Below are 57,671 nucleotides of genomic sequence, written 5' to 3' on the forward strand. Positions count from 1 at the left end.
GAGGAGCGCGGCGCGTACCAGTCGCTGTTCCGCGACAAGCAGGTCACGAAGGTGTACGAGGCCGTTGCCGGGTACGACCCCGCACTGGAGCTGCCGCGCACCGTACGCAGCCGCATCCTGAAGGAACGTGGGGTATTGGCCGCGCGCGAGGTCGAGGGCGAGCCCAACGCCGTCAGCCGGGTCGAGTTGCTGGAGCACCGAAGCGGGCGCGCCCGGTACCGGTTGACACCGCGTACCGGGCAGACGCATCAGCTGAGGGTGCACATGAGCGCTCTGGGAGTGCCGATCCTCGGTGATCCCCTGTATCCGGTGGTGGCCGACCCCGTGCCGGCCGGCGACTTCCGGCGCCCGCTCCAACTCCTCGCGCGGACACTCGAGTTCACCGATCCGATCACAGGGCACGAGCACCGGTTCGCGAGTCGGCGCGTGCTGCCTGCCTGGTCGTCGTACGACGAGTGGGCCGGATAGCCGGACTCCCCGGACGGCTCACTCGCCGCGCCACCAGCGCAGGAGGCGCCGGAACATGTTCGGCCGACCGACCGGTTCGGGCACCACCGCCGGCGTCTCGGCGGCAGGCTCCGGCTCGGTGGGCTGGGGAGCGGGAGACTCGGTCCGTACCGTGCCGACCTGCCAGTTGTCCGCACGCTGCAGCGGCACCGGGTTGATCGAGGGCAGCAGCGTGACGTCCTGCTGCGGCTTCGGCTCGAACTTCACCGGCAGTTCCACCAGATGCCGGTTCAGAATGAACGACCGCCAGCTCAGTTCGTCCTCGTAACCGGCGAGTTCGACGTCCGGGAGCCGGGTCAGCAGTGCGTCGACGCCGACATCGGCGATGGCACGGCCGATGTCCTGGCCCGGGCATTCGTGGGGGCCGCCGCCGAAGGCGAGGTGGGAGCGGTTGCCCTGCATGTGAGCCTTGGGGTCGGGGCGGACGCGTGGGTCGACGTTGCCAGGCGCGATACCGAAGAGAAGGGCGTCACCTGCGCGGATGCGCTGGCCGCCCAACTCCGTGTCCTGCTTGGCGATGTAGGGCAGGATCGTGCTGAACGGCGGCTCGTCCCACAGGGACTGCTCCACCGCCTCGGGCACCGTCATCTGGCCGCCGTTGAGCTGGGCGCGGAACCGTGGGTCGGTGAGCACCACCCGCAGTACGTTGGCCAGGAGGTTGGCGGTGGTCTCGTACGCGGCGATCAGGACGACGCGCAGGTGCTGGCTGATCTCCTCGTCGGTGAGCCGCGCCGGATGGTTGATCAGGTGGCTGGTGAAGTCTTCCTTGGGTTCGGCTCGGCGGCGGACGGTGAGCCGCGTCAGGGCGTCCATGATGTACGCGTTGCTGGCGATGGCTGTTTCGGTGCCCTTGAGCATGTCGCGGGCTGCCTGCACGATCCGTTCGCTGTACTCCTCGGGCATGCCCAGGATCTCGCACATCACCGCCATCGGCAGGTGCTCGGCGAACTGGCTGACCAGGTCGGCCCTGCCGTCCCCGCAGAACTTGTTGACGAGGTGCTGGGTCGCGCGGTTGGCGTAGCGCCGGATGCCCCGGTGGTCGATGGTCGACATGGCGCCGGTGACCGCGCCGCGCAGCCGCAGATGCTCATTGCCCTCGGCATGGCAGCAGATGGGTTGCCACGCGATGTGCGGCATGAGCGGATGATCGGGCTTGACGGTGCCGTCCTGCAGCGCGCTCCACTGCCGGGTGTCACGGCAGAACTGCGAGGGAGTGCGCACCAGGTGCATGTTCTCGCTGTGGCCGAGCACCACCCAGATCGGCACGTCGTCGTGAAGCAGCGCGGGGGCCACGGAGCCGTGCTCGGCGCGGAGCTTCTCGTACACGGCTCCGAGATCCTCCGCCTCGGGGCCGTACAGCCGGCGCAGCCCGCCGGGCCCGATGGCGTGCGCGGGGCAACCCGGGGGCGGGACGGCCGTGGGGTCGCCCATACCGGCCGGGAACAGGGATTCAGACGTCACGATGATCGCTCCGAAGCTGAAGTGGATCTGCTGTACAGGAAATGAGGCCGTGCGGGGAATGCCGGTGCGCGCCGGGTCCCGAGGAGGAGCAGGAGCGGCTGCACGGCTCCGCCGGTCCGCGCGCGGTTCACGCGGGGGTCTTCTCCGTCGTCAGGGAGTGCAGGAACCGCAGCAGCGTCATCAGGACGTCCCTGCTGGAGGCGCGGCGGCGGGCGTCGCACTCGACGATGGGGATGTCCGGGCTCAGGTCGAGCGCGGTGCGCAGCTCCTCGAAGTCGTAACGGGGGCCGTCCGGGAAGGAGTTGACGGCGACCACGAACGGCACCCCGCGCTCCTCCAGGCGCCCCATGACGTCGAAGCTGACCTCGAGGCGACGGGTGTCGACCAGCACGACCGCGCCGAGGGCGCCCTCGAACAGTCCGTTCCAGAGGAACCAGAAGCGTTCCTGGCCCGGGGTGCCGAAGAGGTAGAGCACCAGTTGTTCGGTGATGCTGATGCGACCGAAGTCCATCGCCACGGTGGTGGCTGTCTTGGACTCGGAACCGTAGTTGTCATCGACACCGACGCCGGCCTGCGTCATGGTCTCCTCGGTGGTCAGCGGTTTGATCTCGCTGACGGAACCGACCATGGTCGTCTTGCCGACGCCGAAGCCGCCCACGATGACGATCTTCACCGCGGCCTGCGCGGTCTGCGGGAGATGGTCCTCTGTTCGCGGACCGGGAATCGTGTCAGAGCCTTTGAAGTCCATGCATCACCGCTTCGAGGAGGGAACGGTCGGCCAGCGCCTGGCGGATGACCGGGGCGCGCGCCGTCACCAGTTCGGCCGTCAGCAGCTCGGTGAGCAGGACGGTCACCACGCTGAACGGCAGGCTGAGATAGGCGGACAGTTCGGCCACGGACAGGGGTGCCGTACAGAGCCTGAGCAGCGCCGCCTGCTCAGGCGTGGCGGAGGGCGGCGGATCGGCGTGCGCCACGATTAACGTGACCAGGTCGAGCTCCGAGCGCTCGGCCCCGTCGGGGCAGGTGATGACGTACAGGCGCTCGGGGTTCTTCTTCGGTCCCTCGGGGGGATCCTGGCCCTCCTGCGGGGGTTTCGGTGTCTGTTGCGGACTGGCCTTGGGGTGTCGCCGTCGGCGTTGCGGAGGAGTCATACGGTCTGCCCGTTGCGCCGGGGCGGGCTGGTGAGGTGCGCGCCGATACGGACGACCAGATCGCTCATGCGGGCGCTCATGTGGCCGGGTTCGGTGATGATGTCGGAGAGCACCGCGAGATAGGCGTTGGGGCCCGCGGCCATCAGGTAGAAGTAGCCCCCGTGGATCTCGATGAGGACCATCTTCATCTTGCCGTCGCTGCCCGGGATCTCCCCGGCGACGGCGCCCGCCAGGCTCTGCAGGCCCGCGCATGCGGCGGCCACACGGTCCGCGGTGTCCGGGTCACCGCCGTGCCGGGCGATGCGCAGGCCGTCGGCGGAGAGCACCACGATCATCTGGATGCCCGGTACGCCTTTGGCGAGGTCCTGGAGCATCCAGTCGAAGTTGCCTCGCTGCTGGATCACTTGAGGTTCCCCTCGTCTTCGGCCTCGGTACGGGCCGGTTCGTCGGTCGGCTGACTGGCTGTGGAAGCGGTGGGGCGCTTGAGGCCGTCCATGAACGCCTGGACCCACAGGCCGGGCGGGGTGTCGTCCGGCTTCGGCTCCGGCTCCTGTGCGGACCCGCGGCCGGCCGTCGACCAGATGCTCGGACGGCCTTCCCGCTCGGCCCGCTCGACCTCGGCCTGCTCGGCGTAGCGCTGGGAGAGCGGGGTCTTGACCCGGCTGCGGCGCTGGGGCAGCCCGTTCGCGGTCCACTCGGTGACCTCGGGGACGTCGTCCTCCATGGAGACCGGCGTCGTGAACTTGGGGCTGGTGGGGCGGCGCCGCTTGATGGTGCGCTTGGGGCCGGGCAGTGCGCCGAGTTCGGCCTTGGGCACGGCGGTGGCGCCGATGCCGTGGGCGAGTCCGACGCCGGGCTCGTCGGTGAGCATGTCGCTGGGCACGACGAGGATGGCGCGAACGCCGCCGTACGCGGAGGCGCGCAGGGAGACCTGCATGTCGTACGCCTGGCAGAGGCGGCCCACGACGGCGAGGCCGAGGCGCGGTGACTCTCCGAGGTCCTGGAGGTCCACACCGGCTTTGGCGCGCTCCAGCATGCCCTCGGCCCGCAGCCGGGCCTCCTCGCTGAGGCTGACTCCGGCGTCCTCGATCTCGATGCAGACGCCGGTCTGCACCTCGGTGGCGGTGACGTGCACCTTGCTCTGGGGCGGCGAGTAGCGGGTGGCGTTGTCGAGGAGTTCGGCCGCCGCGTGGATGACGGGCTCGACCGCGGTGCCCTTGACGTTGACCTTGGCGATCGAGGACAGGTCGATGCGCCGGTACTCCAGGATCCGGGACATGGCGCCGCGCAGCACGCTGTACAGCGCGACGGGCTCGGGCCACTGCCGGCCGGGACGCCCGCCGCCGAGCACCGAGATGGAGTCGGCGAGACGGCCGATCAGCGCGGTGCCGTGGTCGATCCGCAGGAGGTCGTCGAAGACCTCGGGGTTACGGCCGTGGTCCTCCTCCATCTCCCGGAGTTCGTTGGCCTGTTGGTGGACGATGGCCTGGACGCGGCGGGCGATGTTCACGAAGGAGCGCTGTGCGGCGTCCCGCATGACCTCCTCGGTGTCGACGATGTCGAGCACCGTCTTCAGCAACCGCTGCTGCGCCTCGGGCAGGTCGCTCCACGCCGGGTCGATGTCACCGAGCCGGCGAATCACCTCTCCGGGGGAATTCCCGCGGCGCATCCAGTGCAGTGCCGCGGGTGCGATCTCCTTGGCCAGACGGGTCATGTCCTGGTCCTGATGGGCGATCCGCTGTTCCAGATACGCCGTGTGACGGGCCTGTTCGACGCGGACGTTTCGCAGGGCGCGACCGCGCCGCACCGCCTCGGCCCCCACCGCGATCACCAGCAGCGTGGCGACGGCACCGCACAATCCGACGGCCGCCCTGGCCGGATCGGTCACCGCGGCGACGGCGGCCCCGGTCGCCGCAGCCATGACTATGGCAGGCAGCAACAGTACGCGCGCGTAGGGAAGTTCACGGCGTCCTGGGGGGGATTGAACACTCACCATGTGGGCCCTCTGAGACGTATCGACGGGGAGTCGCACATATAGGGAACAAGCGCACGAATACACATCAACTCGGTGCGCTGCGGGCGAGCTTAGTCCGACCGGATCAACGCCGTGTCATATTCGGCAAGGCCCTGAAACGGGCATTGCGACTGGAGTACTCTCGGTCCATTTACACGCTGAGCCATCAATCGCACACGCTGCGTCACGGCGAACGGGCGCACGAAACTCACTCACCGTGACGGGTGAAGGTCACCTTCCGGTGCGGTCCGTGGCGCAATCGCCGGGGCGTCCGAGGCGTAATCGCCGATGCAGTCCGCGGCGCAATCGCCGGTACGGTCTCGGCCCGGCCAGCCACCCCGACCCGGCTCGGGCTCCGGCCCGGTTGGCGACCAAGACTCCGCCCGGTTCACGCCCCGACTCCGTCCCGGTTCACGACCAAGACCTCCGGCCCGGTTCGCGACCAGACCTCCGGCCCGGCTCCCGGCCCCACCCCGGCCCACACACCGGCCCGACTCCCGGCCCAGACACCGACCCGGTTCACGGTCCGGCCCCCGACCCGCTCGCGACGCGAACCCCGGCTCAGGCCCCGGCGATACGCAGCGCCGCGTCCGCCGTCGCCTCCGCGAACACGGAGACGGTGCGGTCGGGGTCGGAGCGGTGGACGAGGATGACGCTCTCGATCAGGCCGAACAGCAGGTCGGTGCGGAGATCGAGCTCGCTCTTGGCGAGTGCGCCACCCGCGGCCGTGGCGGCGAGCAACTGCCGGTAGGCGTCCTTGAGTTCGGCACGCACGGCATGGAAGCCCGCGAACCGTTCCGCACGTACCTCGGGCAGCAGATAGAGGCCGCCGAGGTTGTGCGGCCCGTCGCACAGCACCTCGGCGTCCGCGCGGCACAGCTCCCACAGCCGGCTCTCCGCCGGGACCGTGTCGTCGGCGAGCAGCTCACGGGCGTATGCGAGCGAGGGCGTGACGGTGGACTCCAGGAGTTCGGCGAGGAGTTCCTCCTTGCCGGAGACGTAGTGGTACATGGAGGCCTGCCGCATGCCCGCGCGCTCGGCGACGGCCCGGGTGCTGGTGGCGGCGTATCCAAGGGTGGTGAACAACTCGGCCGCTGCGACGAGGAGTTCCTCACGAGGCGCCAGTCCGCTGTCCGGCCGCCGGGCAGCCCGGGGCCGGCCGACCCTCCGACCGGACTCCGCACCACGTGTCGTACCCATGCGTTCGATCCTCGCACATGGAGTGCACACGGGAGGCTCCGGAAGATCTACGCGCTCCCGAACAGCCACCACAGAGACACGCGGACACGCGGACATACGGACACGCAGACACCCCCACCTCCCCGCACCCCGCACCCCGCACCCCGCACCCAGAACGCCCACCAAGGCCCTGCACCCGCCACCACCCCCACCCCCGTGAGCCCCCGGTAACCGACCGGCAACACCCGGGCAACCCCTCCGACCCACCCGGCGCCTAATTTCTGTCAAGCGACAGAAATAACCCCGGAGCCGGAGGTCCGCCATGGCGACACAGACCACGTACGGAGCCCGCGACCACGCACGGGCCCAGGAGGGCACCCGTGCCGAGGCCATGTCCGTCGTCCCGGCCGGCGACTGGCCGGACCCGCCCTGTGAGGCGGGCCACCTGGTGTGGGCGGAGACCGTCGCGGGCGGCAACTACACCCACCGCGTCCTCGCCCGCGGCACCGAGCTCCGCCTCACCGACCTGCGCGGAGACGCCTGCGCCCACCTGCTCCTGTTCGCCGAGGGCCGCCCCTGGGAGCGTCTGAACGTCGCCGACACGGTCAAGGTCCAGTGGAACGCCTACCTCGGTGAGAACCAGCTGCTCCTGTCCGACCAGGGCCGCGTCCTCGCGAGCGTCGTCGCCGACACCTCGGGGCGCCACGACGCCCTGTGCGGCACCTCCACCCTCGTGCGCAACACCGAGCGCTACGGCGACGGCACTCCCCAGAGCCCCTCCCCCGCCGGCCGCGAGCTCTTCAAACTGGCGGCCGCGAAGAACGGCCTCGAACCCCGCGACCTCCCGCCGTCCCTCTCCTTCTTCCAGGGCGTGCGGATCGACGAGGACGGCTCCCTCGACTTCACCGGCTCGGCGGGGCCGGGCGCCAGCGTCACCCTGCGCGCCGAGCAGGACGTGACCGTACTGATCGCGAACGTCCCGCACCCGGCGGACCCCCGCCCCGCATACGTCAGCACCCCGCTTGAGGTGCTCGCCTGGCGCGCTGGACCCACCCACGCCGGCGACCCCCTCTGGGAGGCAGGACCCGAGGGCCGCCGCGCCTTCCTCAACACCGCCGACTTCCTCGCCTCGAAGGGACACGCATGAAGCTCGAAGGGACGCACACGAAGACGGTGGTTCCGGCCCGCGCCGCCTGGTCCGCCGTCCTCCGCGAGGGCGAGACGCTCACCATCACCGACCTGCACGGCAACCAGGCCGTCGACTTCCTGGTCTACGACGCCCACGACACGTCGGTCCGCTACAGCGCCCCCGACACCATCCACGCGCAGGGCGGCATCTTCCTCACCACGGGCAGCGTGCTGATGTCCAACGAGCACACCCCGCTGATGACGGTCACCGCCGACGACGTGGGCCGCCACGACACGGTCGGCGGCGCCTGCTCCAAGGAGTCGAACACCCTGCGCTACGGCCATCACACCTTCTCGCAGCACGCCTGTGTGGACAACTTCCTCGCCGAGGGCGCGAAGCACGGCCTCGGCAAGCGCGACCTCGTCTCCAACATCAACTGGTACATGAACGTCCCGGTCGAGAAGGACGGCACCCTCGGCATCGTCGACGGCCTGTCCGCCCCGGGTCTCTCCCTGGTCCTGCGCGCCGAGCGGGACGTCCTCGTCCTGGTCTCCAACTGCCCCCAGATCAACAACCCCTGCAACGGCTTCGACCCGACTGCCGTGGAGATGACCATCGGAGCCGCGGAGACGACGATCGGGGCCGTGGCATGACCTTCGACACCCTGCTGGTCGCCAACCGGGGCGAGATAGCGGTCCGGATCATCCGCACAGCCCGTGAACTCGGTCTGCGCACGGTCGCGGTGTACTCCGACGCCGACCGGGCCGCCCCGCACGTCCGCCTCGCCGACACGGCCGTACGTCTCGGCCCGGCGCCCGCGAAGGAGTCGTACCTCGACACCGACCTGGTCCTGAAGGCGGCCAAGGACACGGGCGCGGGCGCCATCCACCCCGGCTACGGCTTCCTGTCCGAGGACGCGGCCTTCGCCCGTCGCTGCGAGGACGCCGGGATCGTGTTCGTCGGCCCCACCCCCGACCAGCTGGAGCTCTTCGGCGCGAAGCACACGGCACGGGCCGCGGCTCAGGCGGCCGGGGTGCCCCTCGCGCCGGGGACGGGACTGCTGCCCTCGCTCGATGCGGCCCTCGAAGCGGCGGCGGACGTCGGCTATCCGGTCATGCTCAAGGCCACCGGCGGTGGCGGCGGCATCGGAATGTCGGCCTGCCGCTCCGCCGACGAACTGACCGACGCCTGGGACCGGGTGCAGCGCGTCGCCGCCGCCTCCTTCTCCACCGCGGGCGTCTTCCTGGAACGGCTCGTCGAGCACGCCCGCCATGTCGAGGTGCAGGTCTTCGGCGACGGCGAGGGCCGTGTCGTCACCTTCGGCGACCGCGACTGCTCCCTGCAGCGCCGCAACCAGAAGGTCCTGGAGGAGGCACCCGCACCGGGCCTGCCCGCCCGCATACGCGCACAACTCGCCGACAGTGCACGTGACTTGTGCGCCTCGGTCGGCTACCGATCCGCCGGGACCGTCGAGTTCGTGTACGACGACGCCCGCGAGGAGGCCTACTTCCTGGAGGTCAACACCCGCCTCCAGGTGGAGCACCCGGTCACCGAGGAGATCTACGGCGTCGACCTGGTCGCCTGGATGCTCCGCCTGGCCCGGGGCGAGCGGGAGGTCGTGCGCGAGCCCGGCGCCCCGCGCGGCCACGCCGTCGAGGCCCGCCTCTACGCCGAGGACCCCACCCGTGAACACCGGCCCAGCGCGGGCCTGTTGACCCGGGTCGAGTTCCCCACCGGGGTGCGGGTCGACGGCTGGGTGGAGACCGGTACCGAGGTGACGACGTCGTACGACCCGATGCTCGCCAAGGTCATCGCGTACGGCCCCGACCGCGCCCACGCGCTCCAGCGGCTGGACGAGGCCCTGGCCCGCACGCGCGTCGACGGCATCGAGACCAACCTGGGCCTGGTGCGGGCGGCGCTCACGCACTCCGACTTCACGACGGCCACCCACTCCACGGCGACGCTCGACGAGGTGACCGACCCGACCCCCCGTATCGAGGTGGTGGCCGCCGGCACCCTCACCACCGTGCAGGACTGGCCCGGCCGCACCGGCTACTGGCAGGTCGGCGTGCCCCCGTGCGGGCCGATGGACGACCGTTCCTTCCGGCTCGGCAACGCGGCGCTGGCCAACCCCGAGGGCGCCCCCGGCCTCGAATGCACCCTGCAGGGACCGTCGTTGAGGTTCTCCCACCCCACGACGGTCTGTGTCACGGGCGCCCCGGCCGCGGTCACCGTGGACGGCACTCCGGTCGCGCAGTGGGAGCCGGTGACCGTGCCCGCAGGCGGTGTCCTGGAGGTCGGCGCACCCGCCGAGCACGGCCTGCGGACCTACGTCCTCTTCGCGGACGGCCTCGACGTCCCGGCCTTCCTCGGCAGCGCGAGCACCTTCACGCTGGGCCGCTTCGGTGGACACGGCGGACGGGCGCTGCGCACCGGGGACGTGCTGCACGGAGGCCGCCGGGCCGAGGGGACGGCCGTGGCGGACCGCCCCTCCGGCACCCGCCCCTCCTTCACCTCCACCTGGCACATCGGCGCCGTCGAAGGCCCGCACGCCGCACCGGAGTTCTTCACCGAGGACGACATCCGCGACTTCTACGCCGCCGACTGGAAGGTCCACTTCAACTCGGCCCGTACCGGCGTCCGCCTGGTCGGCCCGAAGCCCCGCTGGGCGCGCACCGACGGCGGCGAGGCCGGCCTGCACCCGTCCAACATCCACGACACGCCCTATTCGGTCGGCGCCGTCGACTACACGGGCGACATGCCTGTGCTGCTCGGACCGGACGGCCCTTCGCTGGGCGGCTTCGTGTGCCCGGCGACCGTGATCAGTACCGAACGCTGGAAACTGGGCCAACTGCGCCCGGGTGACACCGTGCGCTTCGTGCCGGTGGACACCTCGGGCGAGCCCCGCCCGGCCATCGTGGACGGCGGCATCCTCGCCCGCGACGGGGACGTGACGTACCGGCGCAGCGGCGACGACAACCTGCTGGTCGAATTCGGGTCCATGCAGCTCGACCTGGCGCTGCGCATGCGCGTCCACGCGCTGATGGAGGCGGTGGCCGAGCAGGGCCCGGACGGCATCACCGACCTCACCCCCGGCATCCGCTCCCTCCAGATCCAGACGGACCCCGGCCGCCTTGCGCAACACGAACTCCTCGCCGTCGTAAGGGAGATCACCTCCTCGCTCCCCCCGTCCGACGAACTGGTCGTGCCCTCCCGCACGGTCCACCTCCCCCTCTCCTGGGACGACCCGGCCACCCGCGAGGCGATCGCCCGCTACATGGCGGGCGTCCGCGACGACGCGCCCTGGTGCCCGTGGAACATCGAGTTCATCCGCCGGGTCAACGGCCTGGATTCCGTGGACGACGTCTACCGCACGGTGTTCGACGCCGAGTACCTCGTGCTCGGCCTGGGCGATGTGTACCTGGGCGCCCCGGTCGCCACCCCGCTGGACCCGCGGCACCGCCTGGTGACCACCAAGTACAACCCGGCCCGCACCTGGACGGCCGAGAACTCCGTCGGCATCGGCGGGGCCTACCTCTGCGTCTACGGCATGGAGGGCCCCGGCGGCTACCAGTTCGTCGGCCGTACGACCCAGGTGTGGTCGGGCTGGCAGCAGCGCGGCGCGTTCGAGCCGGGCTCGCCCTGGCTGCTGCGCTTCTTCGACCGCATCAAGTGGTATCCGGTGGACGCGGACGAACTGCTGCAGTTGCGCGCCGACATCACCTCCGGCCGTTTCGTGCCCCGCATCGAGGAGGGCACCTTCTCGCTCGCCGAGTACGAGGGCTTCCTCGCCGAACACGCCGAGTCCATCGCGGAGTTCAGGGTGCGCCAGCAGGCCGCCTTCTCCCAGGAGCGGGACGCGTGGGAGGCGGCGGGAGAGTTCGCCCGCGCCGACGCGGTGTCCGCGCCGTCCGCCACCCCGGCCGAGGTGGCCGTCCCGCCGGGCGGTCGCCTGATCGAGGCCGAATTCGCCGCCTCCGTATGGCAGTTGAACGTCGAGCCGGGCGACGAGGTGACGGCCGGCCAGCCGCTCCTCGCCCTGGAGGCGATGAAGATGGAGTCCAGGGTGCACGCGCCGACGGCCGGCGTGGTCGCGGAGATCCTGGCCAGGCCCGGCGATCAGGTGGAGGCGGGGACGGCACTGCTCGTCCTGGCCCCGCCCGCACAGTGAAAGAGGAACAGGACATGTCCACCACCGTCACCCGGGTCCGCGCCGCCTACGATCGCGTCGAGGCCGTGGACCGCCCCGAGATCTGGATCGACCTGCGCCCGCGGGAAGAGGTCGAGCGGGAGGCCCGGGCGATCGACGAGCGACTCGAAAAGGGAGAGCAGCTCCCCCTTGCCGGGCGCCTGTTCGCCGCCAAGGGCAACATCGACGTGGCCGGCCTGCCCACCACGGCGGGCTGTCCGTCGTACGCCTATCACCCCGAGGCCGATGCCCCGGTCGTCGCCCGTCTGCGCGCGGCCGGCGCGATCGTGCTCGGCACCACGAACCTGGACCAGTTCGCGACGGGCCTGGTCGGCACCCGCTCCCCGCACGGCGCGGTCCGCAACGCCCACGACCCCGAGCGGGTGAGCGGCGGTTCCAGCTCCGGCTCGGCGGTCGCCGTGGCCCTGGGCATCGTCGACTTCGCCCTCGGCACCGACACGGCGGGCTCGGGCCGGGTCCCGGCCGCCTTCAACGGCATCGTCGGCCTCAAGCCCACCCGCGGCCTGGTCCCCACGGCCGGAGTCGTCCCGGCCTGCGCCTCGATCGACTGCGTGACGGTCTTCGCCCGCACCCTCCCGGAGGCCGAACAGGCGCTGTCCCACATGACGACGGGCACGGCCCCGGCCCTTCCCGGCCGCCGCCCCGGCCCCTGGCGGATCGCGATCGCCCCGCGCGAGCAGCTGGGCGAACTGGACGAGGGCTGGGCGGACGCGTACGACCGAGCGGTGGCGCACCTGACGGCAGCCGGCGCCTCGCTGCGCGAACTCGACCTCACGCCCTTCACCGAGGCGGCGGCGATGCTCTACGAGGGCGCGTTCGTGGCCGAGCGCTACACAGCCGTGGGGGCCTTTGTCGACAAGGCGACAGCTGAAGGGGACCAGAACCTGGACCCCACGGTCGCCGCCATCATCACCCGGGCCCGTGACCTCCCGGCCCACCAGCTCTACGCCGACCTGGACCGCCTGGCCGCCCTGCGCACCCGTGCCCTGACCGAGCTGGCCGACGCGGACGCCCTTCTGCTCCCCACGGCCCCCGGCCACCCCACCCTCGCCGACGTCGCCGCCGACCCCCTGGGCGCCAACGCCCGCCTGGGCCGCTTCACCAACTCCACGAACCTCTTCGACCTGGCCGCGGTCGCGGTCCCGGCCGGCGAGGTGAACGGCCTCCCCTTCGGCGTGATGCTGATCGGCCCGGCACACAGCGATGAACGGCTGGCGAGGATCGCGGGCCTGCTCCAGCCGGAGACCCGGCTGGCGGTGGTGGGCGCCCACCTCACGGGCCAGCCCCTGAACCCCCAACTCCTGGCCCTGGGCGCCCGCCTGGACCGTACGACGACCACGGCCCCGGTCTACCGCCTGCACGCCCTGCGGACCGACCCGCCGAAGCCGGGCCTGGTCCACGTCGGCGAGGGCGGCGCGGAGATCGAGGCGGAGGTGTGGCGCCTGCCGGCGCAGGGCCTGGGCCGTCTCCTGACGGCGCTTCCCCGTCCGATGACCCTGGGCAGCGTGGAACTGGCAGACGGCACCAGGGTCCCTGGCTTCTTGTGCGAACCAAGCGCACTCGATGAAGCCGAGGACATCACGTCACACGGAGGCTGGCGCCCTTATCTGCACGCCGAGTAGTGCAACCCACCCAGGGGCGCGGGGCTGCATCGATATGCGGCTCCGCCGCGTGGGCGCGACCTGCCACGACGAACCCGCCCCCGCCTCCACACCCGTCACCCCACCGACGAGTAGGCCACAACCCCCCGCAGCAACAGATCAACGGCCTTCCGCGCGTTCTTCGCGACGGACGAAGACCCGTCACCCCCCGACACGGGAGCCGCCGCCGAGATCTGCCCCAGGACGTCGATCACCTGCTTGCACCACCGTACGAAGTCCCCGGCAGGCATCTCCGCCTCCCGCAGCACCTCGTCGAGCCCCTTGCCGTTGGCCCACATGTACGCGGCCCAGGCGAACCCCAGATCCGGCTCCCGCTGTCCGACTCCCTCGGTCTGGCTGATCCGGAAGTCCTCCTCCAGGGCGTCCAGCCGGCCCCAGATCCGCACCATCTCACCGAGCGAGGCCTTCGCCTTGCCGGACGGCACCTTGGGCGCCATGGCGTCGTCGCCCACCCGGGCCTCGTACACCAACGCCGACACGCACGCGGCCAGTTCGGCGGGGGAAAGCCCCTCCCAGACGCCCTCCCGCAGGCATTCGCTGGCCAGCAGATCGAGCTCGCCGTACAGCCGGGCCAGCCGCTTACCGTGCTCGGTGACCTCGTCGCCGCGCAGATAGTCCAGCTCGGTCAGCAGCGCGACGATCCGGTCGAAGGTGCGGGCGATGGTGTTCGTCCGGCCCTCGATACGCCGCTCCAGCTGCGAGGTGTCCCGCATCAGCCGGTGATACCGCTCGGCCCAACGGGCGTGGTCCTCCCGGTCGTTGCACCCATGGCAGGGGTGGGCACGGATCGCCGTCCGCAGCCGGGCGATCTCCCGGTCGTCGGCCGCCTGGGCCCGCTTCTTACGGGCCCGCTCCGGAGGAATGTGCCCCGCCTTGGTACGCAGAGCGGAGGCCAGGTCCCGACGGGACTGCGGTGAGCGCGGGTTGAAGGACTTCGGGATCCGCATCCGCTCCAACGCCTCGACCGGCACCGGGAAGTCCATCGAGGCGAGCCGCTTGACCTGCCGCTCGGCGGTCAGCACCAGGGGCCTGGGGCCGTCGTGCTGCTCGAAGCCCCGGTGGCCGTTGGACCGCCCCGCGGGCAGCCCCGGGTCCAGCACCAGTGCGAGACCAGCGTACTTGCCCGTCGGCACATGGATGACGTCACCCGGCTTGAGCTTCTCCAGCGCGACGGCCGCCTCGGCCCGCCGCTCCGACACTCCCTGCCGGGCCAGTTCCGTCTCACGGTCCTTGAGCTCGCGCCGCAGCCGCGCGTAGTCCTCGAAGTCGCCGAGGTGGCAGGTCATGGACTCCTTGTAGCCGTCCAGTCCCTCCTCGTTGCGCTGCACCTGCCGCGAGATACCGACGACCGACTTGTCGGCCTGGAACTGTGCGAAGGACGTCTCCAGCAGTTCGCGCGAGCGGTGCCGGCCGAACTGCTCGACCAGGTTGACCGCCATGTTGTACGACGGCTTGAAGCTGGAGCGCAGCGGGTACGTGCGCGTGCCGGCCAGCCCCGCGAGGTGCTCGGGGCTGCTTCCGCGCTGCCAGAGCACGACGGCGTGCCCTTCGATGTCGATGCCCCGTCGGCCCGCGCGCCCCGTCAGCTGCGTGTACTCGCCGGGGGTGATGTCGGCGTGCTGTTCGCCGTTCCACTTGACGAGCTTCTCCAGCACCACCGAGCGGGCGGGCATGTTGATGCCCAGCGCGAGGGTCTCGGTCGCGAACACGGCCTTCACCAGGCCGCGCACGAACAGTTCCTCGACGACCTCCTTGAAGGTCGGCAGCATGCCCGCGTGGTGCGCCGCGATGCCGCGCTCCAGGCCCTCCAGCCACTCGTAGTACCCGAGTACGTGGAGGTCCTCGGTCGGGATCGACGAGGTGCGCTGTTCGACGAGTTCGCGCACCTTGCCGCGGGCCTCGTCGTCGTTCAGCCGCAGTCCCGCGTGCAGGCACTGCTGGACGGCCGCCTCGCAGGCGGCGCGGCTGAAGATGAACGTGATGGCGGGCAGCAGCCCTTCGGCGTCCAGCCGCTCGATGACCTCGGGCCGGCTCGGCGTCCACACTTTCGACCGCTGCCGCCGCTCACGCTCACGGTCGGCCTCGCGCATCGCCCGGCCGCGTCTGCGGTCCTGGAACGACGGCCGCTGCGCCTCCATCCGGGCCAGCCGCGCGAGGTCGGGGTTGACGGCCTTCTTGTTGCCCTCGCCCTCCTCGAACAGGTCGTACATCCGCCGCCCGGCGAGCACGTGCTGGAACAGCGGCACGGGCCGGTGCTCGGAGACGATCACCTGGGTGTCGCCGCGGACGGTGTCGAGCCAGTCGCCGAACTCCTCGGCGTTGGACACGGTCGCCGACAGCGACACCAGGGTCACCGACTCGGGGAGGTGGATGATCACCTCTTCCCATACGGCGCCCCGGAAGCGGTCGGAGAGGTAGTGCACCTCGTCCATCACCACGTATCCGAGGCCGAGGAGGGTCTGCGAGCCCGCGTACAGCATGTTCCGCAGTACCTCGGTGGTCATCACGACCACGGGGGCGTCGGAGTTGACGCTGTTGTCACCGGTGAGCAGGCCGACCTTGTCCGCGCCGTAACGGCGGCTCAGGTCGGCGTACTTCTGGTTCGACAGCGCCTTGATGGGGGTGGTGTAGAAGCACTTCTTGCCCTGCTGGAGGGCGAGGTGGACGGCGAACTCGCCGACGATCGTCTTGCCGGAGCCGGTGGGGGCGGCCACCAGCACGCCCTTGCCCGCTTCGAGAGCCTTGCACGCCTCGATCTGGAAGGGATCGAGACCGAAGTCGTACATCTCGCGGAAGCCCGCGAGCGAGGTGGCCTGCTCGGCTGCCCGCAAGCGGGCTGCCGCGTACCGCTCGGCCGGTGAGAGGTCCTCTGTCATCGTGCTTTCGAGCGTACCGGGCGCCACTGACAACAGGACGATCATTATCCGGATCGACTTCCGCGAAACCTGCTCTTCACGCAGATCAACGGCCCCTCACGGATCGACGATCCGTCCCGGGGGCAGAACGGCCCTCAGGCCACGGCGGGCAGTCCGCGCAAGCGGCCCGAAACGCGCAAGCGGCCGGCCGCGCCGCTCGGGCGCCCCGGCCGCGGCCCGCGGTGGGGGTGACGAAGTGGGCACTCCCTCAGGTCACGGGAGCGATCCCAGGAGCTGTGTCCCGCTCGTCAGGTCACGTCGTCGTAGCCGTTGACCCGGTCCGTGCCCGACTGTTCGGGCAGGGCCCGGCTCGCGGAGACGGTCTCGATCTCGCCGATGTCGTCGGGGGTGAGGTCAAGGTCGGAGGCCTCGTCGTCGGCGGGCCCCTCGGCGTCGCGACGTCGTCGACGCCTGTCGTTGACCAGGGAGAAGGCCACCGCGCAGAAGTACAGGACCCAGATCGGGCCGGCCAGTGCGAGCATGCTCAGCGGGTCCGTGCTCGGCGTCGCGACGGCGGCGAACACCGTGATGCCCATGATCATGCCGCGCCACCAGCCGAGCATTCGCTTGCCGGTGATCATCCCGGTGAGGTTGAGGAAGACCAGCAGCAGCGGCAGCTCGAAGGAGAGACCGAAGACGATCACCATGCGCGTGACGAGTTGCAGCAGATCGTCGAGCGGCAGCTGGTTGTCGATGCTGCCGTTCGGTGTGAAGTCGATCAGCACCTTCGCGGTGGTCGGGAGCACCGCGTACGCGAAGTAGGCACCGCACATGAACAGGGGGGCGCCGGTGAAGACGAACGCGTACGCGTACTTCTTCTCGTGCCGGTGCAGGCCCGGGGCGACGAACGCCCAGAGCTGGTACAGCCAGATCGGCGAGGCCAGGACGATACCCGCCGTCAGCGAGACCTGGAGGGCCAGGGTGAACGGCGCGAGCAGGCCGTTGATGGTGATCCGGGCGCACTTCTCAGTGCTCTCGCTCGCCGACGTCCTCGCGAGTTCCGCGAAGCTCTTGCTGCAACCGATCGAGTCCAGAATCGGCTTCGTCAGGAAGTTGATGATGTCGTTGTAGAAGAAGGCGGCGACGACCGTCACGATGACGATGGCCAGCAGGGCCTTCGCGAGCCGGTTGCGGAGCTCACGAAGGTGATCCGCGAGAGGCATCCGCCCCTCGGGATCCCTCTCCTCTTTGCGGGCAGACTTGAGCAACCCACGTTCCCATCTCGTGCGGGCGGGCCGGAGAGCTCCGGCCCCGCGTCAGCGCTTGGTCGTGTCCGTCGGCTCGGTGACCGGGCGCGAGCTCGTCACGTCGCCGGGAGCGGCCTGGATGGTGCGCTGAGCCGGGTTCTGCTCGTCGTTGTTGGGCGGGCCGGCCGGAGTGGCCGTGCTGCCGCCCTCTTCCTTCATCGCCTTGGCCTCGCTCTTGAGGATGCGAGCGGACTTGCCGAGCGAGCGCGCCATGTCGGGAAGCTTCTTCGCGCCGAACAGCAGGATGACGACGACGAGGATGAGAATGATCTCGGGGGCGCCGAGCCTTCCGAACATAAGTCTTTACCTTCTCACCGAGGCGGCTTGTGGGGTGCTGTCCGACCGGTCGGACATGCGTCCGATCAGTCGTGCTGACAGCGATCGTAACGCTCAGGGGTGAACGCCTGGCAATCCCTGTGCGTACTCCCGGTCCGCGACCGGGCCTCGTTATCCGGACCGCGACGAGCAGCGTACCTGCCGACCTGGCCGGGGTGACAGGGCGAAGTGGCGCAAAACGCATCCGCCCCGCTACTCACACCCAACTCTCAGCCGTCCTCACAGCGAGTCCGCGGAACGCGCCGTGCTCACCGCCGCCCGCTCCAGGTCCTCAGCGGCCCGGTTGATGCGCCGCGCGGAGTCCGTGACCTGCCTTCCGAGGCGCTGTGCCTCCAGAAAGACCCGGACGGCGAGCACGCCGAGGACGACGAGACCCACGAAACCCACAGCTACCGCGAACATCGGCCAGAACATGGGACCGAGCCTAGAGGGTGGAGTGCAGCCGCAGGGTCCGGACCCCGCCGCCCGTCAGCAGCTCCACGATCCGCTCCCCCGCGGGCTTGCGGACGGCCGCGCCGCACTCGGGGCAGGTGAAGGAGTAGAAGGTGGTGCGGCTGCTCGCGCCGATGGCCAGGCGCAGGGCGCTCGCGGCCAGCTCGAACCGCTCCCGGCAGTCCGGGCAGCCCGCCTTGAAGGTCACCGGAGCCGCACTCCTCATCCCCGCGAAGGCGGCGGCCACCGTCATGCCCGCACCAGAGGTCGCCGACTCGCTCAAAGCTCCTGCTCCTGCCTGTCGTGCCGACCGTCCTGCACCGGGGCCCCCGGGGGCTCCTGCGCCTCGACACCGTCGTACGCGGCCAGTGCCTCGCGGGCCGCCAGGCGCGCGCTGTCGGCGAGGTCCGGCGGCGAGACGATCCGGCCGTCGCGGCCGAGCCGGAGCGCCAGCCGCCTCAGCGACGCCGGCTCGGGGGTGCGGAGGGTAATACGCAGCCCGCCGTCGGAAAGCTCATCCGCACTGTCGTGCGGGTAGTACTCCGCGACCCAGCGGCCCCCCGGCCCCACCTCGACGACCACCTCGGGATCCTCGGCGGCGGGCTGCACGAGTCCCTCTGACAGGTCCCTGAGCTCGATCTCGGGCGGCGCGGACGGTTCGTCGAGGATCTTGATCTCGGCGACCCGGTCGAGCCTGAAGGTGCGGCGCGCCTCGGAGCGGCGGCACCAGGCCTCCACATAGGTGTGGCCGACGCTGACCAGGCGGATCGGGTCGATCTCGCGTTCGGTGACCTCGTCGCGGGCGGGCGAATAGTAGCGGATCCACAGGCGGCGCCGCTCGGAGATGGCCCGGTCGACGTCCGCGAAGACACCGCCCTCGGACTCGAAGGTCACCGACAGCCGGGCGCTGGCGCCCGCGTTCTCGCCGGCCGCCGTCTCCACCTTGGCGGTGGCCCGCAGCAGCGCCTGCCGGTCGCTCTCCCGGAGGCCGGGCAGGGTGGACACCGCGCGGGCGGCCACCAGCAGCGCGGTCGCCTCGTCGGCGGCGAGCCTGAGCGGCTCCGCCACGTCGTCGGGGTTGTGCCACCAGATCCGCTCGCCGTCGGTGTCGATGTCGAGCAGATCTCCGCCGCGGAAGCTGGTGCCGCACATGGGCAGCACGTCGAGGTCGGAGACCAGCTCGTCCTCGGTGATCCCGAAGGCCCGGGCGACGTCCTCGACCCGGGCTCCGGGACGCTCCTTCAGATAGGTCACCAGCGAGAGCATCCGCCGGGTCTGGTCGATGGCGTTCGTGGGCCTGACCGGTTTTCCTGCCACGTTGTCTTCCGCTCCCCCTCAGCCCTTGGCCACGGCACGCAGCCGGTCAACCACGTCGGCCCGCAGCTCGGCGGGCTCCAGGACCACCACGTCAGGGCCGAACTCCACCAGCCAGGCGTCCAGGCCGTGGCCGTACGGAATCTCCAACTCGTCCCAGCCGTCGCCCAGTTCCCGTACCGAGGTGGCCTTCGCCCGCAGCGGGTATCCGGCGTCGGTGCGCAGCCTGATCCGCGCGCTGCGGTCGGCGGTCTCGCCCGCCCAGCTCGCGACGGTCTCACGGACGGTCACCACATCGGGGACCGGGACCGTGAAGCGCCCGCCGCGCGAACGCACCTTCCCGGTGATCCGGGAGAGCCGGAACACCCGCTCGGCGCCCCGGTCCCGGTCGAAACCGGCCAGGTACCAGTGCCCGCGCCAGCACTCCAGCGCCCACGGCTCGACATGGCGGGGCTCGGGACGGACGGCGGTGGCCTTGCGGTAGTCGAAGACGACCGGGCGGCGGTCCCGGCAGGCCAGCATCAACGGTTCGAACGACGCCTCGTGCACCGGGATCCGCGGCTCCAGGGCGCTATGCGCCCCGTACGGGTCGACGTCCTCGGGCAGCCCCGCCGCGCGCAGCTTCTGCAGAGCACCACTGGCGGCACCGGCCAGCCGGGCCTGCTGCCACACCTTGGCGGCCAGCCCCAGGGCGGCGGCCTCCTCGGCATCGAGGGTGATGGCCGGCAGCCGGTTGCTGTCCCGGCGGGCGAGATAACCGACTTCGCCGTCGAGGTTCTCAACGGTCTCGATCACGAGCCCCAGTTCGCGCAGATCGTCCTTGTCGCGCTCGAACATCCGGTTGAAGGAGTCGTCGGAATTCGCTTCCAGGTAGGCCTCGATGGACTCACGGAGCTCGCGCTTGCTCAGCGGCCGTCGCGTCCCGAGCAGACACAGCGCCAGGTTCATCAGCCGCTCGGCCTTGGCAATGGCCATCGACGCCCTTCGCCTCCCTATGGTGCTTCCGGACGATGACCGTACCGCCCCGAAGGAGCAAGGCAAAAGCCGAGGGCCCATGCCCGGACAGGCATGGACCCCGGTTGATCGAATCCGGTCGGATGCCGTACGACGATCCGACAGCGACGCGATCTCTTATGACTTCTGCGACGACTCCGGTACGACGATCAGACGCCGAGCAGGTCGACCACGAAGATCAGGGTCTCCCCGGGCTTGATCGCCGGAGTCGGGCTCTGGTTGCCGTAGGCGAGGTGGGCGGGGATGGTCAGCTGGCGACGGCCGCCGACCTTCATGCCCTGCACGCCCTGGTCCCAGCCCTTGATGACCCGGCCGCCGCCCAGCGGGAAGCGGAACGGCTGACCGCGGTTCCAGCTGGCGTCGAACTCCTCACCGGTGCTGAAGGAGACGCCCACGTAGTGGACGGTGACGGTCTGGCCGGCCTGCGCGACCTCGCCGTCGCCCTCCCAGATGTCCTTGATCTCCAGGTCCGCCGGGGGCTCGCCGCCCGGGAAGTCGATCTCGGGCTTGTCGATGCTCACGTCACTCGCTCCTGCTTGTTCACGGAAAGGCAACAGGGGCCAGTCTTACATCCCTGCCGCGGGGACCTTCGCGCATGTCCCCCGTGCGTCACATCTTGGCCAGGATGTCCACGGTGAAGACCAGCGTGGAGTCCTTCTCGATACCGCTGCCGGCCGGCGGGTTGTCGGCGTAACCCAGCTTCGGCGGGATCGAGATGAGCACCCGGCTGCCGACCTTCTTGCCGGTCAGGCCCTGCGCCCAGCCCTTGACGACCTGCTGGAGCGAGAACGACGCCAGCTGCTTGCGGCCGTACGTCGAGTCGAACTCCTTGCCGGAATCCCACACCACGCCCTTGTACTGCACGAGCAGGGTGCTGTCGGCCGCCACCTCGTCGCCGTCGCCCTCGATGACGTACTCCGACACCAGCTTGGCGGGCGCGTCCCCCTTGGGGATCTCGATGGAGGGAGCCTTGCCGTCGGTGTTCGTGCCGACCTTGGGCAGCTTCGCGTCGCTCTGCGCGACGCTCTTGCCCTTGGCGGAGCTCTTCGCGTTGAACGTGTCCTGGATGTCGACGACGAACACCAGCGTGTCGGTGCCCTTGATGCCCGCCTGCGCGTTGCCCTCCTTGCCGTACCCCCACGTGGGCGGGATGGAGAACTGGACGCGGCTGCCGGCCTTCTTGCCCGGCAGGGCGTACCGCCAGCCGTCGATGATGCTGTTCGGCGCGAGCTGGATGACCAACGGCGTCTTGCGGTCGTAGGAATTGTCGAAGACCTTCGCCGTGGCGTAGATCTGACCGAGGTAGTGGGCCTGGATGTAGTCACCCTCGGCGACCGTGGTGCCGTTGCCCGCGATGACCGTCTTGACCGCGAGCTGGTCGGACGGGGTGCCGCTGCCCTTGGCGACGGTCGGCTTCTCACCGAGCTTCGTGCCCGCCGTGATCGCCGGCAGCGGCCCGTCGACGACCTTCGGCGGAGGCGGCGCCGGGGTGCCGGACGTCGAAGCCGAGGGCGACGCACTGTCGCTCGCCTTACTCGAGTCGGACTTGTCGTCACCGCACGCGGCGAGTGTGGCAAGTCCTGCGGGTACGGCAATGAGCAGTGAGCGTCGGCGCACGGTGGAAGCCTCGTAATCGGTCGATCTTGTGGATGGCGTGCGCGCAACTCTACGGCGTGCGAAGGGCGCCGTACGGGAAACGTACGGCGCCCGTGTTGCGTTCCGGCCGTGAAGCGGAACGCTTCGATCACATTCCGGCGATCAGTTTCTCGACCCGGTCGTCGACCGAACGGAACGGGTCCTTGCACAACACCGTGCGCTGGGCCTGGTCGTTGAGCTTGAGGTGAACCCAGTCGACGGTGAAGTCCCGGCGCTGTTCCTGCGCCCTGCGGATGAAGTCACCGCGCAACCGGGCCCGAGTCGTCTGCGGCGGAACCGACTTGCCTTCGAAGATCTTCAAGTCGTTGCAGATACGGGCGACTTGACCCTTCCTCTCCAGAAGGTAGTAGAGACCGCGACGGCGGTGGATGTCGTGATACGCGAGGTCTATCTGCGCGACCCGCGGATTGGACATGGTCATGTTGTGCTTGGCCCGGTACCGCTCGATGAGCTTGTACTTCATCACCCAGTCGATCTCGGTACCGATCCGGTCGAGGTCCTCGGCCTCGATCGAGTCCAGCACCCGGCCCCACAGCTCCAGAACCTGGTCGACGGTGCCTGTACGGATGCCACGCCGCTCGACGAAGTCCACGGCCTTCTCGTAGTACTCGCGCTGCACCTCCAGCGCGGAGGCCTCGCGGCCACTGGCCAGACGCACCTTGCGCCGGCCCGTGATGTCATGGCTGACCTCGCGGATCGCCCGGATCGGGTTCTCCAGGGTCAGGTCGCGCATCACGGTGCCCGCCTCGATCATGCGCAGCACCAGGTCGGTCGCGCCGACCTTGAGCAGCATGGTCGTCTCGGACATGTTCGAGTCGCCCACGATCACATGCAGTCGGCGGTAGCGCTCGGCGTCCGCGTGCGGTTCGTCGCGGGTGTTGATGATCGGCCGGGAGCGGGTCGTCGCCGAGGAGACGCCCTCCCAGATGTGCTCGGCCCGCTGACTGACGCAGTACACCGCGCCCCGCGGGGTCTGCAACACCTTGCCGGCGCCGCAGAGAAGCTGCCTGGTGACCAGGAACGGGATGAGAATGTCCGCGAGCCGGGAGAACTCCCCGTGGCGCGCGACGAGATAGTTCTCGTGGCAGCCGTAGGAGTTCCCGGCCGAGTCCGTGTTGTTCTTGAAGAGGTAGACGTCGCCCGCGATTCCTTCCTCGTGCAGGCGTCGTTCGGCGTCCACCAGGAGTCCTTCGAGAATGCGCTCGCCTGCTTTGTCGTGCGTGACCAGTTCGGTCACGTTGTCACATTCGGGTGTCGCGTATTCCGGATGTGACCCGACATCGAGATAGAGACGGGCGCCGTTTCGCAGAAAGACATTGCTGCTGCGGCCCCATGACACGACACGGCGGAAGAGGTACCGCGCCACCTCGTCGGGAGACAGCCGGCGCTGTCCCCTGAACGTACACGTGACGCCGTACTCGTTCTCCAGCCCGAAAATGCGGCGGTCCATGACTGAACATTACGCCCGATCCCCCGAGCTGAAACGGGGTTCGGCAGCACGGTTTGGATCATTTTCCGATGAAGCCGCAACAACCGCCCGCCCCACGGGAGCTGTGAGGACGCTTCCCGTGACCAGCAGGACCAGCAGCGACACACCCCCCGCGACACCCGGCACGGCGAAGCCCCACAGGGCCCCGCCCCGCTCGACGACCGGGCCCGCGAGCCCCGTTCCGACGGACGCCCCCACGGTGAACGTCGTCACGAGCCACGAGAAGGCCTCGGTGACCGTCCCGGCCGGAGCGTGCCGGTCGACCAGGACGAAGGCACACGCGATGACCGGCGCCAGGAACACACCCGCGAGCACCGCCAGCAGCGTCATCGCGACCGCGCCCGGCATCAGCGTCAGCGGCACGTAACACACCGCCAGGAAGCCCACCAGCACCTGCAGTCGCCGCGCGGGCTCACCGGCCCACTGCCGCGCCCCGTACACCAGGCCGCCCAGGAGCGCCCCCAGACCGATACCGGCCATCAGCCAGCCGTACACCGCGTCCCCGCCGTGCTCGTCCGCGTACGGCACGGAGGCGACCGTGATGGACCCCAGCGCGATCCCCACGAACAGGAACGCGCCCAGCAGGGCCAGCAGTCCGCGCGAGCGCAGCGCGCCGAGCCAGTGCGCCTCACGCGGTGCGGAGCGCCACGCGCGCGAGGGCGGCGACACGACCACGGAGAGGGCGCCGATCACCCCCACGGCGTTCAGCACCAGCAGGGCCGCCCGCTCCGACCACAGCGACACGCACAGGGTCACCAGCAACGGGCCGACGGTGAACATGACTTCCTGCGCCACGGCGTCCAGCGCGTACGCCCGGTGCACCTGGTCCTCCCGGCGCAGCACCGAGGGCCACAGGGCCCGCAGGCCGCCCTCCAGGGGCGGGGTGAACAGACCGGCGGCCGCCACGCACGCGTAGGCGAGCGGAAGCGGGTCGGTGCCGGTGAAGGCGAAGCCCGTCATGGCCAGCGCGGACAGAACCGCGGCGGGCAGCTGGACCCGCGGCTGTCCGTACAGGTCCACCAGGCGGCCGAGGACGGGCTGTCCGACGGCGTTGGCGACGCCGTAGACCGCCGCGAGAGCGCCCGCCAGGCTGTACGTGCCCCCTGCCGCCCGGACGAAGAGCACCAGGGCGATCGCCGCGGTCGCGTTGGGCAACCGACCCACCAGCGTGCCCGTCAGCAGGCGGACCGCGTGCCGTTCCCTGAGGATCTCCAGGTATCCCGCGGCCATGTCCCGCCTCCAAGTAATACGTATAACGTCCTCCCCCATACGTACCATGTGCGCTGTCCGCAGGTCCAGACGAAAGAGCAGGTCCACGGTGGCACCCAGCAGTACGCGCCCGACCAGCCGAGACGTCGCACAGGCCGCCGGGGTGTCCCAGGCCGCCGTCTCACTCGTCCTGGGCGACAAATGGCGCGGCCGGGTCTCCGAGACCACCGCCGAACGCGTCCGCGAAGCCGCACGCGACCTCGGCTACCGGCCCAACCTGGCCGCCCGCAACCTCCGCCTCGGCCACACCCGCACCGTCCTCCTGGTCGTCCCGGCACTCACCACCGAGTTCTTCGCAGGCGTCTACACCGGCGCCGCACGCGTCGCCGCCGACCACGGCTTCGGCGTCGTCCTGTACCCCTCCCCCGAAGGCATCGGCCCCGCCCGCGACCCCTTCGCCTCCGCCCAGGCCGCCCTCGACGGCGTCATCGCCTCCTCCATGGCCGCCGACGCCCTCACCGCCATCCGCGGCGACCAACTCCCCCTGGTCATGCTCGACAGCGACCCCTCGGGCAGCCTCGGCGCCGCCACCGTCAACCTCGACATCGCCGACGGCGTCCGCCAGGTCGCCGGCCACCTCCTCGGCCTCGGCCACCGCCACTACCTGCACCTCGCGGCCGACGTACCCTCCTGGACCTTCGAAGTACGCGCGCGCGAACTGGCCGCACAACTCGCCACCGTCCCCGGCACCACCGTCCGCACCGTCCACGCGCCCATCTCGATCGACGGCGCCCTGACCGCCGCCCAGGCCGCCCTCTCCTCCCCCGGCCCCCGCCCCACCGCCCTGGTCTGCGACGACGACAAACTCGCCGCCGGCGCCTACAAGGCCGTACGACGACTCGGCCTGCGCGTCCCCGACGACATCTCCGTCACCGGCCTGGACGACCTCGCCCTCGCCACCGCCCTCGACCCCGAACTGACGACCGTACGACTGGACGCCGAACTCTTCGGCGAACGCGGCATGAAGGCCCTGCTGGCCGTCCTGGAGGGCCGCACACCCCAAGCAGGGGACATCCCCGTCGAGTTGGTCGTACGGGGCTCCACAGCCCCTCCTGGAGCCCCCTGAAACGCCCTGTGCCCCGGCCTGAGGAGACCGGGGCACAGAAGGGGTGATGGTCAGGAAGAACACACGGGACCGGCAGGACTACTCCTCCTCGGAGTCCTCCGCCTCCTGCGCACTCTCCGCCTCCGTGGTCGCGCCACCCTCCTCCAGCAGACGACCGAGCTGACGGCCCACGATCCGCTTGAACTTGCGCTGCTGCGGACGCGTACGGTCCAGCACCGCGACCTCCAGGCGCTCCGCGGGAATCTCCCGCTCACTGCCGTTCGTGTCCCGGGACAATGCCTGCACCGCAAGCTTCAACGCCTCGGCCAGACTCACACCGTCCTGATGACGCTGGTCCAGATAGGTGCTGATCTGCTCGGCGTTGCCGCCCACCGCCACCGAACCGTGCTCGTCCACGATCGAACCGTCGTGCGGCAACCGGTAGATCTGATCCCCGTCCGGCGTGTCACCGACCTCGGCCACCACCAGCTCCACCTCGTACGGCTTCTCACCGGCCGAGGAGAAGATCGTGCCCAGCGTCTGCGCATAGACGTTGGCCAGACCACGCGCGGTCACGTCGTCACGGTCGTAGGTGTACCCACGAAGGTCGGCGTACCGCACACCGCCGATCCGCAGGTTCTCGTACTCGTTGTACTTACCGGCGGCCGCGAAGCCGATCCGGTCATAGATCTCGCTGAACTTGTGCAGCGCGCGGGACGGATTCTCACCGACGAACACGATGCCGTCGGCATACTGCAGCACGACCAGGCTGCGACCACGAGCGATGCCCTTGCGGGCGTACTCGGCCCGGTCGGCCATCGCCTGCTGAGGGGAAACATAGAACGGCGTCGACACCGGTTATCCGTCCCTTTCTGTGGAAGTCACTGCGATCACCTTGCAAGAACCGGACCAGCGGCTACAGCAGCGCGGCCCGCGGACCGTCGGGCTGCTCCAGCCGACGGGCGAGAATCGCACGGGCGATCTCGGACGACTCATCGTCGGTGAGCCGGCGGAAACCGTCCTCGGTGATCACGGTGACGATCGGGTAGATCCGGCGGGCGACATCGGGACCACCGGTCGCCGAGTCGTCGTCAGCCGCGTCGTACAGGGCCTGCACGACCAGGGTCGTGGCCTCGGCCTCACTCAGACCGTCGTGGAAGAACTTCTTCATGGCACCACGCGCGAAGATCGAGCCGGAACCGGTCGCGGCGAAGTGGTGCTCCTCGGAACGGCCGCCCGTGACGTCGTAGGAGAAGATCCTGCCCCTGCCCCGGTCCACGTCATACCCCGCGAACAGCGGCACCACGGCCAGCCCCTGCATCGCCATGCCCAGATTCGAACGGATCATGGTCGACAGCCGGTTCGCCTTGCCCTCCAGCGACAGCTGCGCGCCCTCGACCTTCTCGAAGTGCTCCAGCTCCAGCTGGAACAGCTTCACCATCTCCACGGCCAGACCCGCCGTGCCGGCGATGCCGACGGCCGAGTACTCGTCGGCCGGGAACACCTTCTCGATGTCCCGCTGCGCGATGACGTTCCCCATGGTCGCCCGCCGGTCACCGGCGAGCACCACACCGCCCGGGAAAGTGACGGCCACGATGGTCGTCCCGTGCGGCGCCTCGATCACGCCCTGCATAGGCGGCAGTTGCCGGTTCCCCGGCAGCATCTCCGGCTGATGCTCGGACAGGAAGTCCATGAAGGACGACGACCCAGGCGTCAGGAAGGCAGCTGGTAGACGCCCGGTGCTACGAGTGTTGGCTTCCACGCGATTCCTTCCACGTAAGCGGCGGCCCGACGGACGGCGTCGGGATCGTCTCCCAACTTGCCGATGGCCGAATTACAGTTGAAGCACAGTACGCCTCGGACCCTACCCGTCTTGTGGCAGTGATCCACATGAACGGCCGGAGCCTTCAGACAGATCACGCAGAGCCCCATCTGAGAGGCGACCATCTCGTCACGTTCGGCTTCGGTGAGGTTGTAGTGGCGCTTCAGGTGACCTGCACGTCCCTGCACCGCTTTGCACGACTTGCAGAGGGTCGCCAGGCCATCCGACGCGCTACGGTTTTGCGTCCACTCGCTGTGCGGTTTGGTCTCACCACAGGTGCGGCAGTACTTGTGCCCTTCGGGCGTCTCCACCCTGGGCCGGACGTTGCACCCCTTCGCCACCTGCCTCTGCTGGTGATACGCAGCCGCGCACGCACGGCAGTAGGCCTGCAAGCCGTCACGCATCGACTTGTTCCTCGCGAAGGCTGCTCGCGGCTTGCACTCTTTGCACCGCGAACAGCGCCTCACGACTTCTTCACTTTCCAGGTCGAGCATCCCCCGAAGCCTTTAATTCGAAGGCTACTCGCCGCCCTTCTGAACGAAACTTCGAACGAAGTCCTCTGCGTTCTCTTCGAGCACATCATCGATTTCGTCCAGAACCGAGTCGACGTCGTCGCTCAGCTTCTCCTGGCGCTCCTTGAGGTCCTCGGAACCCTGCGTTTCCGCGGTCTGTTCCTCGACCTCCTCGGTGTTGCGCGTGGCCTTCTGCTGTCCGCCGCCGGTGTCCTTGGTCGCCATAACCCCTCACCCCGCTCGGTTCGACGTTCTTGATCAGACCCTACAAGCAGGGTCTGACATCGGCCCCGCAGTTCCTACAACGTACGGGGGCCATCTCGATGATTCCCTCTGGCCAGGTTTTCCACCCTGTGGGGCGGCCCGGCCCGAGTACCCTTTCAGCCGCCCGACAGCACCCTGACCAGGTCTTCTGCCGTGCGACAGCGGTCAAGGAGCTCCTTGACGTGATTTCGCGTTCCGCGAAGCGGTTCCAGGGTTGGGACGCGCTGGAGCGAATCCCGGCCCGGGAGGTCGAAGATCACCGAGTCCCAGGACGCCGCGGCGACGTCGTCGGCGTACTGCTCCAGGCAGCGTCCGCGGAAGTACGCGCGTGTGTCCTCGGGGGGCTTGGTGCGGGCCCGCTCGACGTCCTGTTCGTCGAGGAGCCGTTTCATGCGGCCGCGGGCCGCGAGACGGTTGTAGAGGCCCTTCTCGGACCGTACGTCGGCGTACTGGAGGTCGAGGAGGTGGAGTTTCGCGGCGTCCCAGTCGAGGTCGTCGCGGCGCCGGTACCCCTCCATGAGTTCGCGCTTGGCGACCCAGTCGAGTTCGCCGGCGAGGCTCATGGGGTCGTTCTCCAGGCGGTTGAGGGTGTCCTCCCAGCGGGCGAGGACGTCCTTGGTCTGGTCGTCCGCGTCGGCACCGAACCGCTCTTCGACGTACTTGCGGGCCAGTTCGTAGTACTCCATCTGGAGCTGGACCGCGGTGAGTGTGCGGCCGCTGCGGAGGGTGACCAGGCGCTGGAGAGTCGGGTCGTGGGAGACCTGGTGGAGAGTGCGGACGGGCTGGTCGACGGCCAGGTCGACGGCGATGAAGCCGTCCTCGATCATGGACAGGACGAGCGCTGTGGTGCCGAGTTTCAGATAGGTGGAGATCTCCGAGAGGTTGGCGTCGCCGATGATCACGTGGAGGCGGCGGTACTTCTCGGCGTCGGCGTGCGGTTCGTCGCGGGTGTTGATGATGGGTCGCTTGAGGGTGGTCTCCAGGCCCACCTCGACCTCGAAGTAGTCGGCGCGCTGGCTGAGCTGGAAGCCGTGTTCGTGGCCGTCCTGGCCGATGCCGACTCGGCCGGCCCCTGCGAAGACCTGCCGGGAGACGAAGAAGGGCGTGAGGTGGCGCACGATGTCCGAGAAGGGGGTTTCCCGCTTCATCAGGTAGTTCTCGTGCGTGCCGTAGGAGGCGCCCTTGTTGTCGGTGTTGTTCTTGTAGAGGTGGATGGGCTGGGCGCCGGGGAGCTGTGCGGCTCGTTCGGCGGCCTCGGCCATGATGCGCTCGCCGGCCTTGTCCCAGAGGACGGCGTCGCGCGGGTTGGTGACCTCGGGGGCGCTGTATTCGGGGTGTGCGTGGTCGACGTAGAGCCGTGCGCCGTTGGTGAGGATGACGTTGGCGAGGCCGATGTCCTCGTCGGTGAGCTGGCTGGAGTCGGCGGTTTCGCGGGCGAGGTCGAAGCCCCGTGCGTCCCGTAGGGGGTTCTCCTCCTCGAAGTCCCAGCGGGCCCGTCGGGCCCTGTGCATCGCCGCCGCGTAGGCGTTGACGATCTGGGACGAGGTGAGCATGGCATTGGCGTTGGGGTGGCCGGGGACGGAGATCCCGTACTCCGTCTCGATGCCCATTACTCGCCGTACGGTCATGCGGCCCTCCTTGCCCGGCGGCGCCCTCGGTCGGGGGCGGCGCTCAAGTACCGCTGGCGCTCCGGTGCGTGTGCGGTGCCCGTCCCCGCACTGCGCGACTCGGCGGTACCCAAGAGCCTAGAACGGCTCCGCGCTGGTGGGGAGATCATTTGCGTCATTGCCTTGCTCGCCTCTGTTCCGGTTAGTTGCCTGAAAAACAGTCGGCTGCGGGTACCCCGGTGAGGGCACCCGCAGCCGCCCTGTCTTTACAGGTACTGACCGGTGTTGGCCACCGTGTCGATGGAGCGTCCGGTGTCGGCGCCCTGCTTTCCGGTGATGAGCGTACGGATGTAGACGATCCGTTCGCCCTTCTTTCCGGAGATGCGGGCCCAGTCGTCCGGGTTGGTGGTGTTGGGCAGGTCTTCGTTCTCCTTGAACTCGTCCACGCAGGCCTGGAGGAGGTGGGAGACGCGGAGGCCCTTCTGGTTCTGGTCGAGGAAGTCCTTGATCGCCATCTTCTTGGCGCGGCCCACGATGTTCTCGATCATGGCGCCGGAGTTGAAGTCCTTGAAGTAGAGGACTTCCTTGTCGCCGTTGGCGTAGGTGACTTCCAGGAAGCGGTTTTCCTCGGATTCGGCGTACATGTGTTCCACGGCCGTCTGGATCATGCTCTGGACGGTGGTGGTCCTGTTGCCGCCGTGCTCGCCGACGTCGTCGGAGTGCAGCGGGAGGCGCTCGGTGAGGTATTTGGCGAAGATGTCCTTGGCCGCTTCGGCGTCCGGCCGCTCGATCTTGATCTTCACGTCGAGTCGGCCGGGGCGCAGGATGGCGGGGTCGATCATGTCCTCGCGGTTGGAGGCACCGATGACGACCACGTTCTGCAGGCCTTCGACGCCGTCGATCTCGGCGAGGAGCTGCGGGACGATGGTGTTCTCGACGTCGGAGCTGACGCCGGAGCCGCGGGTGCGGAAGAGGGATTCCATCTCGTCGAAGAAGACGATGACGGGGGTGCCCTCGGAGGCCTTCTCCCTGGCGCGCTGGAAGACGAGGCGGATCTGCCGCTCGGTCTCGCCGACGTACTTGTTGAGGAGTTCGGGGCCCTTGATGTTGAGGAAGAAGCTCTTGCCGGTGGCTTGGCCGGTGACCTCGGCGACCTTCTTGGCCAGCGAGTTGGCGACGGCCTTGGCGATGAGCGTCTTGCCGCATCCGGGCGGTCCGTAGAGCAGGACGCCCTTGGGCGGGCGCAGCTCGTGCTCCTTGAAGAGGTCGGGGTAGAGGTAGGGGAGCTCGACCGCGTCGCGGATCATCTCGATCTGTCCGCCGAGGCCACCGATCTGCTCGTAGCCGATGTCGGGGACCTCTTCGAGGACGAGTTCCTCGACCTCGCTCTTCGGTACGACCTCGTAGACGTACCCGGAGCGGGGTTCGAGCAGGAGGGCGTCGCCGGGTCGGATGACGACGTCCAGGAGTGGTTCGGCGAGCCGGACCACTCGTTCCTCGTCGGTGTGTCCCTGTACGAGGGCGCGCTCGCCGTCCTCGAGGATCTCCTTGAGGGTGACGATGTCGCCGACGCTCTCGTATTCCATGGCCTCGACCACGTTGAGAGCTTCGTTGAGCATCACTTCCTGGCCACGCCGGAGCTCTTCGAGCTCGACGCTTGGGCTGACGTTCACCCGTAGTTTGCGGCCACCGGTGAAGATGTCGGCGGTGCCGTCCTCGTTCGCTTCGAGGAAGACGCCGAAGCCGGCTGGTGGCTGTGCGAGCCGGTCGACCTCCTCCTTGAGGGCCACGATCTGGTCGCGGGCCTCACGGAGTGTGTTGGCCAGTCGCTCGTTCTGGGCGGACACGCCGGCCAGGTTTGTCTGTAGCTCGACGATCCGCTCTTCGAGAATCCTCGTGTGTCGCGGAGAGTCGGCGAGCTTGCGTCGCAGGACGGCGATCTCCTGCTCAAGGTAGGCAATCTGCCCGGCCGGGTCGTCGGACCCTCGTCCCGGGCGGATGCCGCGGTTCATGTCGTCGTCGTGGGCTGCCACGGTCCTCACCTCCTCCAAGGGGAGCTGGACGCTTCCAGACCCTACCTGGGTGGGTGTCGATTGAAACCCCTAGATCACAAAGACTGTCGAGGTGTGTCCGATCTTCACCCTTGCGCTCTCCCTCACGCCAGGGGAATACCCACCGAACATGATTGGGAAGCCGCCGGAGGTAGGGTCGAAGTGTTCAACACCCGTCAGAGCTGGCCTGATTCCCGCCGGCTCGGCACTTAAACGGCAGGAGAGATGAGCGTGCAGCAGGAGGCCGAGGTCGGCGGCGAGGCGCTGGAGGTCTGGATCGACCAGGATCTCTGTACCGGCGACGGCATCTGCGTGCAGTACGCGCCAGAGGTGTTCGAGCTGGACATCGACGGTCTGGCCTATGTGAAGGGCTCGGACGACGAGCTTCTCCAGGACAGGGGCGCCACAACGCCCGTACCGCTGCCCCTTCTCACCGATGTGGTCGACTCCGCGAAGGAGTGTCCGGGCGACTGCATCCACGTACGTCGAGTTTCGGACAGGGTGGAGATCTACGGTCCGGACGCCGAGTGACCCGATAGTCGCCCTGTGTGACCGTTGTCCGGTTTCCCACAGATGTGATCGCTTCGGTCAGACGGTGTGCGTGCCCGCCGGTGTGGAGCGGACGAACGCGCCGTCCTTCCACTGCCACTCGACCTTGTCCGTCATGTCCGGGCAGCAACTCGGTACGTCGGACGTGGAGTAGCCGAGCAGGGTCGCGAGGACTGCTCCGTCGCTCAGCGTGAAGTCGGTGACGGTGTTGCGGGTCTTCGGGCTCAGCAGGGTGGCGACGACGCGGGGTTCGCCGGTGCTCTTCGCGCGCGTGATGACGTAGACGCCGTCGGGCGGGGTGCCCATGGGGGCGTCGCAGTGCACGACTACGACGGTTTCCGGCCGTCCGTCGCCGTCGAGGTCTCCGGAGATCCGCTTCTGCACCTTCGCCTTGACCGGGCCGCAGTCGATGGGGAAGTGGACGTCCGTGGGATCGGGTGCCGTGGTGACCACGGGGGCGGTCCGGGCCTCGGGGCCGGCCGCCTGGGCTGCCGTCGCCGGGTTGGGCTGGAGGATCGAGGAGAAGGCCACGACTCCCGCCACGGCGGTGGCGGTGGCGACCCAGTGGATCGGGCGGGTGTGCGTGTGTGCCAGTTCCGGGACGGCGGATTGCTGCACTAGGAGCGTCTCCTGTGAGGGCTGTGCCGGTGGGGGGTGGCCAGCATGGTGCCACACGTCACAGGGCGGGGAAAACGGCGGGGTCCGAGGTTACAGGCTTCCCCGTCGGGTTTGTTCGGTTTGTGGCGTGGTGTCAACACAAGGGCGCCGCTGCCGTGTTCCGGAGGGTTTCCGGGAACGCGGCAGCGGCGCCGGTGCGTTGTCGGGGTGTGCGGGGTGTCAGCGACCGCCGCCGCCGTCGGGGAGTGCGGGGTGTCAGCGACCGCCGCCGCCGTCGGCGTTGGGGCCGGTGTAGTCCTCGCCGTAGGAGCCCTTGGAGGGGCGGCGGCGGCGCATGGGCGGCTCGACGCCGTCCGCGAGGCGGCGGGCGGTGAGGAGGAAGCCGGTGTGGCCGATCATGCGGTGGTCCGGGCGGACGGCCAGGCCCTCCACGTGCCAGTTGCGGATCATCGACTCCCAGGAGGTGGGCTCGTTGAAGGAGCCGATCTCACGGATGGACTCGACGGTCCGGGCGAGCTGGGTGGTGGTGGCGACGTAGCAGCACAGGATGCCGCCGGGGACGAGCGCCTTGGAGACGGCCTCCAGACACTCCCAGGGGGCGAGCATGTCGAGGACGACGCGGTCGACGTCGGTGTCGGACAGGTTGTCCTGGAGGTCGCCGACGGTGAGCTGCCAGGCGGGGTGGGGGCCGCCGAAGTAGCGCTCGACGTTCTGCTGGGCGATCTCGGCGAAGTCCTCGCGGCGCTCGTAGCTGTGCAGCATGCCCTGGTCGCCGATGGCGCGCAGCAGGAAGCTGCTGAGCGAGCCGGAGCCGACGCCTGCCTCCACGACGCGGGCGCCGGGGAAGATGTCGGCGAAGGCGAGGATCTGCCCCGCGTCCTTGGGGTAGACCACGGCGGCGCCGCGGGGCATGGACAGGACGTAGTCGGGGAGCAGGGGGCGCAGCGCGAGATAGGCGACGTTACCGGTGGTGCGGACAACGCTGCCCTCGGGTGCGCCGATCAGCTCGTCGTGCGGGAAGGAACCCTTGTGGGTGTGGAAGTTCTTTCCCTCTTCGAGCGTGAACGTGTAGTGACGGCCCTTGGGGTCGGTCAGCTGAACCTGGTCCCCGACCTTGAAGGGCCCGCGCCTGCGGGCGGCACCGGTCGGTTCGGACATGTGAACAGCCTACCGGGGTTTGTGGGGGCCACCGACCACTAGGACGGCCTGGCCATGGCCTTCACGAAGGCACGCTCGACGTCGGCCGCGGACAGCACGCCGTAGATCTCGCCGCTCTCCTCGACGACGAGGTATTCGGTCGCGGGGGTCTCGCGCAGGGCGTCCAGGAGGTCCTCGCCGGCCAGCTCCGCAGAGACGCGCATGCCGTCGGTGAGGTCCTGGGCGAGGCCGCTGACGGCGACCCAGGGGCGGCGGTGTTCGGGTACGCCGACGATGGCGGCCTCGCGGACGAGGGAGAGCGGGGTGCCTTCGGCGTCGACGACGACCAGGGCGCGGGCGCCGGCGGCGTTGGCGCGGCGCAGGGCCTCGGACAGGGGTGTGTGGGTCTCGACGGGGACCGCGCGGCGGGTGAGGGTGCGGGCGCGCAGGTCGGGGAGGTGTTCGCGCAGGCGGGCCATGCGGAGGCTGTTGCCGGCGCCGGTCCAGATGATCGCGGCGAGGATCGCGGCGAGCAGGGCGTCCATCACGGTGTCCATGCCGACGTTGTCCTCGGCGGTGGAGCCGAGCGCTCCGGACTGGGTGAGCAGCGGGAGGCCGATGAGGACGGAGACGGCGAGCGCGCGGCCGACCCAGGCGGCGGCGACGGTGCCGGTCATGGGTCGGCCGGTGATCTTCCAGACGACGGCGCGGAGCATGCGGCCGCCGTCGAGCGGGAGGCCGGGCAGGAGGTTGAAGGCGGCCACGATGAGGTTGGAGATCATCAGGCCGCCGAGCAGGACGGCGGGGACCGTGCCGGGTTCGACGGGCTGGAGGGCGACGTAGAAGAGGCCGGCGAGGACGAGGGAGAGCAGCGGGCCGACGAAGGCCAGGACGAACTCCCGGCCGGGGGTCTCGGCTTCCTTCTCGATCTCGGAGACGCCGCCGAAGAACTGCAGCTGGATGCGGCGGACGGGGAGTTTGAAGCGGAGGGCCGCGACGGTGTGGGCCAGTTCGTGGACGAGGACGGAGGCGTAGAAGGCGACCGCGAAGAAGAGGGAGACGAGGTAGCGGGCGGCGCCGAGCTCGGGCAGCACGCGGTCCAGCTGGCCGCCGAACACCCAGGTGATGAGCGCGGCGACGAGGAACCAGCTGGGGGCGACGTAGACGGGCACGCCGAAGGGACGGCCCATCAGCAGTCCGCCGCGGGGCTGCGGCTGCTGGGGCGGGCGGTTCTTGGGGGTGGCACCGGAGTGGGCGAGGGTGCGGTGGTCGTCGGCAGTGCCGTGCTCCTCGGGTTTCCGGAGCTCGACGGGGGGTTGCCGGGGATCGCCGAGGGGGCGGCCGGGGTCCTGCTCTGCGCCCGGGTGCTCGCCGGTGCGGGTGCTGTCGTCGGGGGCCTCGGCGGCCTCGGGGGCGAGCTTGGCCGGGGGCGTGCCGGTGTCGCTGTCGGATGCGGGTGCATCGGCGGCTGCGGGGGTGTCGGCGGTCGCTTCCGGTGTCTGCGTGGCGGCCGGGGGCCGGACCGCGTCGGGCGCTGTGTCGGCCGCGGTGGGCTCTTCGGCCCGCGGAGTCTCTTCCGGCTCGGGCGGCGATGCGGCGCGGTCGGCGGTTGCCGGGGCCTGGGGGGCGTTGTCGTCGGCGGCCGGTTCGCGTGCGGTGCCGCTCCCGGGGGCCGGGGAAGGCTGGTCGGCGGGAGGTGCGGCGGGGCCGTCGGTTCCGTGGCCGGCGTCGGGTCGGGGCGTGTGGTCGGCGTTCGTGGCGGTCGCCGTCCTGTTGTCGTGGGGGTCGGTGGTCTGGGCCGTGGGCCCTGCGTGGGGCTTGGCCGACCTGTCCGTGCCGGACTGCGGCTGCCCGCTCCCGCCGCTCTCGTCCACGATGTCCCCTCGTTCGAAGCGTCTTCCGCGCCTGCCGTGCGGAAGGGTCTCGGGTCGATGGTATGCGGCGGTCGCAACGCGTTCCGCCCCGGCACCCCCGCGTTTCCCCGGGGTCGCGGCGGTGACGGCCGCGACTGGGTCACTGTCAGTGGCGGGCCGTATGGTCTGTGGTCATGGAGACGAGCACCGAGGGCACGGCGGAGGCCGCGAGCGGCGACCCGGGGGCGGCGACGGAGCCGGTCGTGGTCGAACCGGCGGCGGAGGCGGCGGCAGAGGCAGTGGTGGAGGGCGCCGGTGAGGTGTCCCGGTCCGCCATAGCGCCTGCGTCCCTCTCCCCCTCGCGGGCCAGTGACTTCATGCAGTGCCCGCTGCTGTACCGGTTCCGGGTGATCGACCGGCTGCCGGAGAAGCCGAGCGAGGCGGCGACCCGGGGGACCCTGGTGCACTCGGTGCTGGAGCGGCTTTTCGACGCGCCGGCCACCGAGCGGACCGCGCCGAAGGCCAAGTCGCTCGTCCCGGGCCAGTGGGACCGGCTCAGGGAGAGCCGGCCGGAGGTGGTCGAGCTGTTCGCCGACGATCCGGACGGCGAGCGGCTGACGCGCTGGCTCGGTGAGGCGGAGCGGCTGGTCGAGCGGTGGTTCACGCTGGAGGACCCGACGCGGCTGGAGCCCGCCGAGCGGGAGTTGTTCGTCGAGACGGAGCTGGACTCGGGGCTGAGGCTGCGCGGGATCATCGACCGGGTCGACGTGGCGCCGACCGGCGAGGTGCGGATCGTCGACTACAAGACGGGCAAGGCGCCCCGGCCCGAGTACGCCGAGGGTGCGTTGTTCCAGATGAAGTTCTACGCCCTGGTGGTGTGGCGGCTGAAGAACGTGATCCCTCGCCGGCTTCAGCTCGTGTATCTAGGCAGCGGTGACGTCCTGACGTACGACCCGGTCCTCGCCGATCTGGAGCGCGTCGAGCGCAAGTTGCTGGCCCTGTGGGAGGCGATCCGGCAGGCCACGGAGACGGGCGAGTGGCGGCCGCGTCCCACCAAGTTGTGCGGCTGGTGCGACCACCAGGCGCACTGCCCGGAGTTCGGCGGTACTCCCCCGCCGTATCCGCTGCCGGTGAGGGAGGCCGGTCCGGTTCCGGCGGAGGGTCCGGAGGGCGCGTCCCCTGAGACACGGCTGCTGCCGGTGAGGGCGGCCGAGTCGGCGGGCGCGGCGCAGGGCAGAATGGGGCCGGACTAGCGAAGGAGACTTACGTGGCCATCCGCGTCCTACTCGTCGACGACCAGCCGCTGCTGCGTACCGGCTTCCGGATGATTCTGGAGGCCGAGCAGGACATCGCGGTCGTGGGCGAGGCCGGAGACGGCCTTCAGGCCATCGACCAGGTCCGGGCGTTGCAGCCCGACGTGGTCCTGATGGACATCCGTATGCCGCGGATGGACGGTGTGGAGGCGACCCGGCAGATCACCGGGCCGGGGCGGGACGGCCCGGCGAAAGTGCTGGTGCTGACCACCTTCGACCTGGACGAGTACGTGGTGGAGGCGCTGCGGGCGGGGGCCAGCGGGTTCCTGTTGAAGGACGCCCCGGCCAACGAGCTCGTGCAGGCGATCCGGGTGGTGGCCGCGGGTGAGGCGATGCTCGCGCCGAGCATCACGCGCCGGCTGCTCGACAAGTACGCCACGCATCTGCCGTCGGGTGACGAGCCGGTGCCGGACACGCTGCACACGCTCACCGACCGGGAGGTCGAGGTGCTGAAGCTGGTGGCGCGCGGGCTGTCCAACGCGGAGATCGCCGCGGATCTGTTCGTCAGTGAGACCACCGTGAAGACGCATGTCGGTCACGTCCTGACCAAGCTGGGGCTGCGGGACCGGGTGCAGGCCGCGGTGTACGCGTACGAGAGCGGTCTGGTGCGTCCCGGGGCGCAGTAGCCGGCAGCAGCGGTGGTGAGCGAAGAGGGCGTCCCCTTCCTGACAGGGGGCGCCCTCTTCGTGTGTGCGGCCGGCGGACCGGGTCGGCCGTCGGATCAGCCCTTGCTGAGTTCCCAGAAGCGGAACACTGTGGAGGCGTCGAGGCAGTACTCCAGGCCGTAGACGTCGTCGCGGACGACGGCGTACTGCTTGGCCTGCCAGACGGGCAGGACGGGGACGTCCCTGGCGACGATGTCCTGGAGTGTGGCGAAGGGGTCGTCGGTGGCCGCGCGGTCCGGCTGCGCCGCGGTCTGCGGGATGAGCGTGCCGGTGATCTTGTTGTTGCTGTAGTTGTTGTCGAGCACGTTGCCCTTGCCGAAGAAGGGCGCCGTGAAGTTGTCGGCGTCCGGGTAGTCGGGCACCCAGCCCTTCACGTAGACGCCGTACTTGCCGGCGGCGATGTCCTTCTCGTACTGGTCGAAGGGCACGGACTTCACGTCGGCGGCGAACAGGCCGCTGGCGTTGAGCTGCTGGGCGATCGTCTTGAGTTCCTGGTCGGTGGCCGGGCCGTAGCGGGACGGGGTCGACCACAGGGTCAGTTTCACCTTGCCGGTGATGCCGTCGTCGGCCAGGGCGGCGGCGGCCAGGGACCTGGAGGGCTGGGCGCCGTAGGTGTCGAAGAAGGCCGTGTTGTGGCCGGCGATACCGGCCGGGATGATCGAGTAGAGCGCGGTCGCGGTGCCCTGGTAGACCTCGTCGATGAGGGCTTCGCGGTCGAGCAGGTAGGCGATCGCCTTGCGGACGCCGAGCTGTCCGGTGACGGGGTCGTCCATGTTGAAGACGAGGTGCTGGACCTCGGCGCTGGTGCCCTCGACGACCTCGACGCCGGAGTCGGGCGAGGCGTTCTCGATGTCGGTGATGTCGCCCGCGGTGAGGCCGCGGTAGGCGATGTCGACCTTCTTGTCGGTGAGGGCGGTCTTCAGGGCGGCCTGGTCCCCGTGGAAGAACTTCAGCGTCACGCCGGAGTTCTGGGGCTCGGCGGTGCCCTTGTAGTTCTCGTTGACGGAGAACACGGCCTCGTCGTCGCCGAACGAGTCGAGCCGGTAGGGGCCGGAGCCGACGGCCTCGCCGTCCTTGCGCAGTCCGTCGGCGTCGTACTGCGTGTGGTCGACGATGGAACCCGCACCGGAGGCGATCTTGCTCGGGAAGGTGGCGTCCGGGGTGTTCAGCGTGAAGACGACGGTCTTCTCGTCCGGGGTCTCGACCTTGTCGAGCATCGGGAACATGATCGCGGGACCGGCGTCGTCGTTGATCTTCAGGGTGCGGTCGAAGGAGAACTTGACGTCCTGCGAGGTGAGCGAGTCGCCGTTGCTGAACTTGAGGCCGGGCTTGAGCGTGCACGTGTACACCTGGGTCTTGGTGTCCGTGAACCTGCAGCTCTGGGCGGCGTCGGGCTCCGGTTCCGTGTTGCCCTTGGGGAAGCTGAGCAGCGACTGGAAGACGTTGTTGAACAACAGCCAGGAGCCTGGGTCGTAGCCGGAGGCCGGGTCGGTGGCGAGGACGTCGTCGGACATCCCCACGACCACCGAGGAGCCGCCGGAACCGGAGTCACCGGAGTCCGTGCCGCAGCCGGTCAGCAGGCCGGTGGCCAGCCCCGCGACGATCGGCAGGACCGGCCACTGTATGCGCTTGTTCACGTGCGAGTGCCCTTGTCGTCGATTCTTGTGGAATCCCGGGGCCCGTCCGTGAAGGCCCCGGGTGGGGAAAGGCGTCGGCCGGGTCAGCCGCTCACGCCTTTGCCGAGTTCCCACAGCTGCAGCGTCGACGAGGAGTTGAGCGCGTAGGCGGTGCCCGTGACGTCGTCGCGGGCGGCGACGTACTGGTTGCCCTGCCACAGCGGCAGCACGGGGACGTCGTTGGCGACGATGTCCTGGATCTCGGTCAGGCTTCCGGACGCGGCGATGCGGTCGGCCTCGCGGCGGGAGTCCGGGATCAGGCTGTTGCGGATCTTGGTGTTGTCGTAGGGCGAGCCGAGGAAGTTGTCCTTGTCGAGGAACGGCGCGATGTAGTTGTCGGCGTCGGGGAAGTCCGGGAACCAGCCCATGCCGTAGACGTCGTACTCGCCCTTCTGCTCCGCCGGGCGGAAGGCCGACCAGGGGGCGCCCTTGATGCTGACCTCGAAGAGCCCGCTGCCGTTGAGCTGCTTCTGGAGGTCCTCGAACTCCTCCTTGGTGGCCGGGCCGTAGTGGTCGGTCGTGTAGTGCAGGGTCAGCTTCACCGGGGTGGTGATACCGGCCTCGGTCAGCAGGGACTTGGCCTTGGTGGCGCTCGGGTCGCCGTACTTGTTGAAGAACGCGTTGACGTGACCGGTGATGGTGGCCGGTACCAGCGAGAAGAGCGGCTGGGCCTGGGTGCCGTAGACCTTGGAGACGAGTTCGCCGCGGTTGATCAGCTGGGCCATCGCCTGGCGTACGGCGCGGGCCTTCACGGACGGGGCGTCGGTGTTGAAGGCCAGGTAGCGGATCTCCAGGCCGGCCATTTCCACAAGGTCGACGTCGCCGCCGGACTCGTTGGAGAGCTTCTGGATCTGCGCGGGCGACATGGTGCGGGTGATGAGGTCGATGTCGCCCTTCGTGAGGGCGGTGCCCATCGCGGCGGCGCTCGTGAAGGAGCGCAGTTCGACCTCGTCGTTGTTCACCTTCAACGACCCCTTGTAGTTGGGGTTCTTGGTGAACACGGCGCTGACGAGCTCGTCGTTCTTGACGTCGGCCTTCATCGTGTAGGGGCCGGAGCCGTCGATGTCGAAGCCGTCGCGGAGCTTGTTCTTCGCGTAGTCGTCGGGGTTGACGATGCCGGCGACCGGGGTCGACAGCTTGTACGGGAAGGTGGCGTCGGCGGTCTTGAGGTGGAAGATGACCTGGCGCTCGCCCTTGGTCTCGACGGTGTCGATGGTGGACAGCAGGGCGAAGACGCCGGAGTCCGCCTTGAGGGCGAGGGCACGGTCGATGGAGTACTTCACGTCCGCCGCGGTGATGGAGTCGCCGTTGGCGAACTTGAGGCCGTCGCGCAGGGTGCAGACGTAGCGTTCGTTGCCGCTGTCGCTGAAGCCGCAGGACTGGGCGGCCTCGGGCACCGGGTCGCCCTCGCCCTTCGGCTGGATCATCAGGGTCTGCACGGTCTGGCGCAGGACGTTCCAGGTGCCGACGTCGTAGGCGTAGGCCGGGTCGAGCGGCGCGGGCGCGTCCTTCGTGGCGGTGAACCGGTCCGTGGTGCCGACGCCGATCGCGTCGCTCCCGCCGCTGCCGCTGTCGGTCCCGCCGCAGGCGGCGAGCACCGGCGCGAGCAGACCGATGACGGCCGGCAGCACCAAAGTCTTGCGGTTCATGCGCGAGTTTCTCCACAGCTGTCGAGTCCGTGTACCCGGCATGCATGGGTGGTGCGGCGGATCACGGGATGAGGGCGATGTTCTCACCAGGAGATTAGTCCGGACCGGCAGGAGGGTTCGCGGCCACCGGAGTTGGGCCCCCATCACACAGTGGAACCGGGTGTGGACGCACCGAATACCGACCAGGGGAATGATTAGTGCAGGTTTCCATGAATCGGGACACATGGGCGCGTCCAGAAGCCCGGAATCGGGGCGTCCGGCACAGCCTCGCCCGCCTGTCGAGGCCCGCCCGCGTGGGGAACGTCACAACCGTAACGAGGCGGGAGGCTACCGGAATTCGACCATCCGGCGCGCTTGGAATTACCGTGCCGGGGATCTTGGGAATTACCGCGCTATCCGCGTTGCACGCTGGGTGAACACCCGAGGCATTTCCGTCATCGAAGGGTCATGAGGCCGCGCAGGAATGTCAGGTCGATCTCTTCGAGGGAGCTGACGACGGTGCGTCCGGGGGCCGGGGCGATGGGAGCCACCGAGGGGACGGCCACGACCTGGCAGCCGGCGGCCTCGGCGGCGGCGACACCGGTGGCGGTGTCCTCGACGACCGCGCATCTGACCGGATCCGCACCGAGTCCGGCGGCGGCGAACAGATACGGGTCGGGGTACGGCTTGGTGCGGGACACCTCGTCTCCGGCGACCGTGAGGGCGAAGTGCTGGGGGCCGAGGGACGCGAGGACCCGGTCGATGATGCGCCGGTGCGAGGCGGAGACCAGGGCCGTGGGGATCCGGTGCGCGGACAGTTCGGTCAGCAGTCGGAGCGCGCCCGGCATCAGGGGCAGTTCGCGGCCGATGCGGTCCTCGAAGCCGTCGTTGAGCAGGACGCTGAGTTCGGCGAGGGTGATGTCTGCGCCGGTGGCCTCGATCAGGAAGCCGGCGCTGCGGGTCATGGGGCCGCCGACCACGACATGGCGCCAGGAGTCGTCGAGGGTGTGGCCGAGGCGGGCGAAGACGTCGACCTCGACGTCCCACCAGAAGCCCTCGGTGTCCACCAGGGTGCCGTCCATGTCGAGGAGGACGGCCTGAAGTGCCGAGCCGTCTGCCGTTCGGGTTACGGGCGCGGGGACCGTGCTGGTCATCCACGTACCTCCTTGAGGGACGAGCAGGCCGGTCCCCCGCACGGGGAACCGGCCTCCAGTGGACCGACCAGTGTACGACTTATCCGATCAGTGTGCTCGGTGAGTCATGACTCAGGAGCGTGTCACCGGGCGTTGAAGTACTTCGCCTCCGGGTGGTGGATGACGATCGCGTCGGTGGACTGCTCGGGGTGGAGCTGGAACTCCTCCGAGAGGTGGACGCCGATCCGCTCGGGCTGGAGCAGGTCGGCGATCTTGGCGCGGTCCTCCAGGTTGGGGCAGGCGCCGTAGCCGAGGGAGAAGCGGGCACCGCGGTACTTCAGGGAGAACATGTCCTCGATCTCGCTGGGGTCCTCGCCCGCGAAGCCGAGCTCGGACCGCACGCGCGCGTGCCAGTACTCGGCGAGTGCCTCGGCCAACTGGACGGACAGTCCGTGCAGTTCGAGGTAGTCGCGGTAGGCGTTCGCCTCGAACAGCTTGGCGGTCTGCTCGCCGATCCGGGAGCCGACGGTGACGACCTGGAAGCCGACGACGTCGGTCTCCCCGGACTCCTCGGGGCGGAAGAAGTCGGCGAGGCAGAGCCGGCGGCCGCGGCGCTGGCGCGGGAAGGTGAAGCGGGTGCGTTCGTTGCCCTGCTCGTCCAGGATGATCAGGTCGTCGTCCTTGGACACGCAGGGGAAGTAGCCGTAGACGACGGCGGCTTCGAGGAGGTTCTCGGTCTGCAGCTGGTCGAGCAGTCCGCGCAGGCGCGGCCGTCCCTCGGTGTCGACGAGCTCCTCGTACGTCGGTCCCTCGCCGGTGCGGGCCTGCTTGAGTCCCCACTGGCCCTTGAACAGGGCGCCCTCGTCGAGCCAGGAGGCGTACTCCTTGAGCTGGATGCCCTTGATGACGCGGGTACCCCGGAAGGGCGGTGTGGGGACCGGGTTGTCGGTGGCGACGTCGGAGCGGACGTGCCCCTCTTCGGGCCGCTCCTCCTCGACGGGTACGGCGCTCGCGCGCACCCGGCGCTGCTTGAGCTCGGGCAGCTTGGCGCCGGGCACGCCGCGCTTGACGCCGATGAGGGCGTCCATGAGACGCAGGCCCTCGAAGGCGTCGCGGGCGTAGCGGACCTCGCCCTCGTAGATCTCGTGCAGGTCCTGTTCGACGTAGGCCCGGGTCAGGGCCGCTCCGCCCAGGATGACCGGGAAGTCGGTGGCCATGCCGCGCTGGTTGAGCTCCTCCAGGTTCTCCTTCATGATCACCGTCGACTTGACCAGGAGGCCGGACATGCCGATCACGTCGGCGCGGTGCTCCTCCGCCGCCTCCAGGATCGCGGAGACCGGCTGCTTGATGCCGAGGTTGACCACGTTGTAGCCGTTGTTGGACAGGATGATGTCGACGAGGTTCTTGCCGATGTCGTGGACGTCGCCGCGCACGGTCGCCAGGACGATGGTGCCCTTGCCCTCGGCGTCGGACTTCTCCATGTGCGGTTCGAGGTGGGCCACCGCGGTCTTCATCACCTCGGCCGACTGCAGCACGAACGGCAGCTGCATCTGGCCGGAGCCGAACAGCTCACCGACCACCTTCATGCCGTCCAGGAGGATCTCGTTGACGATGTCCAGGGCCGGGCGGCTCTGCAGGGCCTCGTCGAGGTCGGCCTCCAGGCCGTTCTTCTCACCGTCGATGATGCGGCGCTTGAGGCGCTCCTCCAGCGGCAGCGCGGCCAGTTCCTCGGCGCGGCCCGCCTTCAGGGACTTGGTGGTGGCGCCCTCGAAGAGCTGCATGAGCTTCTGGAGGGGGTCGTAGCCCTCGGCGCGCCGGTCGTGGATCAGGTCGAGGGCGGTCTGGACCTCCTCCTCGCTGAACCGGGCGATCGGCAGGATCTTCGACGCGTGCACGATCGCCGAGTCCAGGCCCGCCTTCACGCACTCGTCCAGGAACACGGAGTTGAGCAGGATGCGGGCGGCCGGGTTCAGGCCGAAGGAGATGTTGGACAGGCCCAGGGTGGTCTGCACGTCCGGGTGGCGGCGCTTGAGCTCGCGGATCGCCTCGATGGTGGCGACGCCGTCCTTGCGGGACTCCTCCTGACCGGTACAGATCGTGAAGGTCAGGGTGTCGATGAGGATGTCCGACTCGTGGATGCCCCAGTTGCCGGTCAGGTCCTCGATCAGCCGCTCGGCGATGGCGACCTTGTGCTCGGGGGTGCGGGCCTGGCCCTCCTCGTCGATCGTGAGGGCGATCAGCGCGGCGCCGTGCTCCTGCGCCAGCTTGGTGACCTTCGCGAAACGGGACTCGGGGCCGTCGCCGTCCTCGTAGTTGACCGAGTTGATCACCGCGCGGCCGCCGAGCTTCTCCAACCCGGCCTGGATGACGGGGACCTCGGTGGAGTCGAGCACGATCGGCAGGGTGGAGGCGGTGGCGAAGCGGCCGGCCAGCTCCTTCATGTCGGCGACACCGTCACGGCCGACGTAGTCCACGCAGAGGTCCAGCATGTGGGCGCCCTCGCGGATCTGGTCGCGGGCCATCTCCACACAGTCGTCCCAGCGCGCCTCCAGCATCGCCTCACGGAACTTCTTGGAGCCGTTCGCGTTCGTCCGCTCACCGATCGCCAGGTAGGAGGTGTCCTGGCGGAAGGGGACCGTCTGGTAGAGGGAGGCGGCACCCGGCTCGGGACGCGGGTCCCGCTCGGAGGGCGTGACACCGCGGACGCGGTCGACGACCTGGCGCAGGTGCTCGGGGGTGGTGCCGCAGCAGCCGCCGATCAGGGACAGGCCGTAGTCGCGGACGAAGTTCTCCTGCGCGTCGGCCAGGCCCTCGGGGTCGAGCGGGAAGTGCGCGCCGTCCTTGGTGAGGATCGGCAGGCCCGCGTTGGGCATGCACAGCAGCGGGATGCGGGAGTGGCGGGCAAGATAGCGCAGGTGCTCGCTCATCTCGGCGGGGCCGGTCGAGCAGTTCAGGCCGATCATGTCGATGCCCAGCGGCTCCAGCGCGGTCAGCGCGGCACCGATCTCCGAGCCCAGCAGCATCGTGCCGGTCGTCTCGAACGCCATCGAGACCACCAGCGGCACGTCGGTGCCGGTCGCCTCCAGCGCGCGCCGGGCGCCGAGGACGGAGGCCTTCGTCTGGAGCAGGTCCTGCGTGGTCTCGACGATCAGGGCGTCCGCGCCGCCCGCGAGCAGGCCCTCGACGTTGGCCTGGTAGCCGTCGCGGATCGTGGCGTAGTCGATGTGGCCGAGGGTGGGCAGCTTGGTGCCGGGGCCGACCGAGCCGAGGACCCAGCGCTGGCGGCCGTCGCGGGCGGTGTGCTCGTCTGCCGCCTCGCGGGCGATCCGGGCGCCCGCCTCGGAGAGCTCGTGCACCCGGTCGGCGATGTCGTACTCCGACGCGGCCGTGTGGTTGGAACCGAAGGTGTTGGTCTCGACGCAGTCGACGCCCACCGCGAAGTACGCGTCGTGGACGGAACGGACGATGTCGGGGCGGGTCACGTTGAGGATCTCGTTGCAGCCTTCGAGATTCTCGAAGTCCTCCAGCGTCGGATCCTGGGCCTGCAGCATGGTGCCCATCGCTCCGTCGGCGACCACCACTCTGGTGGCGAGCGCCTGACGGAGCGCGGACACACGGGTCCGGCTGTCGGCGGAAGGGGTCAGTGGCGACGAGGCCATGAAAGGGCTCCCTCAGTTGCGACGGCTGTCGGCTTCACGGCGCCCGCGAGACGTCCCGCGCTGGGCGCACCACGCCAGGGTAGCCGGGCCCGCCACCGTATGGTCGGCACGTCCACGGGACGGACGGGGATGGCGGGTGGGCCACCGGCTGGATACCAGTGACGCAACAGATGGCGACCGACCATTAGCGGGAGGTCGGCATCGACCGGTAGTGTTCGGCATTGCCGAACGGTGGCAACGACGCCGTAACACTCGGCTGTCGAAGGGGACGGAGGCAGAACGGCGATGGCACGGAACATCCAGTCGCTCGAACGGGCGGCCGCGATGCTGCGGCTCCTCGCGGGCGGCGAGCGGAGGCTCGGCCTGTCGGACATCGCCTCGTCCCTGGACCTCGCCAAGGGCACCGCGCACGGCATCCTGCGCACCCTTCAGCACGAGGGGTTCGTGGAGCAGGACGAGGCGTCGGGGCGCTACCAGCTGGGCGCCGAGCTGCTGCGCCTGGGCACCACCTACCTGGATGTGCACGAGCTGCGCGCGCGTGCGCTGGTGTGGACCGACGACCTGGCCCGCTCCAGCGGCGAGAGCGTGCACCTGGGCGTCCTGCACCAGCAGGGCGTGCTGATCGTGCACCACGTCTTCCGGCCCGACGACAGCCGGCAGGTGCTGGAGATCGGGGCGATGCAGCCGCTGCACTCCACGGCCCTGGGCAAGGTGCTGTCGGCCTACGACCCGGTCGCGCACAGCGAGGTCCTGGAGGCCGAGCGCAAGCCGTTCACGGACCGCACGGTGTGCGAACCGGAGGCCTTCGAGCAGGTCCTCGACCTGACCCGCGCGCGGGGCTACGCGGCCGACGTCGAGGAGACCTGGGAGGGCGTCGCCTCCATCGCCGCCCCCATCCACGACCGGCGGCGCATGCCCGTGGGCGCGGTCGGCATCACCGGCGCGGTGGAGCGGCTGTGCCGGGACGGCGAGGTGCGCCCCGAGCTGATCGCGGCGGTGCGGGACTGCGCCCGCGCGGTGTCGCGGGACCTGGGCGCCGGGCGGTTCTGACCTGGGCCTGTTCCGGAAGAGCGCAAGAGGGCCGGTACGTCCGTTGACGTGCCGGCCCTCGTCCGTACTCTGACAAACAAGGCAAACCCACAGATCCGCACGCACAGTGCCCGCACGGAAGCCGTGCGTATCGAACTCAAGATCGATAGCGCATGACAATCAATAACGATCGTGGTTTCGACAACACAGCTCTTGACGTGCACGTAACGCCGGAGCAAGACTCCCGTCCATCGGTCGGCATTGTCGAACACCTACCGGCAATACGCGCTAGAGTGTGACAACGCCAAGGGCCGGCATCGCTCTCACCCCCGAGAGCAGCTCGAACCACCGGAGGGACCCGGGGTTCGGTCCCCTGGACGAAGGACAAAGGAGTCGCGGGTGTCCAGCTCCGACATCTTCATCGGCGAGACCATCGGTACCGCCATACTCATCCTGCTCGGCGGTGGCGTGTGCGCCGCCGTCACGCTGAAGGCCTCCAAGGCCCGCAACGCCGGCTGGCTCGCCATCACCTTCGGGTGGGGTTTCGCCGTGCTGACGGCCGTGTACACCTCGGCGCCGCTCTCCGGCGCCCACCTCAACCCGGCCGTGACGCTCGCGCTCGCGCTGAAGAAGAACGGCATCGCCTGGAGCGACGTCCCGGTCTACTGGGGCGGCCAACTGCTCGGCGCCATGATCGGTGCGGCCCTCGTCTGGGTCGCCTACTACGGCCAGTTCCACGCGCACCTGACCGACAAGGAGATCGTCGGCGCTCCGGGTGCGCAGGCCACCGCGACCAAGGCCATCGAGGCGCAGGAGAAGGGCGCGGGCCCGGTCCTGGGCATCTTCTCCACCGGCCCCGAGGTCCGCGTCGCCTGGCAGAACGTCGCCACCGAGGTCATCGGCACCATCGTGCTGGTGCTCGCCGTCCTCACCCAGGGCCTCAACGGTGACGGCAAGGGCCTGGGCACCCTGGGCGCCCTCATCACCGCACTCGTCGTCGTCTCCATCGGTCTTTCCCTCGGTGGCCCGACCGGTTACGCGATCAACCCGGCCCGTGACCTCGGTCCGCGCATCGTGCACGCACTCCTGCCCCTGCCCAACAAGGGCGGCTCCGACTGGAGCTACGCCTGGGTCCCGATCGTCGGTCCGCTGATCGGCGGCGCGATCGCTGCAGGCATCTACAACATCGCGTTCGCTTAGACCCAAGCAGTCGAACAGCAGTCGTAGACCGTCCCTCACTCACGGAACCCAGGAGCACACAGTGACCGACGCCCACACCGCCGGCCCGTTCATCGCCGCGATCGACCAGGGCACCACCTCCAGCCGCTGCATCGTCTTCGACCGCGACGGACGCATCGTCTCCGTCGACCAGAAGGAGCACGAGCAGATCTTCCCGAAGCCGGGCTGGGTCGAGCACAACGCCACCGAGATCTGGACCAACGTCGAGGAAGTCGTCGCCGGAGCCGTCCAGAAGGCCGGCATCACCCGCGACGACATCAAGGCCATCGGCATCACCAACCAGCGCGAGACCACTCTCCTCTGGGACAAGAACACCGGTGAGCCCGTCCACAACGCCATCGTCTGGCAGGACACCCGCACCGACGCCCTGTGCCGGGAGCTCGGCCGCAACGTCGGCCAGGACCGCTTCCGCCGCCAGACCGGCCTGCCGCTGGCCTCGTACTTCGCCGGCCCCAAGGCCCGCTGGCTGCTCGACAACGTCGAGGGGCTGCGCGAGCGCGCCGAGGCCGGGGACATCCTCTTCGGCACCATGGACAGCTGGGTCATCTGGAACCTGACCGGCGGTGTCAACGGCGGCAAGCACTACACCGACGTCACCAACGCCTCCCGCACCATGCTGATGAACCTCCACACCCTGGAGTGGGACGAGAAGATCGCCGAGTCCATCGGCGTCCCGATGAACATGCTCCCGGAGATCCGCTCCTCCGCCGAGGTCTACGGCGAGGTCACCGGCGGCAAGCTCGGCGACCTGCTCGGCGGCATCCCGGTCGCCTCCGCGCTCGGTGACCAGCAGGCGGCCCTGTTCGGCCAGACCTGTTTCGCCGAGGGCGAGGCCAAGTCGACGTACGGCACCGGCACGTTCATGCTGATGAACACCGGGGACAAGATCATCAACTCGTACTCCGGGCTGCTGACCACCGTCGGCTACCGCATCGGCGACGAGAAGCCGGTCTACGCCCTCGAGGGCTCGATCGCGGTCACCGGTTCGCTGGTGCAGTGGATGCGCGACCAGATGGGCCTGATCTCCACCGCCGCCGAGATCGAGACCCTCGCCCTCTCGGTCGAGGACAACGGCGGCGCGTACTTCGTGCCGGCCTTCTCCGGCCTGTTCGCCCCCTACTGGCGCCCGGACGCCCGCGGTGTGATCGCCGGTCTCACCCGGTACGTCACCAAGGCGCACATCGCGCGCGCCGTTCTGGAGGCCACCGCCTGGCAGACCCGTGAGATCAGCGACGCCATGACGAAGGACTCCGGTGTCGAGCTCGCGGCCCTCAAGGTCGACGGCGGCATGACCTCCAACAACCTGCTGATGCAGACCCTCTCGGACTTCCTGGACGCCCCCGTGGTGCGCCCGATGGTCGCCGAGACCACCTGCCTCGGCGCCGCCTACGCCGCCGGCCTCGCCGTCGGCTTCTGGACCAGCACCGACGACCTGCGCGCCAACTGGCGCCGGGCCGCCGAGTGGACCCCCAACATGGACGCGGAGAAGCGCGACCGTGAGTACAAGAGCTGGCTCAAGGCCGTCGAGCGGACCATGGGCTGGCTCGAGGACGAGAACTGACGAGCGAGCGCACACAGGCTCATCTCGTAGTTCTGACGAGGAGTAAGAACCCCACATGACCAGTCAGTCCACCCTGCAGTCCGTGCCTGCCCTCGGTACGCGCCCGGCCTCCGGCTCCAACCCGAGCCGCGCCGAGACCCGGGAGCAGCTCTCCAAGGCGTCGTACGACCTTCTCGTGATCGGCGGCGGCATCCTGGGCATCTCCACCGCCTGGCACGCCGCGCAGTCCGGCCTCAGGGTGGCACTGGTCGACGCCGGCGACTTCGCCGGCGCCACCTCCTCCGCCTCCTCCAAGCTGCTCCACGGCGGTCTGCGCTATCTGCAGACCGGCGCGGTGAAGCTGGTGGCGGAGAACCACTTCGAACGCCGTGCGGTCTCCCGCCAGGTGGCTCCCCACCTGGCGAACCCGCTCACGTTCTACCTCCCCGTGTACAAGGGCGGGCCGCACGGCGCCGCGAAGCTCGGGGCGGGCGTCTTCGCCTACTCCGCGCTCTCCGCGTTCGGCGACGGCGTCGGGCACCTGCTGTCCCCCGCCAAGGCGGCGCAGGACGTGCCCGAGCTGCGCACCGACAACCTCAAGGCCGTGGCCGTGTACGGCGACGACCAGATGAACGACGCCCGCATGGCGCTGATGACGGTCCGCGCGGCCGTCGAGGCGGGCGCGGTCGTCCTGAACCACGCCGAGGTGACCGGCCTCCGGTTCACCAGGGGCCGGGTGACGGGCGCCGACCTGCGCGACCGGCAGTCCGGCGACGAGTTCGGAGTGAACGCCCGGCTCGTGCTCAACGCGACCGGCCCGTGGGTCGACCACCTGCGCAAGATGGAGAACCCGGACGCGGCGCCGTCGATCCGCCTCTCCAAGGGCGCGCACCTGGTCCTGAAGCGGACCTCGCCGTGGAGGGCCGCGCTCGCGACCCCGATCGACAAGTACCGGATCACCTTCGCGCTGCCCTGGGAGGACATGCTCCTCCTCGGCACCACGGACGAGCAGTTCGAGGGCGACCCCGCGGATGTCTCGGTCACCGAGAAGGACACGGCCCAGATACTCGACGAGGCCGCGTTCTCGATCCGCGACCAGCAGCTGTCCCGTGACCTGATCACGTACTCGTTCGCCGGTCTGCGGGTGCTGCCGGGCGGTCCCGGTGACACCGCGAAGGCCAAGCGCGAGACGGTGGTCACCGAGGGCAGGGGCGGCATGCTGTCCGTCGCGGGCGGCAAGTGGACGACCTTCCGGCACATCGGCCGTACGGTCATGCAGAAGCTGGAGGCGCTGCCGGGCCACCCGCTGGGCGACGACTTCGAGCCGATCTCCTCCCTGCCGAAGAAGCTGCCGCTGCCCGGTGTCGCCAACCCGCGCGCGGTCGCGCACCGCCTGCTGGTGGACAACCCGGCGCCCGGCCCCCGTATGGGAGCCGACACGGCGAGGCACCTCGCCACGCACTACGGTTCGCTGGCCTTCGACATCGCGCGGCTGGCCAACGAGAACCCCGAGCTGGGCGAGCGCGTGCACCCGGACGCGCCCGAGATCTGGGCGCAGGTCGTGTACGCCCGGGACAACGAGTGGGCCCAGACGCAGGACGACGTGCTGCGCCGCCGTACGACCCTGACGATCCGCGGCCTGGCCACGGACGACGTCCGGGCGAAGGTCCAGGACCTGCTCGACAAGAAGTAGAGACCCCGGCCCCTCCCCCTATGGGGGCCGGTAGGTGAAGGGGGCGGCTCCTCGACTGACGGAGCCGCCCCCTTCGCATGCCCTGTTGTCAGTGCCGGGTGCTTTCATGGCACGCATGGACAACGATCAGGCCACTGTCGAGGAACTCGCCGTGCTGCGGGAGGCCTTCGGCGTGGACGACGGGGGCGCGTCGGCGCTCGGGTGGGAGACGGTGCGGACCTTCGAGGCGGAGCAGGGCGTGGTGCTGCCGGAGCCGTATCGGACGTTCGTCGCGGAGATCTCCGACGGGTCGTTCCAGGGGCCGCCGGAATACGGGCTCGTGGGGTTGGCCGAGTTGCCCGGGGACTGGGGGGACGACGGAGCGGAGCGGGACCTGCGCAAGCCGTTCCCGCTGACCGAGGGCTGGCTCTGGGAGGCGGGCGAGGGCCTGTACGAGGACCCCGACGCCGTCATCGACCAGGTGTTCAGGCACGGTTCGATCGTGCTCGGCACGGACGGGTGCGCGATGAACTGGCATCTCGTCGTCACGGGCCCCCACCGGGGACACATCTGGCACATCACCGATGTGGGCGCGATGCCCTTCGGCTCGGAGTTCGGGCACACGACCTCCGAGCCCGGCTTCACCGGCTGGGTGCGGCACTGGGCCGCCGGCAGGGAGTGGTTCGACGCCGAGTCAGCCCAGTGAGGCCACGACCTCGCGTACAGCGTCCGGGGAGGACAACTCCGCACGCCGCAGGATGAGTTCGCGCCCGAGGAGCAGGGCACGGCGGGAGGCGGGGACCGGGTCCGGGAGGGTCGTGAGGTCGGTCAGGTGGGCGAACCCGATGATGCGGCGGATGATCTCGGTGCCCGCGTAGCCGAGGGACTCGGTCCAGACGCGGCGCAGGAAGCGGTCCAGATAGGCGTCGTCGAAGAAGGTGTCCACGCGGGCCGGCCACAGGCGGCGGAACTCCGTCTCGAACGCCGCCCAGGACAGGGCCAGTTGGTCGGCATGGTCGCTCAAGGAGCCCAGGGCGCGGGCCCGTTCCTCCGAGACCAGCGCGTTGGCCCAGTACAGGCCGAGGTCGAAGCCGATCGGGCCGACGAAGGAGAACTCGGGGTCGAAGACCCGGACCACCGGGGCGCCTTCGCGGGTGCCGACCATGATGCTGCCGGTGTGCAGGTCGCCGTGGAGGAGTGCCTGGGCGCTGGTCATGAACAGGTGCCTGAGGTCGGCCACCTCCGTGCGGAGCCCCGCGTCCGCGCGGAAAGCCTTCGCCAGGTCGTCGACGCCCTCGTGCCAGTGGTTGTGCTCGTGCTCGATGTACGGCTCGGACAGCACCACGTCCTCGGTGATCTTGCAGAGCTCGGGGCTGACCGAGGCCGCGATCAGGGCCTTGCGTTCGGCCGACGGCATGCCGAAGTCGCTGGTGGCGAAGGAGAGCCGGGCGACCAGTTCGCCGACCCGGGCCGAGGTGCCGGGGCCGTACGACGCGCCCTCGTTGAGGAGGGTGCGCAGGACCTCCAGGTCCGACATGTCCTCCATGACGGTCGCGTAGTTCTCGGGGTCGTAGCCGTGGATCGCCGGGATCTCGTCGGGGGCGACCTTCGCGATCTGCTCGTAGGCGCGGGCCTCGGCGTCGGCGCGGTCCGGGTTCATCGGCCAGGACGGACCCGCCACGCGCACCCAGGGCAGGGCCTGCTTCAGCGCGAGGCTGCGGGTGCCGTCGGCCGCCGAGGCGAGGAAGACCCGGTTCATGTTGCCGTCGGAGACCTCGCGGACCTCCGGATCGGCGGCGCCGTCCCAGTGGCCGCGCTCGCGCAGGTACGCCGGGATGTCCTCCGGCTCCAGGATGCGGTAACCCATGGTCTGGTAACTCCCTTGTGGCGTACGGCGCTCTGAGGTGTGCTGCTATGACGTGCGGCGCTTGGACAACGTGAAGCTGAAGACCAGGGCGAGGATGAGGACCGCGCCCTCGACGACGTCCTGGGTGTAGTACGGCAGGCCCTTGATGGTCAGGCCGGTGGTGATGATGCCGATGAGGACCGCGCCGAGGGCCGTGCCCCAGACGTTGGGGCGGCCCCGGCCCAGCACGGAGGTGCCGACGAGCGCCACGGCCACCGCTTCGAGCAGCTGGGAGGTTCCGGCGGACACGTCGCCCTGGCCGATGCGGGACGCGAGGATCAGGCCGCCGATCGAGGCGAGGACGCCGGAGAGGACGTAGGCCAGGGCGCGGTAGGCGCCGACGCGGATGCCGGCCAGTCGGGCGGCCTCGGGGTTGGCGCCGATCGCGTACAGGACGCGGCCCCAGCGGGTGCGGGCCAGGAACACCCAGGCGACGATCGTCAGGCCGCCGAAGATGAGGACCGAGACGGGGATCCCGGCGACCGTGCCGCGGTCGATCTTGAGGAAGCCGGCCGTGAATTTGCCGGGCGCTGTCGAGCCGTCGTCCATGGTCATGCCGGGGGTGATCGACTGGCCGTCGACCAGGATGAGCTTGCTGCCCTGGATCACGAACATGGTGCCGAGGGTGGCGAGCATGTCGGGGATCTTCAGTACGACGATCAGCAGCGCGTTGAGCAGGCCCGCCACGGCGCCCGCCGTGAGCACGGCGAGGATCGCGACCGTGCCGACCTGATTGTGGACGACCATCGTCTGGGCGGCGACCGAGACGCCGAGGCCGGCGACCGCGCCGACGGACATGTCCATTCCGCCGGCGGCCATGGTCAGGGTGACGCCGAGGCCGAGGATCGCGGCGACGGAGACGTACCGGAGGGTGTCGAGGAGGGTCGCCGACTCACGGAAGGAGCCCTCGCTGAGTGCGAAGTACAGGAACAGGGCGACCGTGACGAAGATGAAGCCGTACTTGATCACGGCGTTCTGGACGCGTACGGCGGTGGAGGTCGCGGGCGGGATCGCCGCCTTCGTGGGGACCTCGGTGCTCTGCTGGGTGGTCATGGGAGCTGCTTCCTTGGGGCCTGCGGCTGGCGGCCGACGTCAGACCGACGCCGAGATGGTCTGGATGACGCGGTCGCGTTCCGCGTCCTCGCCGTACGCGTCGAGGTGGATCTCACCGGCGGCGAGCACGACGACCCGGTCGGCGATCTCCAGGACCTCGTCGACGTCGGCGGACAGGACGAGTACGGCGGCGCCCTCCGCGGCCAGCGTGCGGGCGCGGCGGCCGATGTCGCGACGGGCGCCGATGTCCACGCCTCGGAACGGCTCGTCCAGGATGAGGACGCGGGGTGTCTCGGCGAGCCAGCGGCCGACGACGACCTTCTGCTGGTTGCCGCCGGACAGCTCCTCGACGGTGCTGTGCTCGTCGCGGGCCACGACGCCGAGGGCGTCGATGGTGTCGCGGCCGAGGGCGTCCTCCCTGGCCGTGTTCACCAGCCCGAGGCGGGACAGCGACTTGAGGAAGGGCAGGGAGATGTTCTGGGCCAGCGACCAGCCGGGCACGAGCGCGTCGGCATGCCGGTCCTCGGGGACCAGGTGGACACCGCCGCGGATGGCGTCGGAGGGCCGCTTCGGTGCGTACGGTCTCCCGTCCAGCTCGACCGTCCCCGTCGCGAAGGGCTCGGCGCCGAACAGGCCGCGAGCCAGCTCGGTCTTGCCGGCCCCCAACAGGCCCACCACACCGGTGACTTCACCGGCGCGCAGGTCGAGGTCGAGGGGCGCCCTGCCCTCGAAGAGGCGGACTCCGCGCAGCGAGAGAACGACGTCTCCCTGGTCGCCCTCCCGCACCGGGCGGGCCGTCGTCGTCTCCTGGGCCTGGGCCAGCATCGCGCGCAGGGCGCTGTCCCAGTCGAAGGGCTTGGCCTGGTCCTCGGTGAGACGGCCGTCCCGCAGGACGACCAGGCGGTCGGCGAGGGCGTCGATCTCGCCGAGGCGGTGGGAGACGTAGAGGACGGCGATGCCGTCGTCGCGCATCCTCTCGACGAGCGCGAAGAGGCGTTCGGCCTCGGCGGCGGACAGGGCCGAGGTCGGCTCGTCCAGGATCAGCAGGCGCGGGCGGGTGGCGAGCGCGCGGGCGAGGATCAGCAACTGGCGGTCGGAGATGCCGAGTTCGCCCACCTCGCGGCGCAGCACCGAGTCGCTCCAGCCGAGATCGAGGCCCGCCTGGATCTCGCGGGCGCGCTCCAGGACCCGGCGTCCGTTCAGGAACGGGTTTCCGCGCTTCTGCGCCAGTTCCTCGAAGACCAGGTTCTCGGCGACCGAGAGGCCCGGCACGATGCCCTCGCCGATGCGCTGGTGCACGGTCTGGATGCCCAACTGCCGGGCGGCGAGCGGGGACTGGAGGGCCGCGGGTTCCCCGGCGACCCGCACCTGTCCGCCGTGGCCGGTGTGCACGCCCGACAGGATCTTGATCAGCGTCGACTTGCCGGCGCCGTTCGCTCCGAGCAGCGCGACCACGCTGCCCGGGGCGATGTCGAGGCTGACGGACTCCAGGACCGTCTTGCCCCCGAAAGCCATGCTGACCTCGCGGAGGGTGACCGCCGGTTCAGTGGGCGACATTCGAGATCCAGTCGGCGGTGGAGACCTGCGACAGGTTCAGCGCCGGCAGCGCCGTGCGGAGCTGGTCCATGTTCTCGATCTTCTTCTCGCGCAGGAAGTCCTGGGTGATGGCGACGGCCGGGAACTCCACGGAGGTCTTGTTCAGCTGACCGGCCAGCTCCAGGGCGGCGGTCCGTACGACGGCGGCGCCGACCGCGGACGGGTCGGTGCCGGCGGTGGCGACCCAGGGGCTGTCGGCGGCGGTCATCTGCTGGATGTCGGCGTTGGAGACGTCCGCGCCGAAGACCTTCACCTTGTCCTGGAGCTTCTTGTTCTGGACGGCGAGGACGGTGCCCTTGGCGAGCTCGTCGTAGGGGGCGAAGACGCCGGTCACGTCCGCGTGCTGGGTGAGCGCGGCGGAGACCAGGGGAACGTTGTCGGTGGCCGTGGAGTCGGTGACCTTGCCGACCTTGAACTGCTGCTTCCAGCCCTGCGCGGCGATTTCCTTGGCCCACACGGTGTTCCGCTTGTCGAGGGCGGCGTAACCGGCGACGTTGACGTAGCCGACCTTGGCGTTCTCGCCGAGCTTCTTCGCCATCACGTCGAGGACGGCCTGCGCCATGCTCGCGTCGTCCTGCTCGGTGCTCACCACGCCCTTGGTGGGGGTGTCGACGTCGTAGACGACGACCTTGATGCCCTTCTTCACGGCCTTGTCGATCTCCGGCTGGATGGTCGCCGGGAAGCCGTGGTCGATGATGATCGCCTTGGCGCCGGAGTTGATCGCCGAGGACAGGTCGGTGGCCTGCTTGGCGTTGTCCGCCTGCGCGTCGTACACGGTCAGGTCGATGCCGAGGGCCTTGGCCTGGGCCTTGGCGCCGTTGCCCCACTGCTCGAAGTAGTCACCGGCGCCGCTCTGGCGGACCAGGGCCACCTTGACCGGGCCCGCGCTGAAGGGGGCGGGCTTCTTGCCGGTGGCGGCCGAGGCGGAGGCGGCGGTGTCGGAGGTGTTCTTCGAGGCGTCCGTCGACTGCGAGCAGCCCGCGAGCGCGAGGGCGGAGACGGAGGCCAGCGAGAGCGCGGCGAGCGGGAGGCGGGCACGGGACATGAGGGGCTCCAGGTACGGGGTGGCGAGGAGAAGAGAGGGGTGCGTGTCCCGGAGCGAGCGAAAGGAATGCGCCAC

48 protein-coding genes (1 of these 48 cut by a window edge) are annotated in these 57,671 nt (G+C 69.7%); 14 read left to right on the top strand and 34 right to left on the bottom strand.

All coding sequences use genetic code 11. The features are described 5' to 3' along the window. Positions 1-468, top strand: partial view of an RluA family pseudouridine synthase gene (locus tag ACZ48Z_RS01715; protein WP_468733784.1) — the 3' end only. The gene continues 474 nt to the left of window position 1, outside the view; the window shows 468 of its 942 coding nt (coding positions 475-942); the start codon falls outside the window, past its left edge; the stop codon is at positions 466-468. Between the two features lie 18 nt (positions 469-486). Here the strand turns inward: ACZ48Z_RS01715 and ACZ48Z_RS01720 are convergent, their stop codons facing one another. The 6 genes from ACZ48Z_RS01720 to ACZ48Z_RS01745 all read right to left on the bottom strand — a co-directional run bounded on the left by ACZ48Z_RS01720 (position 487) and on the right by ACZ48Z_RS01745 (position 6,333). Further along, the gene (locus ACZ48Z_RS01720; protein WP_468733994.1) at positions 487-1,938 is read right to left on the bottom strand and encodes a cytochrome P450; all 1,452 of its coding nucleotides are present in this window, start codon (positions 1,936-1,938) and stop codon (positions 487-489) included. A 157-nt stretch (positions 1,939-2,095) separates the two neighbouring features. Continuing rightward, the gene (locus tag ACZ48Z_RS01725; protein ID WP_468733785.1) at positions 2,096-2,716 is read right to left on the bottom strand and encodes a GTP-binding protein; all 621 of its coding nucleotides are present in this window, start codon (positions 2,714-2,716) and stop codon (positions 2,096-2,098) included. Then, positions 2,697-3,119 (bottom strand): DUF742 domain-containing protein, encoded by a 423-nt coding sequence (locus tag ACZ48Z_RS01730; protein WP_468733786.1) that lies wholly within the window; start codon positions 3,117-3,119, stop codon positions 2,697-2,699. Before ACZ48Z_RS01730 ends, ACZ48Z_RS01725 begins: the two co-directional genes overlap by 20 nt. Beyond that, the gene (locus ACZ48Z_RS01735; protein WP_007380839.1) at positions 3,116-3,523 is read right to left on the bottom strand and encodes a roadblock/LC7 domain-containing protein; all 408 of its coding nucleotides are present in this window, start codon (positions 3,521-3,523) and stop codon (positions 3,116-3,118) included. Before ACZ48Z_RS01735 ends, ACZ48Z_RS01730 begins: the two co-directional genes overlap by 4 nt. Then, positions 3,520-5,115, bottom strand: coding sequence for a sensor histidine kinase (locus ACZ48Z_RS01740; RefSeq protein ID WP_468733787.1), 1,596 nt, complete (start codon positions 5,113-5,115; stop codon positions 3,520-3,522). Before ACZ48Z_RS01740 ends, ACZ48Z_RS01735 begins: the two co-directional genes overlap by 4 nt. A 579-nt stretch (positions 5,116-5,694) precedes the next feature. After that, entirely contained in the window at positions 5,695-6,333 is a 639-nt protein-coding gene (locus ACZ48Z_RS01745; RefSeq protein ID WP_468733788.1) for a TetR/AcrR family transcriptional regulator, read from the bottom strand. A 301-nt stretch (positions 6,334-6,634) separates the two neighbouring features. Between ACZ48Z_RS01745 and ACZ48Z_RS01750 the strand changes: the two genes are divergently transcribed. Genes ACZ48Z_RS01750 through atzF form a run of 4 tightly spaced genes read left to right on the top strand, consistent with a single transcriptional unit; the run spans position 6,635 to position 13,273 of the window. After that, a complete protein-coding gene (locus tag ACZ48Z_RS01750) occupies positions 6,635-7,459 on the top strand; it encodes an urea amidolyase associated protein UAAP1 (protein ID WP_468733789.1) in 825 nt (274 codons plus the stop codon). After that, the gene (locus ACZ48Z_RS01755) at positions 7,456-8,094 is read left to right on the top strand and encodes an urea amidolyase associated protein UAAP2 (protein WP_468733790.1); all 639 of its coding nucleotides are present in this window, start codon (positions 7,456-7,458) and stop codon (positions 8,092-8,094) included. Before ACZ48Z_RS01750 ends, ACZ48Z_RS01755 begins: the two co-directional genes overlap by 4 nt. Further along, a complete protein-coding gene (locus tag ACZ48Z_RS01760) occupies positions 8,091-11,612 on the top strand; it encodes a 5-oxoprolinase/urea amidolyase family protein (protein ID WP_468733791.1) in 3,522 nt (1,173 codons plus the stop codon). Before ACZ48Z_RS01755 ends, ACZ48Z_RS01760 begins: the two co-directional genes overlap by 4 nt. A gap of 14 nt (positions 11,613-11,626) precedes the next feature. After that, positions 11,627-13,273, top strand: coding sequence for an allophanate hydrolase (atzF, locus tag ACZ48Z_RS01765; RefSeq protein ID WP_468733792.1), 1,647 nt, complete (start codon positions 11,627-11,629; stop codon positions 13,271-13,273). A 95-nt stretch (positions 13,274-13,368) separates the two neighbouring features. Here atzF and ACZ48Z_RS01770 read toward each other — a convergent pair whose 3' ends face one another. The 11 genes from ACZ48Z_RS01770 to ACZ48Z_RS01820 all read right to left on the bottom strand — a co-directional run bounded on the left by ACZ48Z_RS01770 (position 13,369) and on the right by ACZ48Z_RS01820 (position 24,945). Further along, positions 13,369-16,233 carry a DEAD/DEAH box helicase gene (locus ACZ48Z_RS01770; protein ID WP_468733793.1) on the bottom strand — a complete coding sequence of 955 codons (2,865 nt, stop codon included), beginning with the start codon at positions 16,231-16,233 and terminating at the stop codon, positions 13,369-13,371. A gap of 242 nt (positions 16,234-16,475) precedes the next feature. After that, positions 16,476-17,435: a twin-arginine translocase subunit TatC gene (gene tatC / locus ACZ48Z_RS01775; RefSeq protein WP_468733794.1), complete on the bottom strand. Its 960-nt coding sequence runs from the start codon at positions 17,433-17,435 to the stop codon at positions 16,476-16,478. A 48-nt stretch (positions 17,436-17,483) separates the two neighbouring features. Then, positions 17,484-17,771: a Sec-independent protein translocase subunit TatA gene (tatA, locus tag ACZ48Z_RS01780; RefSeq protein ID WP_468733795.1), complete on the bottom strand. Its 288-nt coding sequence runs from the start codon at positions 17,769-17,771 to the stop codon at positions 17,484-17,486. Between the two features lie 258 nt (positions 17,772-18,029). Further along, complete coding sequence (locus tag ACZ48Z_RS01785; RefSeq protein ID WP_468733796.1) at positions 18,030-18,224, bottom strand: hypothetical protein; 195 nt, start codon at positions 18,222-18,224, stop codon at positions 18,030-18,032. Between the two features lie 10 nt (positions 18,225-18,234). Next, entirely contained in the window at positions 18,235-18,525 is a 291-nt protein-coding gene (locus ACZ48Z_RS01790; protein ID WP_028810250.1) for a hypothetical protein, read from the bottom strand. Further along, the gene (locus ACZ48Z_RS01795; protein ID WP_468733797.1) at positions 18,522-19,559 is read right to left on the bottom strand and encodes a helix-turn-helix transcriptional regulator; all 1,038 of its coding nucleotides are present in this window, start codon (positions 19,557-19,559) and stop codon (positions 18,522-18,524) included. The genes ACZ48Z_RS01790 and ACZ48Z_RS01795 overlap by 4 nt, the downstream gene beginning before the upstream one ends. Before the next feature lie 18 nt (positions 19,560-19,577). Continuing rightward, positions 19,578-20,531 carry a helix-turn-helix transcriptional regulator gene (locus ACZ48Z_RS01800; RefSeq protein WP_468733798.1) on the bottom strand — a complete coding sequence of 318 codons (954 nt, stop codon included), beginning with the start codon at positions 20,529-20,531 and terminating at the stop codon, positions 19,578-19,580. A 188-nt stretch (positions 20,532-20,719) separates the two neighbouring features. Further along, complete coding sequence (locus tag ACZ48Z_RS01805) at positions 20,720-21,091, bottom strand: FKBP-type peptidyl-prolyl cis-trans isomerase (RefSeq protein ID WP_424881269.1); 372 nt, start codon at positions 21,089-21,091, stop codon at positions 20,720-20,722. Between the two features lie 88 nt (positions 21,092-21,179). Beyond that, a complete protein-coding gene (locus ACZ48Z_RS01810; RefSeq protein WP_468733799.1) occupies positions 21,180-22,187 on the bottom strand; it encodes an FKBP-type peptidyl-prolyl cis-trans isomerase in 1,008 nt (335 codons plus the stop codon). Between the two features lie 127 nt (positions 22,188-22,314). Then, complete coding sequence (gene pafA, locus ACZ48Z_RS01815; protein ID WP_468733800.1) at positions 22,315-23,676, bottom strand: Pup--protein ligase; 1,362 nt, start codon at positions 23,674-23,676, stop codon at positions 22,315-22,317. Between the two features lie 9 nt (positions 23,677-23,685). Next, a complete protein-coding gene (locus tag ACZ48Z_RS01820; RefSeq protein WP_468733801.1) occupies positions 23,686-24,945 on the bottom strand; it encodes an MFS transporter in 1,260 nt (419 codons plus the stop codon). 88 nt (positions 24,946-25,033) lie between these two features. Between ACZ48Z_RS01820 and ACZ48Z_RS01825 the strand changes: the two genes are divergently transcribed. Beyond that, a complete protein-coding gene (locus ACZ48Z_RS01825) occupies positions 25,034-26,050 on the top strand; it encodes a LacI family DNA-binding transcriptional regulator (protein ID WP_468733802.1) in 1,017 nt (338 codons plus the stop codon). Positions 26,051-26,128: 78 nt separating this feature from the next. Here ACZ48Z_RS01825 and prcA read toward each other — a convergent pair whose 3' ends face one another. The 6 genes from prcA to arc all read right to left on the bottom strand — a co-directional run bounded on the left by prcA (position 26,129) and on the right by arc (position 32,267). Beyond that, complete coding sequence (gene prcA, locus ACZ48Z_RS01830; RefSeq protein ID WP_468733803.1) at positions 26,129-26,884, bottom strand: proteasome subunit alpha; 756 nt, start codon at positions 26,882-26,884, stop codon at positions 26,129-26,131. Between the two features lie 61 nt (positions 26,885-26,945). Beyond that, complete coding sequence (gene prcB, locus ACZ48Z_RS01835; RefSeq protein ID WP_468733804.1) at positions 26,946-27,791, bottom strand: proteasome subunit beta; 846 nt, start codon at positions 27,789-27,791, stop codon at positions 26,946-26,948. Continuing rightward, complete coding sequence (locus tag ACZ48Z_RS01840) at positions 27,743-28,345, bottom strand: endonuclease VII domain-containing protein (protein WP_468733805.1); 603 nt, start codon at positions 28,343-28,345, stop codon at positions 27,743-27,745. Before ACZ48Z_RS01840 ends, prcB begins: the two co-directional genes overlap by 49 nt. Before the next feature lie 24 nt (positions 28,346-28,369). Further along, positions 28,370-28,588 carry a ubiquitin-like protein Pup gene (locus tag ACZ48Z_RS01845; protein ID WP_007380863.1) on the bottom strand — a complete coding sequence of 73 codons (219 nt, stop codon included), beginning with the start codon at positions 28,586-28,588 and terminating at the stop codon, positions 28,370-28,372. A 155-nt stretch (positions 28,589-28,743) separates the two neighbouring features. Beyond that, positions 28,744-30,255, bottom strand: a complete 1,512-nt coding sequence (gene dop, locus ACZ48Z_RS01850; RefSeq protein WP_468733806.1) for a depupylase/deamidase Dop — start codon at positions 30,253-30,255, stop codon at positions 28,744-28,746. A gap of 245 nt (positions 30,256-30,500) precedes the next feature. Beyond that, positions 30,501-32,267 (bottom strand): proteasome ATPase, encoded by a 1,767-nt coding sequence (arc, locus tag ACZ48Z_RS01855; RefSeq protein WP_468733807.1) that lies wholly within the window; start codon positions 32,265-32,267, stop codon positions 30,501-30,503. 243 nt (positions 32,268-32,510) lie between these two features. On the opposite strand from arc, the gene ACZ48Z_RS01860 reads away from it, so the two are divergent. After that, entirely contained in the window at positions 32,511-32,816 is a 306-nt protein-coding gene (locus tag ACZ48Z_RS01860) for a ferredoxin (protein WP_468733808.1), read from the top strand. Between the two features lie 57 nt (positions 32,817-32,873). Here the strand turns inward: ACZ48Z_RS01860 and ACZ48Z_RS01865 are convergent, their stop codons facing one another. From ACZ48Z_RS01865 to ACZ48Z_RS01875, 3 genes are all read right to left on the bottom strand, one after another. Then, positions 32,874-33,452 carry a hypothetical protein gene (locus ACZ48Z_RS01865; RefSeq protein ID WP_468733809.1) on the bottom strand — a complete coding sequence of 193 codons (579 nt, stop codon included), beginning with the start codon at positions 33,450-33,452 and terminating at the stop codon, positions 32,874-32,876. A 255-nt stretch (positions 33,453-33,707) separates the two neighbouring features. Continuing rightward, positions 33,708-34,610 (bottom strand): tRNA (adenine-N1)-methyltransferase, encoded by a 903-nt coding sequence (locus tag ACZ48Z_RS01870; protein WP_328745811.1) that lies wholly within the window; start codon positions 34,608-34,610, stop codon positions 33,708-33,710. A gap of 38 nt (positions 34,611-34,648) precedes the next feature. Further along, entirely contained in the window at positions 34,649-36,463 is a 1,815-nt protein-coding gene (locus ACZ48Z_RS01875) for a site-2 protease family protein (RefSeq protein ID WP_468733810.1), read from the bottom strand. A 173-nt stretch (positions 36,464-36,636) separates the two neighbouring features. Between ACZ48Z_RS01875 and ACZ48Z_RS01880 the strand changes: the two genes are divergently transcribed. Then, positions 36,637-37,695, top strand: coding sequence for a RecB family exonuclease (locus tag ACZ48Z_RS01880; RefSeq protein WP_468733811.1), 1,059 nt, complete (start codon positions 36,637-36,639; stop codon positions 37,693-37,695). A gap of 14 nt (positions 37,696-37,709) precedes the next feature. Beyond that, positions 37,710-38,381 carry a response regulator gene (locus tag ACZ48Z_RS01885; protein WP_093774523.1) on the top strand — a complete coding sequence of 224 codons (672 nt, stop codon included), beginning with the start codon at positions 37,710-37,712 and terminating at the stop codon, positions 38,379-38,381. A gap of 95 nt (positions 38,382-38,476) precedes the next feature. On the opposite strand, the gene ACZ48Z_RS01890 is transcribed toward ACZ48Z_RS01885, so the two are convergent. From ACZ48Z_RS01890 to metH, 4 genes are all read right to left on the bottom strand, one after another. After that, positions 38,477-40,057 (bottom strand): ABC transporter substrate-binding protein, encoded by a 1,581-nt coding sequence (locus ACZ48Z_RS01890; RefSeq protein WP_468733812.1) that lies wholly within the window; start codon positions 40,055-40,057, stop codon positions 38,477-38,479. Between the two features lie 83 nt (positions 40,058-40,140). Further along, positions 40,141-41,745 (bottom strand): ABC transporter substrate-binding protein, encoded by a 1,605-nt coding sequence (locus ACZ48Z_RS01895; RefSeq protein WP_468733813.1) that lies wholly within the window; start codon positions 41,743-41,745, stop codon positions 40,141-40,143. 434 nt (positions 41,746-42,179) lie between these two features. Next, a complete protein-coding gene (locus tag ACZ48Z_RS01900; protein WP_468733814.1) occupies positions 42,180-42,878 on the bottom strand; it encodes an HAD family hydrolase in 699 nt (232 codons plus the stop codon). 122 nt (positions 42,879-43,000) lie between these two features. After that, a complete protein-coding gene (gene metH / locus ACZ48Z_RS01905) occupies positions 43,001-46,516 on the bottom strand; it encodes a methionine synthase (protein WP_468733815.1) in 3,516 nt (1,171 codons plus the stop codon). Positions 46,517-46,801: 285 nt separating this feature from the next. On the opposite strand from metH, the gene ACZ48Z_RS01910 reads away from it, so the two are divergent. The 5 genes from ACZ48Z_RS01910 (at position 46,802) to ACZ48Z_RS01930 (ending at position 52,702) form a co-directional block, all read left to right on the top strand. Further along, on the top strand, positions 46,802-47,566 hold the full coding sequence (locus ACZ48Z_RS01910; RefSeq protein WP_468733816.1) for an IclR family transcriptional regulator: 765 nt from the start codon (positions 46,802-46,804) through the stop codon (positions 47,564-47,566). A 378-nt stretch (positions 47,567-47,944) separates the two neighbouring features. Beyond that, complete coding sequence (locus ACZ48Z_RS01915; RefSeq protein WP_468733817.1) at positions 47,945-48,745, top strand: MIP/aquaporin family protein; 801 nt, start codon at positions 47,945-47,947, stop codon at positions 48,743-48,745. A 61-nt stretch (positions 48,746-48,806) separates the two neighbouring features. Further along, entirely contained in the window at positions 48,807-50,345 is a 1,539-nt protein-coding gene (gene glpK / locus ACZ48Z_RS01920; RefSeq protein WP_468733818.1) for a glycerol kinase GlpK, read from the top strand. A 55-nt stretch (positions 50,346-50,400) separates the two neighbouring features. Continuing rightward, positions 50,401-52,017 (top strand): glycerol-3-phosphate dehydrogenase/oxidase, encoded by a 1,617-nt coding sequence (locus tag ACZ48Z_RS01925; RefSeq protein WP_468733819.1) that lies wholly within the window; start codon positions 50,401-50,403, stop codon positions 52,015-52,017. Positions 52,018-52,132: 115 nt separating this feature from the next. Further along, positions 52,133-52,702 (top strand): SMI1/KNR4 family protein, encoded by a 570-nt coding sequence (locus ACZ48Z_RS01930; protein WP_468733820.1) that lies wholly within the window; start codon positions 52,133-52,135, stop codon positions 52,700-52,702. On the opposite strand, the gene mtnK is transcribed toward ACZ48Z_RS01930, so the two are convergent. The 4 genes from mtnK to ACZ48Z_RS01950 are packed head-to-tail and all read right to left on the bottom strand — an operon-like array spanning position 52,691 to position 57,596. Further along, positions 52,691-53,863, bottom strand: coding sequence for an S-methyl-5-thioribose kinase (mtnK, locus tag ACZ48Z_RS01935; RefSeq protein WP_468733821.1), 1,173 nt, complete (start codon positions 53,861-53,863; stop codon positions 52,691-52,693). The two genes, ACZ48Z_RS01930 and mtnK, sit on opposite strands and share 12 nt — an antisense overlap. A gap of 45 nt (positions 53,864-53,908) precedes the next feature. Then, positions 53,909-54,955, bottom strand: a complete 1,047-nt coding sequence (locus ACZ48Z_RS01940; protein ID WP_468733822.1) for an ABC transporter permease — start codon at positions 54,953-54,955, stop codon at positions 53,909-53,911. Positions 54,956-54,994: 39 nt separating this feature from the next. Beyond that, positions 54,995-56,512 (bottom strand): sugar ABC transporter ATP-binding protein, encoded by a 1,518-nt coding sequence (locus ACZ48Z_RS01945; protein ID WP_468733823.1) that lies wholly within the window; start codon positions 56,510-56,512, stop codon positions 54,995-54,997. Further along, positions 56,499-57,596: a substrate-binding domain-containing protein gene (locus tag ACZ48Z_RS01950; protein ID WP_468733824.1), complete on the bottom strand. Its 1,098-nt coding sequence runs from the start codon at positions 57,594-57,596 to the stop codon at positions 56,499-56,501. The genes ACZ48Z_RS01945 and ACZ48Z_RS01950 overlap by 14 nt, the downstream gene beginning before the upstream one ends. Between the last annotated feature and the right edge of the window lie 75 nt (positions 57,597-57,671).

The sequence above is a fragment of the Streptomyces sp. NPDC031225 genome, assembly GCF_055570355.1.

Excerpts from the sequence above, each read along its gene's own strand:
- mtnK (WP_468733821.1), bottom strand. The coding sequence starts at position 53,863 with ATGGGTTACCGCATCCTGGAGCCGGAGGACATCCCGGCGTACCTGCGC.
- ACZ48Z_RS01755 (WP_468733790.1), top strand. The coding sequence starts at position 7,456 with ATGAAGCTCGAAGGGACGCACACGAAGACGGTGGTTCCGGCCCGCGCC.
- ACZ48Z_RS01860 (WP_468733808.1), top strand. The coding sequence starts at position 32,511 with ATGAGCGTGCAGCAGGAGGCCGAGGTCGGCGGCGAGGCGCTGGAGGTC.
- ACZ48Z_RS01750 (WP_468733789.1), top strand. The coding sequence starts at position 6,635 with ATGGCGACACAGACCACGTACGGAGCCCGCGACCACGCACGGGCCCAG.
- ACZ48Z_RS01785 (WP_468733796.1), bottom strand. The coding sequence starts at position 18,224 with ATGTTCTGGCCGATGTTCGCGGTAGCTGTGGGTTTCGTGGGTCTCGTC.
- ACZ48Z_RS01940 (WP_468733822.1), bottom strand. The coding sequence starts at position 54,955 with ATGACCACCCAGCAGAGCACCGAGGTCCCCACGAAGGCGGCGATCCCG.
- ACZ48Z_RS01745 (WP_468733788.1), bottom strand. The coding sequence starts at position 6,333 with ATGGGTACGACACGTGGTGCGGAGTCCGGTCGGAGGGTCGGCCGGCCC.
- ACZ48Z_RS01925 (WP_468733819.1), top strand. The coding sequence starts at position 50,401 with ATGACCAGTCAGTCCACCCTGCAGTCCGTGCCTGCCCTCGGTACGCGC.
- ACZ48Z_RS01950 (WP_468733824.1), bottom strand. The coding sequence starts at position 57,596 with ATGTCCCGTGCCCGCCTCCCGCTCGCCGCGCTCTCGCTGGCCTCCGTC.
- ACZ48Z_RS01840 (WP_468733805.1), bottom strand. The coding sequence starts at position 28,345 with ATGCTCGACCTGGAAAGTGAAGAAGTCGTGAGGCGCTGTTCGCGGTGC.
- ACZ48Z_RS01725 (WP_468733785.1), bottom strand. The coding sequence starts at position 2,716 with ATGGACTTCAAAGGCTCTGACACGATTCCCGGTCCGCGAACAGAGGAC.
- ACZ48Z_RS01895 (WP_468733813.1), bottom strand. The coding sequence starts at position 41,745 with ATGAACCGCAAGACTTTGGTGCTGCCGGCCGTCATCGGTCTGCTCGCG.
- ACZ48Z_RS01870 (WP_328745811.1), bottom strand. The coding sequence starts at position 34,610 with ATGTCCGAACCGACCGGTGCCGCCCGCAGGCGCGGGCCCTTCAAGGTC.
- dop (WP_468733806.1), bottom strand. The coding sequence starts at position 30,255 with ATGACCGTACGGCGAGTAATGGGCATCGAGACGGAGTACGGGATCTCC.
- ACZ48Z_RS01845 (WP_007380863.1), bottom strand. The coding sequence starts at position 28,588 with ATGGCGACCAAGGACACCGGCGGCGGACAGCAGAAGGCCACGCGCAAC.
- ACZ48Z_RS01740 (WP_468733787.1), bottom strand. The coding sequence starts at position 5,115 with ATGGTGAGTGTTCAATCCCCCCCAGGACGCCGTGAACTTCCCTACGCG.
- ACZ48Z_RS01720 (WP_468733994.1), bottom strand. The coding sequence starts at position 1,938 with ATGGGCGACCCCACGGCCGTCCCGCCCCCGGGTTGCCCCGCGCACGCC.
- ACZ48Z_RS01800 (WP_468733798.1), bottom strand. The coding sequence starts at position 20,531 with ATGGCCATTGCCAAGGCCGAGCGGCTGATGAACCTGGCGCTGTGTCTG.
- ACZ48Z_RS01880 (WP_468733811.1), top strand. The coding sequence starts at position 36,637 with ATGGAGACGAGCACCGAGGGCACGGCGGAGGCCGCGAGCGGCGACCCG.
- pafA (WP_468733800.1), bottom strand. The coding sequence starts at position 23,676 with ATGGACCGCCGCATTTTCGGGCTGGAGAACGAGTACGGCGTCACGTGT.
- metH (WP_468733815.1), bottom strand. The coding sequence starts at position 46,516 with ATGGCCTCGTCGCCACTGACCCCTTCCGCCGACAGCCGGACCCGTGTG.
- ACZ48Z_RS01730 (WP_468733786.1), bottom strand. The coding sequence starts at position 3,119 with ATGACTCCTCCGCAACGCCGACGGCGACACCCCAAGGCCAGTCCGCAA.
- ACZ48Z_RS01930 (WP_468733820.1), top strand. The coding sequence starts at position 52,133 with ATGGACAACGATCAGGCCACTGTCGAGGAACTCGCCGTGCTGCGGGAG.
- ACZ48Z_RS01770 (WP_468733793.1), bottom strand. The coding sequence starts at position 16,233 with ATGATCGTCCTGTTGTCAGTGGCGCCCGGTACGCTCGAAAGCACGATG.
- ACZ48Z_RS01820 (WP_468733801.1), bottom strand. The coding sequence starts at position 24,945 with ATGGCCGCGGGATACCTGGAGATCCTCAGGGAACGGCACGCGGTCCGC.
- atzF (WP_468733792.1), top strand. The coding sequence starts at position 11,627 with ATGTCCACCACCGTCACCCGGGTCCGCGCCGCCTACGATCGCGTCGAG.
- ACZ48Z_RS01900 (WP_468733814.1), bottom strand. The coding sequence starts at position 42,878 with ATGACCAGCACGGTCCCCGCGCCCGTAACCCGAACGGCAGACGGCTCG.
- ACZ48Z_RS01910 (WP_468733816.1), top strand. The coding sequence starts at position 46,802 with ATGGCACGGAACATCCAGTCGCTCGAACGGGCGGCCGCGATGCTGCGG.
- ACZ48Z_RS01945 (WP_468733823.1), bottom strand. The coding sequence starts at position 56,512 with ATGTCGCCCACTGAACCGGCGGTCACCCTCCGCGAGGTCAGCATGGCT.
- tatA (WP_468733795.1), bottom strand. The coding sequence starts at position 17,771 with ATGTTCGGAAGGCTCGGCGCCCCCGAGATCATTCTCATCCTCGTCGTC.
- ACZ48Z_RS01760 (WP_468733791.1), top strand. The coding sequence starts at position 8,091 with ATGACCTTCGACACCCTGCTGGTCGCCAACCGGGGCGAGATAGCGGTC.